The organism is Colwellia sp. RSH04 (genome assembly GCF_003545765.1).
GTDB lineage: Bacteria > Pseudomonadota > Gammaproteobacteria > Enterobacterales > Alteromonadaceae > Colwellia.
In genome coordinates this window covers 1-57,671 of sequence record NZ_QXIO01000013.1, presented here as the reverse complement: position 1 = coordinate 57,671, position 57,671 = coordinate 1, and the positions used below count along the sequence as shown (strand labels likewise).

General features: G+C 35.3%; 52 protein-coding genes, 1 rRNA gene and 1 pseudogene (1 of these 54 running past the window's edge). 15 read left to right on the top strand and 39 right to left on the bottom strand.

What is annotated here, in order from left to right; genetic code table 11:
• Positions 1-74, bottom strand: partial view of a DUF255 domain-containing protein gene (locus D1094_RS16595; RefSeq protein ID WP_118961233.1) — the start only. Its footprint begins 2,182 nt before the window's first position; the window shows 74 of its 2,256 coding nt (coding positions 1-74); its start codon is at positions 72-74; its stop codon lies off the left edge, out of view.
• An 83-nt stretch (positions 75-157) separates the two neighbouring features.
• On the bottom strand, positions 158-3,277 hold the full coding sequence (locus D1094_RS16590) for a CRTAC1 family protein (RefSeq protein ID WP_118961232.1): 3,120 nt from the start codon (positions 3,275-3,277) through the stop codon (positions 158-160).
• Between the two features lie 202 nt (positions 3,278-3,479).
• On the opposite strand from D1094_RS16590, the gene D1094_RS16585 reads away from it, so the two are divergent.
• The 3 genes and pseudogenes from D1094_RS16585 to D1094_RS16575 all read left to right on the top strand — a co-directional run.
• Positions 3,480-3,947 carry a hypothetical protein gene (locus tag D1094_RS16585; protein WP_118961231.1) on the top strand — a complete coding sequence of 156 codons (468 nt, stop codon included), beginning with the start codon at positions 3,480-3,482 and terminating at the stop codon, positions 3,945-3,947.
• Between the two features lie 11 nt (positions 3,948-3,958).
• Complete coding sequence (locus tag D1094_RS16580) at positions 3,959-5,209, top strand: tail fiber domain-containing protein (RefSeq protein ID WP_182440224.1); 1,251 nt, start codon at positions 3,959-3,961, stop codon at positions 5,207-5,209.
• 211 nt (positions 5,210-5,420) lie between these two features.
• Positions 5,421-6,044 (top strand): annotated as a pseudogene (locus D1094_RS16575) (helix-turn-helix domain-containing protein); the annotation flags it as partial.
• Positions 6,045-6,051: 7 nt separating this feature from the next.
• Here D1094_RS16575 and D1094_RS16570 read toward each other — a convergent pair.
• From D1094_RS16570 to D1094_RS16405, 34 genes are all read right to left on the bottom strand, one after another.
• A complete protein-coding gene (locus D1094_RS16570; protein WP_118961229.1) occupies positions 6,052-7,011 on the bottom strand; it encodes a glycosyltransferase family 2 protein in 960 nt (319 codons plus the stop codon).
• 184 nt (positions 7,012-7,195) lie between these two features.
• Positions 7,196-8,476, bottom strand: coding sequence for a Vi polysaccharide biosynthesis UDP-N-acetylglucosamine C-6 dehydrogenase TviB (tviB, locus tag D1094_RS16565; protein WP_118961228.1), 1,281 nt, complete (start codon positions 8,474-8,476; stop codon positions 7,196-7,198).
• A 39-nt stretch (positions 8,477-8,515) separates the two neighbouring features.
• Positions 8,516-9,454, bottom strand: coding sequence for a sulfotransferase family 2 domain-containing protein (locus D1094_RS16560; RefSeq protein ID WP_118961227.1), 939 nt, complete (start codon positions 9,452-9,454; stop codon positions 8,516-8,518).
• A gap of 21 nt (positions 9,455-9,475) precedes the next feature.
• Positions 9,476-10,207: a class I SAM-dependent methyltransferase gene (locus tag D1094_RS16555; RefSeq protein WP_118961226.1), complete on the bottom strand. Its 732-nt coding sequence runs from the start codon at positions 10,205-10,207 to the stop codon at positions 9,476-9,478.
• Between the two features lie 93 nt (positions 10,208-10,300).
• Positions 10,301-11,077: a hypothetical protein gene (locus D1094_RS16550; protein WP_147361091.1), complete on the bottom strand. Its 777-nt coding sequence runs from the start codon at positions 11,075-11,077 to the stop codon at positions 10,301-10,303.
• Between the two features lie 13 nt (positions 11,078-11,090).
• The gene (locus D1094_RS16545) at positions 11,091-15,293 is read right to left on the bottom strand and encodes a glycosyltransferase domain-containing protein (protein WP_182440223.1); all 4,203 of its coding nucleotides are present in this window, start codon (positions 15,291-15,293) and stop codon (positions 11,091-11,093) included.
• A 40-nt stretch (positions 15,294-15,333) separates the two neighbouring features.
• Entirely contained in the window at positions 15,334-16,206 is an 873-nt protein-coding gene (rfbD, locus tag D1094_RS16540; RefSeq protein WP_182440230.1) for a dTDP-4-dehydrorhamnose reductase, read from the bottom strand.
• On the bottom strand, positions 16,200-16,745 hold the full coding sequence (gene rfbC, locus D1094_RS16535) for a dTDP-4-dehydrorhamnose 3,5-epimerase (protein WP_118961222.1): 546 nt from the start codon (positions 16,743-16,745) through the stop codon (positions 16,200-16,202). Before rfbC ends, rfbD begins: the two co-directional genes overlap by 7 nt.
• Before the next feature lie 51 nt (positions 16,746-16,796).
• Positions 16,797-17,681 carry a glucose-1-phosphate thymidylyltransferase RfbA gene (gene rfbA / locus D1094_RS16530; RefSeq protein WP_182440222.1) on the bottom strand — a complete coding sequence of 295 codons (885 nt, stop codon included), beginning with the start codon at positions 17,679-17,681 and terminating at the stop codon, positions 16,797-16,799.
• Between the two features lie 14 nt (positions 17,682-17,695).
• The gene (locus tag D1094_RS16525) at positions 17,696-18,394 is read right to left on the bottom strand and encodes an ABC transporter ATP-binding protein (protein ID WP_118961221.1); all 699 of its coding nucleotides are present in this window, start codon (positions 18,392-18,394) and stop codon (positions 17,696-17,698) included.
• Complete coding sequence (locus tag D1094_RS16520; protein ID WP_118961220.1) at positions 18,391-19,164, bottom strand: ABC transporter permease; 774 nt, start codon at positions 19,162-19,164, stop codon at positions 18,391-18,393. The genes D1094_RS16525 and D1094_RS16520 overlap by 4 nt, the downstream gene beginning before the upstream one ends.
• 53 nt (positions 19,165-19,217) lie before the next feature.
• On the bottom strand, positions 19,218-20,282 hold the full coding sequence (gene rfbB, locus D1094_RS16515) for a dTDP-glucose 4,6-dehydratase (protein ID WP_118961219.1): 1,065 nt from the start codon (positions 20,280-20,282) through the stop codon (positions 19,218-19,220).
• A 195-nt stretch (positions 20,283-20,477) separates the two neighbouring features.
• Positions 20,478-22,028 (bottom strand): M48 family metallopeptidase, encoded by a 1,551-nt coding sequence (locus D1094_RS16510; protein WP_147361090.1) that lies wholly within the window; start codon positions 22,026-22,028, stop codon positions 20,478-20,480.
• A gap of 305 nt (positions 22,029-22,333) precedes the next feature.
• Entirely contained in the window at positions 22,334-23,683 is a 1,350-nt protein-coding gene (locus D1094_RS16505) for a hypothetical protein (protein ID WP_118961217.1), read from the bottom strand.
• 321 nt (positions 23,684-24,004) lie between these two features.
• Positions 24,005-26,065, bottom strand: coding sequence for a secretin N-terminal domain-containing protein (locus D1094_RS16500; protein WP_118961216.1), 2,061 nt, complete (start codon positions 26,063-26,065; stop codon positions 24,005-24,007).
• 6 nt (positions 26,066-26,071) lie between these two features.
• On the bottom strand, positions 26,072-26,587 hold the full coding sequence (locus D1094_RS16495; RefSeq protein ID WP_118961215.1) for a hypothetical protein: 516 nt from the start codon (positions 26,585-26,587) through the stop codon (positions 26,072-26,074).
• Positions 26,580-27,131 (bottom strand): hypothetical protein, encoded by a 552-nt coding sequence (locus tag D1094_RS16490; RefSeq protein WP_118961214.1) that lies wholly within the window; start codon positions 27,129-27,131, stop codon positions 26,580-26,582. Before D1094_RS16490 ends, D1094_RS16495 begins: the two co-directional genes overlap by 8 nt.
• Position 27,132: 1 nt before the next feature.
• Positions 27,133-28,266: a hypothetical protein gene (locus D1094_RS16485; protein WP_118961213.1), complete on the bottom strand. Its 1,134-nt coding sequence runs from the start codon at positions 28,264-28,266 to the stop codon at positions 27,133-27,135.
• Between the two features lies 1 nt (position 28,267).
• Positions 28,268-29,080: a hypothetical protein gene (locus tag D1094_RS16480; protein WP_118961212.1), complete on the bottom strand. Its 813-nt coding sequence runs from the start codon at positions 29,078-29,080 to the stop codon at positions 28,268-28,270.
• Positions 29,077-29,757: a type II secretion system protein gene (locus D1094_RS16475; protein WP_118961211.1), complete on the bottom strand. Its 681-nt coding sequence runs from the start codon at positions 29,755-29,757 to the stop codon at positions 29,077-29,079. The genes D1094_RS16480 and D1094_RS16475 overlap by 4 nt, the downstream gene beginning before the upstream one ends.
• Entirely contained in the window at positions 29,758-30,159 is a 402-nt protein-coding gene (locus D1094_RS16470; protein ID WP_118961210.1) for a type II secretion system protein J, read from the bottom strand.
• A complete protein-coding gene (locus tag D1094_RS16465; protein ID WP_118961209.1) occupies positions 30,149-30,568 on the bottom strand; it encodes a Tfp pilus assembly protein FimT/FimU in 420 nt (139 codons plus the stop codon). Before D1094_RS16465 ends, D1094_RS16470 begins: the two co-directional genes overlap by 11 nt.
• A complete protein-coding gene (locus D1094_RS16460) occupies positions 30,568-31,764 on the bottom strand; it encodes a type II secretion system F family protein (RefSeq protein WP_118961208.1) in 1,197 nt (398 codons plus the stop codon). The genes D1094_RS16465 and D1094_RS16460 overlap by 1 nt, the downstream gene beginning before the upstream one ends.
• Positions 31,764-33,422, bottom strand: coding sequence for a GspE/PulE family protein (locus D1094_RS16455; protein ID WP_182440221.1), 1,659 nt, complete (start codon positions 33,420-33,422; stop codon positions 31,764-31,766). Before D1094_RS16455 ends, D1094_RS16460 begins: the two co-directional genes overlap by 1 nt.
• Complete coding sequence (gspG, locus tag D1094_RS16450; RefSeq protein ID WP_118961207.1) at positions 33,419-33,817, bottom strand: type II secretion system major pseudopilin GspG; 399 nt, start codon at positions 33,815-33,817, stop codon at positions 33,419-33,421. The genes D1094_RS16455 and gspG overlap by 4 nt, the downstream gene beginning before the upstream one ends.
• Positions 33,818-33,900: 83 nt before the next feature.
• Entirely contained in the window at positions 33,901-35,106 is a 1,206-nt protein-coding gene (locus D1094_RS16445) for a polysaccharide pyruvyl transferase family protein (protein WP_118961206.1), read from the bottom strand.
• 29 nt (positions 35,107-35,135) lie between these two features.
• The gene (locus D1094_RS16440; protein ID WP_118961205.1) at positions 35,136-36,212 is read right to left on the bottom strand and encodes a nitroreductase family protein; all 1,077 of its coding nucleotides are present in this window, start codon (positions 36,210-36,212) and stop codon (positions 35,136-35,138) included.
• A 128-nt stretch (positions 36,213-36,340) separates the two neighbouring features.
• Complete coding sequence (fadD, locus tag D1094_RS16435; RefSeq protein ID WP_118961204.1) at positions 36,341-37,996, bottom strand: long-chain-fatty-acid--CoA ligase FadD; 1,656 nt, start codon at positions 37,994-37,996, stop codon at positions 36,341-36,343.
• A 267-nt stretch (positions 37,997-38,263) separates the two neighbouring features.
• Positions 38,264-39,193, bottom strand: a complete 930-nt coding sequence (locus tag D1094_RS16430) for an alpha/beta fold hydrolase (protein ID WP_259337995.1) — start codon at positions 39,191-39,193, stop codon at positions 38,264-38,266.
• A 38-nt stretch (positions 39,194-39,231) separates the two neighbouring features.
• The gene (locus D1094_RS16425) at positions 39,232-39,840 is read right to left on the bottom strand and encodes a M50 family metallopeptidase (RefSeq protein WP_259337994.1); all 609 of its coding nucleotides are present in this window, start codon (positions 39,838-39,840) and stop codon (positions 39,232-39,234) included.
• A gap of 149 nt (positions 39,841-39,989) precedes the next feature.
• The gene (locus tag D1094_RS16420) at positions 39,990-40,385 is read right to left on the bottom strand and encodes a hypothetical protein (RefSeq protein WP_118961201.1); all 396 of its coding nucleotides are present in this window, start codon (positions 40,383-40,385) and stop codon (positions 39,990-39,992) included.
• 55 nt (positions 40,386-40,440) lie between these two features.
• Positions 40,441-41,139, bottom strand: coding sequence for a tRNA (adenosine(37)-N6)-threonylcarbamoyltransferase complex dimerization subunit type 1 TsaB (gene tsaB / locus D1094_RS16415; protein ID WP_118961200.1), 699 nt, complete (start codon positions 41,137-41,139; stop codon positions 40,441-40,443).
• 50 nt (positions 41,140-41,189) lie between these two features.
• Positions 41,190-43,232: an ATP-dependent DNA helicase gene (locus D1094_RS16410; protein WP_118961199.1), complete on the bottom strand. Its 2,043-nt coding sequence runs from the start codon at positions 43,230-43,232 to the stop codon at positions 41,190-41,192.
• Between the two features lie 177 nt (positions 43,233-43,409).
• Positions 43,410-43,754 (bottom strand): hypothetical protein, encoded by a 345-nt coding sequence (locus tag D1094_RS16405; protein WP_118961198.1) that lies wholly within the window; start codon positions 43,752-43,754, stop codon positions 43,410-43,412.
• Positions 43,755-44,284: 530 nt separating this feature from the next.
• On the opposite strand from D1094_RS16405, the gene hisG reads away from it, so the two are divergent.
• The 12 genes from hisG to D1094_RS16350 all read left to right on the top strand — a co-directional run bounded on the left by hisG (position 44,285) and on the right by D1094_RS16350 (position 53,647).
• Positions 44,285-45,184: an ATP phosphoribosyltransferase gene (gene hisG / locus D1094_RS16400; protein WP_118961197.1), complete on the top strand. Its 900-nt coding sequence runs from the start codon at positions 44,285-44,287 to the stop codon at positions 45,182-45,184.
• Between the two features lie 41 nt (positions 45,185-45,225).
• On the top strand, positions 45,226-46,530 hold the full coding sequence (gene hisD, locus D1094_RS16395; RefSeq protein WP_118961196.1) for a histidinol dehydrogenase: 1,305 nt from the start codon (positions 45,226-45,228) through the stop codon (positions 46,528-46,530).
• 2 nt (positions 46,531-46,532) lie between these two features.
• Positions 46,533-47,663, top strand: coding sequence for a histidinol-phosphate transaminase (gene hisC, locus D1094_RS16390; RefSeq protein ID WP_118961195.1), 1,131 nt, complete (start codon positions 46,533-46,535; stop codon positions 47,661-47,663).
• A gap of 12 nt (positions 47,664-47,675) precedes the next feature.
• A complete protein-coding gene (gene hisB, locus D1094_RS16385) occupies positions 47,676-48,761 on the top strand; it encodes a bifunctional histidinol-phosphatase/imidazoleglycerol-phosphate dehydratase HisB (protein WP_118961194.1) in 1,086 nt (361 codons plus the stop codon).
• Positions 48,761-49,414: an imidazole glycerol phosphate synthase subunit HisH gene (gene hisH / locus D1094_RS16380; protein WP_118961193.1), complete on the top strand. Its 654-nt coding sequence runs from the start codon at positions 48,761-48,763 to the stop codon at positions 49,412-49,414. Before hisB ends, hisH begins: the two co-directional genes overlap by 1 nt.
• Before the next feature lie 129 nt (positions 49,415-49,543).
• A complete protein-coding gene (hisA, locus tag D1094_RS16375; RefSeq protein WP_118961192.1) occupies positions 49,544-50,281 on the top strand; it encodes a 1-(5-phosphoribosyl)-5-[(5-phosphoribosylamino)methylideneamino]imidazole-4-carboxamide isomerase in 738 nt (245 codons plus the stop codon).
• Positions 50,263-51,051 (top strand): imidazole glycerol phosphate synthase subunit HisF, encoded by a 789-nt coding sequence (gene hisF, locus D1094_RS16370; RefSeq protein ID WP_118961191.1) that lies wholly within the window; start codon positions 50,263-50,265, stop codon positions 51,049-51,051. Before hisA ends, hisF begins: the two co-directional genes overlap by 19 nt.
• Positions 51,045-51,665: a bifunctional phosphoribosyl-AMP cyclohydrolase/phosphoribosyl-ATP diphosphatase HisIE gene (gene hisIE, locus D1094_RS16365; RefSeq protein WP_118961190.1), complete on the top strand. Its 621-nt coding sequence runs from the start codon at positions 51,045-51,047 to the stop codon at positions 51,663-51,665. The genes hisF and hisIE overlap by 7 nt, the downstream gene beginning before the upstream one ends.
• Before the next feature lie 116 nt (positions 51,666-51,781).
• Positions 51,782-52,282 carry a hypothetical protein gene (locus D1094_RS19005; RefSeq protein ID WP_259337993.1) on the top strand — a complete coding sequence of 167 codons (501 nt, stop codon included), beginning with the start codon at positions 51,782-51,784 and terminating at the stop codon, positions 52,280-52,282.
• 56 nt (positions 52,283-52,338) lie between these two features.
• Positions 52,339-52,686, top strand: a complete 348-nt coding sequence (locus D1094_RS19000; RefSeq protein ID WP_259337992.1) for a hypothetical protein — start codon at positions 52,339-52,341, stop codon at positions 52,684-52,686.
• Positions 52,687-52,851: 165 nt separating this feature from the next.
• On the top strand, positions 52,852-53,148 hold the full coding sequence (locus D1094_RS16355; protein WP_118961189.1) for a DUF6559 family protein: 297 nt from the start codon (positions 52,852-52,854) through the stop codon (positions 53,146-53,148).
• Positions 53,149-53,176: 28 nt separating this feature from the next.
• Positions 53,177-53,647 (top strand): GNAT family N-acetyltransferase, encoded by a 471-nt coding sequence (locus D1094_RS16350; protein WP_118961188.1) that lies wholly within the window; start codon positions 53,177-53,179, stop codon positions 53,645-53,647.
• A gap of 89 nt (positions 53,648-53,736) precedes the next feature.
• On the opposite strand, the gene adk is transcribed toward D1094_RS16350, so the two are convergent.
• From adk to rrf, 3 genes are all read right to left on the bottom strand, one after another.
• On the bottom strand, positions 53,737-54,381 hold the full coding sequence (adk, locus tag D1094_RS16345) for an adenylate kinase (protein WP_118961187.1): 645 nt from the start codon (positions 54,379-54,381) through the stop codon (positions 53,737-53,739).
• 234 nt (positions 54,382-54,615) lie between these two features.
• Positions 54,616-56,577, bottom strand: a complete 1,962-nt coding sequence (gene htpG, locus D1094_RS16340; protein WP_118961186.1) for a molecular chaperone HtpG — start codon at positions 56,575-56,577, stop codon at positions 54,616-54,618.
• A gap of 974 nt (positions 56,578-57,551) precedes the next feature.
• A 5S ribosomal RNA gene (gene rrf, locus D1094_RS16335) occupies positions 57,552-57,666 on the bottom strand.
• Between the last annotated feature and the right edge of the window lie 5 nt (positions 57,667-57,671).

The window sequence follows — 57,671 nt, the reverse complement described above, 5'->3', positions numbered from 1 at the left end:
GGTAAGTGATATCGATATTCATCAGCAAACAGCTGAGATGATAAAAAAACGAGAACAAAAAAGCTAAAACGCATACTAAACAACTACCTAAACATCTATCTAAACAACCTGACAGGCGCACCAATTAAACCGCTCATTTATGTTTAACGTTGTTAAACTATAAACGTATCTCTACTTTTTGATTAGCAGATACCTGAGTAATCACTTGAGTTTTGCCATTTGGCCAATAAACCTCTAAATCAACTGAGGTTGCTGTACCTAAGCCAAAATGCTGTTCTTTGGGATGTACAGACAAATAGCCATCAGTACTTCTTACTTCACGCCATATTTTTTTTCCATCAGGTAAACTAACAATCACCTTAGCGCCAATAGCATCTAAAGAGACACTTTTCTCAGGGTCGCCAATTAGTTTTACTTTAAGCCATTTACTGTTTTTTGATGCAATCTGATTTTCAAATAAAACAGCACTTTCGTGGTAATTATTAATGACAATATCTAAATCACCATCATTGTCTTTATCAAAATAGCTAGCACTTCTCGAGTTACTTAGCAGTGCTAAACCACTACCTTTACTAACATTATTTAATTTACCCGATGAGTTTTCAAAAAATACATTTTCTTCTTTGGCACTAACGGGCATGTAAGCCTGCTTAATTTGGTCATTGCTATCGCGATAGTAAGGATTTTTACTACTGTATAGATTAAATTCATTCATTCCGTTTAAAACATATAAATCATCATCACCATCTAAATCGTAATCAAAGAAATCTGCATCCCACGACCATCCCGTTGAAGAATAACCACGCTCTACATTATGACTCACTTCATATATTTGCTTATTGTCTTTAATAGACGATAAGAATAAATCATTAGCTTCAATGACTTTCATAAATGCTAGCTTCTCTGCGTTAAATTTTTGTTTAGTATCCTCGTTAGGCAATATATAAGTTTCATCCTTATTCATTGTGACAATGTTAGATATATAAAAATCGGGCATTAAATCTGCGTTTAAATCACTTATCCCTATACCCATGGTATAAGACGGCTTATCTGTCGATAGCTGATAAGATATTTCAGTAAATTGTCCATTTTTATTATTAATGTAATAACCATTTACGCCAAAATCATTTCCTACGATGATATCTTGTAGTCCATCATTGTTTATATCGGTATGTGCCACTGCTTGCGTCCAGCCAGTATTATCTAAGCCAGAGTTAGCCGTGACATTTTTAAAAATAAAACCGCCTTTATTTTCAAATAATTGATTAGCGCCTCCGTTGCTGTTTCGTCTTTTTAACGTTGGTAAATCTCCACGTAAATAATTACCAAAATAGGTGATGTATAAATCAAGATCACCATCATTATCATAATCAAAAAGTGTCGCTGGCCCACCAACTTTACCTTCACCACCTAACTTTGAAATAACCGTTACATCTTTAAATTTAATACCGTCAATATTTTTATATACTCTATGAGTATCATTGACATAAGTAATAATGATGTCTTGCCAACCGTCATTATTTATATCAGCAATCAAAGGTTGTCTTACTTCACCAGGGTGACCATCTTCAGCTCTATTCCACTGCAAATTATACTGAGCTGTTTTATCAAAAAACTTACCATCTTGGTTATTAATAAAAAGTTTATTACCTCGACCACCAAGCAACAATATATCTAAATAGCCATCATTATTAATGTCTTCAACTCCGACACCAGAACCTCCAAATGCTGGTGGAATAGTTATAATGCCAGTAGCTGCATCTTTTTTAATAAAAGACCTTAATTGACGATTCAACCAATCTGATGACTTATGTTCAAAATCAACCCCTGAAGCAGAAGTGCTATCGACAAAACTAGCCTTTTCTGTAGAGTTTTGAATAACAGCTGTACTCCCAGATGATAAAATAAGGCTTTCTTTCGTACTTTCAGCTTTATACTTGCTATGCTTAACCACTCTTTCCTTAATTAACTTGGTCGCTAGCATCAAGTGTTCTTCCTTAAGTCTGTCATCACCTAATGCTATCGCTTGATATCCTGCGACTCTAAGCAGTAAAACGCCATACTGTGCAATGTTTTCTACAATAAGCTCCGCGGCAAAAGGGTCTGGTTCAATGTAGACATCAAAATTAGGGGATAAAATAGCCTGAGTTAAATATTGCCAATGAACGCCTGCATCCCTAAATGCATCCATATCATATGACTCTAAATATATCTGTTCGTCTTTCAGTAGGTTTGGAAAAAATAATACATCTTCATATTCATTAACACGGTGTGGGATCGCCTTTTTAGCAAAACTATATACAGACTTCTCAGAAATAACCCGTAAATTTTTACTCATAGCTAATTGCTGAGCACCTTTATAAAGTTCACCTGAAAACACTGACATCAAGTCAGAAAACGTATTAATGATTTGTGTTGACTCAGCCTTATTTTGTGGCCAGCTAACCCGAGCAAAATAAACTTGTAGGTTTCTTAAGAATAATTGATTGTTAACCTTATTGTACTGTGCATAAGCTGAAAGCTTCTTGTCAGCCATTTGCTGAACTAGGGTAGGCTCTATTTTTTCATATTGGTGTTTGTTGTTTTTTTGTTTCTGTGTTTTTTGTTCCTGACTACCAACACCACTTAACGTTTGCCAAACTAATGCGATATTATCTACTGAAATCATGCTTTCATTGTCAAGTTTAGCTTTGTTATCAGCAACTTTTAGCGCTGCTAGAGTGAAAAAATCTAAACCATCTTTTAAACGTTCAATCGCTAGTTCACTTAAGGGCAAAAGAGTCGAATTAAAATCAAGTAAATTATTTTGCTGTACAGCTAAAATAGCGCGCAAAGAGTAAGCGATACTAGCATATTGTCTTTTGTCATCTTTATGAATTATTAAGCTTTCACCTTCTTTAAAGGTAAGCAGCCAGTGTCCTGATGATTCTTCTTTACTGTTAAAAAATTCAGAAATAACTTTATCGATATGGCTTGATAAAATCACATCTTCTTGTTCATTTGTGGCTAACAAAGATGAGCCTTGCCAAATACGTTCGATGAACTGCTTTTGCAGGATATTTTTAGTAAAACGAGCGTTATCATCTAACGGAGTGCCAAACATAAAATCTTCTAACCTAGAAGCTGTTGCATAACACTTAGGCTCAGACTTTCTTTCTAATTTATTTATTGCGTTTAGAATATCGGTTAGAGAATCATTCGCGATAGATAAAGTTGAAGTGAATACAGAACAAACAACAAAAAAGAGGGTGTAATAATAGGCGTATTTCAAAGACATTGTGTGAAGGTTTCTTGATGTATTTTAGTGACATTGTCGCCTAAAAAGACACAATTGCCAATCAGTAAGAGCATTTATACTTATGATGACTTGCTATTTTCATAATTATCTACCATTTTCGGCTAGGTTTGTTACAATTTGTAATAGTTAAGTATATCATTAAATCATTAGGGTCAACCTAATACTAGCTAAAGGTTAAATCATGAAAAGAACAATAATATTATTAACAATGATGGCTTCAGCGCCTATCTTAGCTCAGCAAAATGTATACGAGTTAAAACAAGCTAAAGCAGGAAAATTGACTGCAATCAAGTCAAGCCAGAGTATTAACCTATTGACCGAAGATACTTATGATAAATATATTATTTCAGTTTCAGGCGATGGCGGCTATTCCCATCAATTTGAAAGTGACTCCCCTTCGTTAAGCATTTCGGACTTATCTTTACCTTACAATGGTTCATACAATTACGAAATAAAATCAGTTAAATACTTGTCCGATGTAACAAGTAACATGAACAATGGTCGTCCTGAAGGTGCTACTGGTAAATTAAGCATCGTAGACGTGCAAGCAGGCCAATTTACTAACCATTATGGTGGTATTGACATTGCTCAAGATATTCAAGAACCGCGAGAAGGAACTTTCCCTCGCCCTTCTAAAGAAATTGAATAAAGGTATTAATGATGAATATTAAAAATATAACAAAACTTAGTGCATTGTCAGTCGGTATATTATCTTCTTTTACCGCGACAGCAGACCAACAAATACTCGACGATTTAATTGTCGATGGTAGTATTTGTGTCGGCCAAGATTGTGTAAATGGCGAAAGTTTTGGTTTTGATACCTTACGTTTAAAAGAGAATAATTTACGTATAAAAGCACAAGACACCAGTAATAGTGCCTCATTCCCTTCTCGTGATTGGCAAATCACCTTTAATGATTCATCAAATGGTGGCGCCAACAAATTCTCAATTGATGATATTGACGGTGGCAGAACACCATTTACAATTGAAGCAAGCGCACCAAGCAACAGTTTATATGTTGATGATGGTGGACGTATTGGTTTTGGTACTGCAACACCTGTTGTTGAGTTACACTTAGTTAGTGGCGACTCTCCTACTTTACGTTTAGAGCAAGATGGATCATCTGGATTTACTGCACAAACATGGGACGTTGCAGGTAATGAAACCAATTTTTTTGTTCGTGATGCAAGCAATGGTAGTACTTTACCTTTTAGAATAAAACCTCATGCACCAACGGATAGTTTATCTATAAGTGCTAATGGGAATATTGGTGTTGGTACTTCAAATCCAGGTGCAACGTTAGAAGTACAAACAGCTGCATCTAATGCTAATAGTAGTGACTTTTCTTTATCTTTGAAGAATACAAATCCCGCCACCACACAGGCATTTCAATTAAAGTTAGAGAATCAAGGTTCCTCTTACATATCATTTAAAAACACGAGTATTTTAGATTCAGAATTAGAGAACCAACTTTGGAGTATCTCTAACCACGAAGGTGATTTCCATATAACTAATCCGTTGAATAATTTTAGAGAATTTACTTTAGAACAAAATGGTACAGTACGAGTTGGTGGAGAGATATATGCGAATGGAATAGCAATTACATCAAGTAAGTACTCTAAAGAAAACTTTAAGAGTATAGACAAATCGGAAATTATATCTAAAATTTCTAACCTCGAAATACAAGAGTGGAATTATATTAAAAATAATGATGATGTTAAGCATATTGGACCAATTGCGGAAGAGTTCCATGATAAATTTGGTCTAAATGGCTCTATTAATGACAAGATATCAGTATCTGATCTGAGCGGCATTTCATTGGCCGCGATACAGGAGCTAATATCACGCTCAGACGAACAAGCTAAGGAAATAAAAAAACTCAAAAAGCAGATATTAAAGATTAAAGATTAAAGATTGGTTAGATACTTATTAAATTACAAAAAGTAACTTAACAAGTCTCTTAAAATCGTATAACTCAAGTCATCAGATTAACAGTTTAGGATTGCTAGACTTGATGTGTATTAGTTCCGATTAGATCTTATATCTCACCTTGAAAAGTTGAGAGTTACCCGTTTTTATTAAAGGTGTCGAACCTTTAATTTAAACAAAAAAGGTAACTCTCATGTTGCATACTAACAATCCAATCATTAAACACAAAGCGGGTTTATAAAACTTAGCTGAAGAACTAAACAATGTCTCAAGAGCCTGTAAAGTCATGGGCGTATCACGAGACACATTTTATCGGTATCAAGAGTTGGTCGAAGAAGGCGGTATTGATGATTTAATAGAAAAAAATCGACGAACACCAAATATCAAACATCGCGTTTATGAAGAAACAGATAAAGCTCTTTTAGAGTACGCCATTGAACAAGCAGCCCACGGACAGCATAGAACAAGCAATGAACTGCGTAAGCAAGGTGTATTCGTTTCTGGCAGTGGAGTTCGTTCTATTTGGCTGCGCAATAATATGGAAAACTTTAAAAAGCGCCTTAAAGCTTTAAAGGACAAGTTTGCAAATGAGGGGCTTATTCTTACGGATGCGCAAGTAGCGGCACTTGAGAAGAAAAAGCATAATGATGAAGCTTGTGGCGAAATTGAAACAGCTCACCCTGGCTACCTTGGATCGCAAGGTACTTTCTACGTTGGTAATTTAAAAGGTGTTGGACAAATCTACCAACAAACCTTTGTCGATACTTATAGAAAAATAGCGTTTGCTAAGCTCTACGTTACCAAAACACCAATCACTACACTATTTACCTTCTTTTAATACGAATAAATGCCAAGCACATAAATAAGCGTTCTAAGATACCTTTATCATTAAAATAGTCTTTCGCATATCTATATCGGTTGATTACTGACACATCCTTTAGCTTGGAGAATTTTAATATATGTTTATACGACTCCTCACTAAACGATACTTCATTTGAATTCTCAGCTAGATTCACCAAACTTTCAGCTTGCTTAATGGCACTTTCAAGATGATTGGTGTAATTAATAAAAGCTTTATAAATATGCGACTTAAAAAAGCTCCTCTGCTCTTTATGACTGAGGGCTCCGATCGAATTATGACTATGCTGTCGATACTTAATTAAAGGTTCATCATAAAACTCCAAAACTCCAAATAATTTAGCACATTGAGCAAACCACCAATCGTGAACTAAAACCGTATCTGGGATTGGAGACGATATGTCCAATAAAGCTCTGTTGAACATCATTGTGCAGCCTGTTGCTACATTTTGTAAACAAAAAGTGGGAAACTCATGTGTAGTAGGATCAGGGATTCCCTGAAAGTTAATAAATGATGGTGAAATTAGATTTAGCCGCTCATCAACAACGGTCAAATCAGAATGTATTAAAATAGGGGTAGTTTTACCATGTTTATCTTCAATAAATTTCATCCTTTCTGTTAGCTTTTCAAGTTTGCTATCAAGCCAAACATCATCTTGATCACTAAAGCAAAAATACTCCCCTTCACTTCTCTTGGATAACTGACACAAAGCCGAAAAGTTTCTTACATGCCCCTTAGAAGATGTTCGATTAACTATTAATTCAATTCTTTCACTATTGAAAAGCTCTTTCATTAAACTAATTTTTTTGACTGTTGTGTCAGAGGAACCATCGTCTCTGATAATCAGATAAGGAACAATATTTTTCTGCAATAAAATGCTTTTAATTTGCTGTTCGATATATTTCTCACCATTATAGGATGCCATCAACACATAAATAGAGTTCTTTGTATATTTAGACTTAGTAATAATTTTTACCTAATTCCGTTTATACCTACCTCTTACATAAAAAATGTATAGGATAAATATCAAAAAATGTAAGCACAAAATAAAAAATGTGCGCTTAAATAAACTAACTATTAATATGAATGCTAGCAAATAACTTTAAAGCCTATAAACGCATGTCCACATCGTTTTTATTTAGTATTGACTTCAAATCATAAATTATATGTTCATCTTTACATAGCGACTTAATACCCTCCGCCCCCATTTCTATAAATTCATTGTGAGCAACTGCAAGAGTAACCGCATCATAAAACTGTACTTTTAATTCCTTAGTAATCGTAATGCCATATTCATCATTTGCTTCTTTACATGAGCATAGGGGATCGTAAACATAAACATCAATATTATACTCTAGCAACTCTTTATAAATATCAATTACTTTCGTATTCCTCAAGTCTGGACAGTTTTCTTTAAAAGTAAAGCCCATTAATAATACTTTAGATCCTTTAATTTGAATGCCTTTTATTAGCATCCCTTTAATAAGTTGAGATACTATATAGCTCCCCATACCATCATTTACTCGACGACCAGCTAAAATCATTTCAGGGTGATAACCTACAGCTTCAGCTTTATGAGTTAAGTAATAAGGATCTACTCCAATACAATGCCCTCCAACCAATCCTGGTCTAAAGGGCAAAAAATTCCATTTAGTGCCAGCGGCTTCTAGCACTTCCAATGTATCAATGTCTAAGCGTTCAAAAATAATTGACAACTCATTAATTAAAGCAATATTTATATCCCGCTGTGTATTTTCAATAACTTTAGCCGCCTCAGCAACTTTAATACTAGAGGCTTTATAAGTTCCAGCTAATATTATTGAGTTATATAATAAGTCAATATTCCCTGCTACTTTTTCTGTAGAACCAGATGTTATTTTTTTAATATTTGGCAACCTATGGGTTTTATCACCTGGGTTAATTCTTTCTGGTGAGTAACCAACGTAAAAACTTTGATTCAGTTTTAAGCCCGAGTACTCCTCTAATATTGGAACGCATACCTCTTCAGTAGCTCCAGGGTAGACGGTTGACTCATAGATGACAGTAGCATGCTCACCAATAACACTTCCCAAAAATTCTGACGCTTTAATTAATGGTGATAAATCAGGTTGCTTATGCTCATCTATTGGGGTTGGGACCGTTACTATATAATAGTCACAATTTTTAATATCTTTAACATCATCAGAATAAAATAACTTTGATGCCGCTTTCAACTCACTAGCTTCTACTTCAAGAGTACGTTCTATCCCCTGTTTAAGCTCATTGATCCTTTCTGCATTAATGTCAAAACCTACAGTACAATACTTTTTACCAAACTCCACAGCCAAGGGAAGGCCTACATATCCTAAACCAATCACTGCAATTTTCTTATTTAATAACTCACTCAAAATTAATTTCCTAATTTGATCATCTTTTGATTTTATCTAAAGTCATATAAGTGATAACCTTTGACCTGTTTCTTTAACTACACATATAAACTCTGCTTTATACTCACTTTTCTTCAAGTTATAATAAAAGCCAATATAACCACTTCTTGGGCTACCTAATTGAGCTAACTCTAAATTATATTTATTTGAAGTTAATTCACAAACTTTAAGTTTACTCTTAAAGATTTCGATCGTAAGAGCTTTATTATTATTAGCTTGATATGCCCAGCCTTCAATTCTACCACCAACAATTTTATACCCACCATAAGTAAAATCTTGTCTTGCTTTAAAAAATTTTATCCTTTGCTTATGTAAGGCAACTAATTTTTCATACAAAACAATATCATCTATATTAAGCCTTTTAATCTCATCGATTATATCATTATCAATAGTAACTATTGACTTTCCGGGCCCATTTGGACCTTGATTATCCCTAAATTCTACGATGTTTTTTTTATATATTTTATTAAATAAATTAATAGATTCACTGTAATACTCTGTTACTCCAACTAGCCCTATAGCTGTATAAGGAATACCTTGCAGGTAGCGACTCTGTTTATTTATATTAATTTTTTCTTGAGCAAATTCAATAAGGCTTTTCTGATAACCAGCATGCCGAATAAAGTGATTATGCTCTGATATAATTCTAGAAACAGGCTCTCTAACGAACGCAACCATTTCTGATACAGGTATTATCTTGGAATATTTTTCAGCAAAGTAATGTCCTGCTATTGCTACAAAATTCCGGCTCGAAAGAAGCAACTTTAAAGCATAAAAATCGTCATGAGAATAAATAATTTCTTTCACTTTTTTACTTGTTTCAGCAGCTCTAGGTGTATAATCTCGAAGAATATTTTTGGAACCATATTTTTTTTCAAGTGCAACCCTAAAACTCGTTCCTGCTGTTTTAGGAATATGAATGAAATTTATAGGTAAATTCATAATAGGCTAATTTTTTGTTGATTAGTTTCTTTTTAGGATAACTACAGACTGGCATGTTCTAGTAATGTATTGATGTTTGAATTCAATAACTGTAAAACCAAACTCTCTAACTAAAGATAAAAAGTAATTTTTTTGAAATCTAACTCTATGAAGAGCTCCTTTAGATTTTCTACCTAAATACCCTTCTGGGTTCTCTTCTTCATGTGGAACATCATCCTCAATAAACGCAGTTAAATAAACATACCCCCCAGAAGAGAGCACTCTTTTGAACTGTTCTAAATAAAACCTTATATCAGCTGTGAGCATATGCGAAAAAACACTATTTAAAAACACTAGATCGAAAGTATTTTCCTCGAACGGCAATGGTTGATACATCTTTTCTTCTGGGTTATAACGAGCGTTATAAGCAGGTACATGAAGGAATTTAAAATTTGAGTGATATTTTTCAATCCAGTTAACACACCAGTTAATTGACTCCAGGCTGGTATCAACTCCAATATAACGAGCAATTTCAGTTTTGCTGGCCAAGAATCCATTTGAAAGCCTCCCTTGCCCACAACCAAAATCTAACAATCGAGTAGTTTTTGATATTGAGCAAAAGTGACTCAACGAATTCACCTGTTCGATAGATGACTGAATATAATCCACGTCATTTGAGAGTGATTCGTTTGTTCGATTTAAAGGGAGATACAACCCCTTATATATCCGAGCTTCATTGTGAACAAAGCCTTTATTACAGCCTTTATTATGCACTTAATACGTACCTTTTTAGATAAACCTAAATAACTTGTATATTTAAACCACTTAAATTTTAATTTTATAAATGCAATAAATACTTAACCTTACCTAGTTAAGTATGAGGTCTAAATATAATTTTGACAGTTCTTTCTCAAACTCTTTTGTATAGTGAGCATTGTCAAGTAATCCCTTTTCGTATCCATATTCTTCAAGTAGAAATCGAGGATTGAAAAAAGTCGAGTACACTTTATCAGAAAATTCCGATAGCCATTCTTTGATTAGCACTCTTTCGGGAACCCTTACATCGGAGTTTCTTACTTTCATATCAAAGTGTGACACAAAAGTAACCTTTTGATTTATATTTATATACTTGTATATTTCCTCTAAATCAGATAAGAAACTTTCTTTAGTTTGTATTTCTGATTTAACATTCTCTAAAATCGTAAGTTCCTCTTGTGATAACTCTTTTACTAGAGTGTATTCACCTATAGACCTTAACCTTTGAGAAATTAAATCTTTCCAAAATATTTCACAATCAGCAATAGATGACTTTATAAAGGCAAATAAAAGATTACTTCTCAGATAAATGCCATTTACACTGAATAATCTAATCGAGCTCACCTCTATAATAACTGAATCACTCTCTTCAAAATTTTTATTTCTAGAGTACTCAAAGTGTTCTATGTTTTTAATCAATAACTCTAATAGTAGCCCTTCACATTCAAAATCATCATCCAAGAGCTTTAACATTTGTAGCAACTCTTTAGTTGTATGCGTGTACCCATAAACCATTTTATTGTTAAGAGTTAAATAATTATCATCTTCTAATAATTTGCAAGGCTCATAAACTCGGCATGTTCCAAACACTGTTAAATTCGGTTTCATAGAGGCACCTTTATTATAATCTAAAGCTTGCGGGAGTTTCATTTTGGAAACACTTTATAACTGCATCGAGCTCTAAAAGAGAGGCTTTATACGAAGTATACATAACTTGGCTTTCGCTAATAGTTTTCACTTTATTTCCTTTTATCAACTGCCGCAACGAGAAATCTGAAAGAGTTTGTTCCAGCAATGGGTGTTTTTTAAATTTTGTCGAGCACGCTTCTTTTGTATCAACGATAAAGCAATCACTATGAATCGCATGTACGTAGCTATCTCCAATGTACTTGTTTATTTTAACAATTGAGTTAAGCTTTCCTTTCTTAAACTTTAATTTTAAACCTGAAGTTTGAATGGAGTAATCTGGATTTAAAGTTAAAGGTGAAGCTATAGTTACATTTTCATTGCTGTCTATACCTGAGACTAAAGACGATAGCCAATCAGAATTCACGGTCTCAAAACCACTATTCATAAAGCAGATATAATCATAATCGAACACTTTAACTACTTTATTAATAAGGTTTGCATCAAGTTTTTCGTTAACTAATGAGTGGATTAAAGCATGAGGAAACAGTTCATTAAGCGAATGTTCGAAATCTTCTTCAAAAGGGGATGTCCCTACCACTATAACATCAAAAGCCTGCCCTGCTGTATATTGTTTAATTCTTTTCAATCGATTTAAAAGTTCACCTTGATTGTCGTCAAAGACAGCAATAGCGACCTTAGCTGTATTTCTTGAAAGTGAAATACCATGTTTATAAATTTGAAAATACCCATCAAGCCAAGCACTTCCGTCTAAAATAGAAAAATTGATGTTATTTTTCCAACAAACAAAGTTAAAAGCAAGTTGATCCCTTATGGTATGTTTATCAATTTCACTCCACCAGAGTTCATTTAATTTTTTAGAGTGTTCATCGTGTTTTCTAAACACCTCCGCTGTTTCAACCATTCCAAATTTCTCAGGCATCCCTTGCTGACGATAACTTTCTAGTTGAGCTAGTATTTTTGCTTCCGTATCTTTCTTTCCAATAATGCAAGCTTTTCCTTCTTCAAAAACACAATCCCTAGCAGAGTGCTTATGCAAAGCAATTGAGTGTGCAAACCCCTTAGAAACCAATTCCTCAATGTTTCTACCTCTTAGTTTAATATTTCCGTCAATCCACAATGAATACTCATAATTAACCAAAAATAAGTGTGGCATGACTTTAATCAAACGAGCATTTTTTGTTGGATTTTCAAAAATAGCTTTTACGTACTTGATTTCAAATACATCAGACTTCAAGTCTAAATTATCTGTAAAGCAAACATAATCCCAATCTTCATTCACATACTCAGGGTTTCTTACTTCGTCGTAATTACCAAAAACAGCAGTATATACAACTTTTTTATTATTAGTTGCGGTATGCATATATGACTCAATATGCTTCGCTATTATTGGTAACTCTTTTTCTTCAATCCAATCACTAATTAATTTTTTAATTCTTTTTGCGCCATGCTTTGCATCAAGAGACTTTCGCCCCCCCTTAGTTAGCACTTTACGCACCTCATGCGTGTAACTCTTTGACTTAGCATGAAACACGTAGGTATCATCAGCAATAGCACTCTTAAAACCAGCATTACTAGCTCTTATTGAAAAATCATCCTCTTCACCATAACCAGTCGGGAAGTATTCGACATCTAAAACACCTATACAATCAATGACCTCACGTTTAATTACATAACAAAAACCATTAACTGATGGAACCACTGGATACCTGCAAGAAGAGAGTTTTTCAACTAACAACCCCATATCATTTATCGTATAACCACTTGGAATTTTATTAACTAACCAATCATTGGTTTCTTTATCCTTTTGAATAGGGACAGTTTGCCAACTTGCGGCATTTGATAATGGACCGACGATGCCTATATTTGGGTCACTTGCAAAACATTGCATTATTTTATCAATCCAACGGGGTGTAACTATTGTGTCGCTATTTAATAAAACAATATAATCTCCTTTGGACTTTTCGAATCCTTTATTTACAGTTTTTGTAAATCTCAGATTAATTTCATTCCTTTGCAAATAAAATCCACGGCTAACTGATTCACTTTCTAAATACAATTGTGTTTCTTTTTCACTACAATCATCAATAACAATTAAGTTAAAATTTAGCGATTTATGCTCATATAATGAATTTAAACAGTTTTTAACATCTTCTAAGGCATTATAGACAGGTAAAATTATATCTATAGTAGCTTGAGGGGACTCTGTAGCGGATTGTTCTAAGAGCTTTTCATCATCATAAGTATTCACTATACTTATCTTTTTTGAGTCTGCTAGGTTTTCATAACACATTCCTAAAAATTTATTATATTCAAGAAATTTATTTTGTATATCCTTGTCTTCAGTTTTAACCTCATAAAATGGAATTTTAAAGTGAAGCTTTCTCTTTCCAGAAAATACTTCTTCGTATCCATGAAGTATAAAGTGTTCTAAAGCACAGCTTAACTCGCCTTGTTCAATAGCTTCGGCTACATCATAATTAATATCCAAGTATTTACTTGAGTCAAATCGTTCAATAAAATTAATAGGCACTCGATTAAATTTATTGTTTATGTCAACATATCGGCTAGGGTTAAAAGCATTTTTTATAAAACTTGAAAAAGATTTAGATAATACTTTTTTTATCGTTTTACTATATAAAATATTAAATCTTCTAACATTAGCTCTAAACACTTCAATATCATTTGTTACTTTTACATTTTTAGCAACCAGTTTTGCTGTAATATCCTTTAAATATCGGCGGTTTTCATCTATCGAGTTTTTGAGTTCATTATGTGACTTTTTCAATTCATCAGCTTGATTCTGATTACCTTTTGAGCACACCGTAAAATGTTCTTTTGATAGTATTATTTCTTCCTGAATAGTTTTTAGCTCATCGCCAAGCGAACGAATACTTAATCTTATACTTTCAACGTCTCGTTCATTTTTTATTGAAACATTTTGATCATACTTCTTATTTATACGTTCGAAACTTTCAATTAACATATCATTTCTGACTAAACTACGAGTCTGTGATTGAGTTAATTCTTCTATTTTATTACTAAAAGCCGATAACTCTCCTTGTACTTTAGTTATTACATTATTCTTATCAGATATTTGTTCTGTTATTTGTGCAATATTTACATTAGACTCTGCAAAGAGAGAGAGTAAATTTTCATCTTTCTTTTTTTGTAAAGCTAGCAAGTTACTACTTTGTTTTACAATGAGCTTTTTTAACTCTTCCACTTCATCTTTCATTCCATTTTCCATCTTTAAATACTTTTCTTTGTAGTGCTCTTTTACAGCACTTTCCATTTGCCATTTACTGTAGAAATCATCCTTTAAGACTTGATACCTTTTTCTGTCCAAAAAGATCTTATAATTAGAATCATGTTGCTCTTTATTGAAAAAGTATGTCATATGCATTTTTAAAGAATTTAAAGCTAGATTAAATTTTTCTACTTCAAACGCCCTGCTTTTCACAATTGTAAAGCATATACTTAGAAAAGAAGGGTAATTAACATCTTTATCGACAAAATCCATTTTATGGTGTCTTAAAGCTGGTTCAATAAAACCCTTTTTAAGCTTTTCAGGATGTTCAGAATTCCCTATAAAGCTCAACAGTCTATCTTGTACTTTTTTGCTAGATGAAATCAACTCATCAAAGCTAACAAAAACCCTTTCATAGTTTCTTGAGTAAAACTCTGAATACAAAAAATAAGTTGCCCACAAAAGTAATGACTTTTCCTCTGTAAAATTATTCCTTTTAAGAAGAGAGCCCGATACCTCAAGAGGATTCCGAAACGGCAAAATAAATTTAGCACTAATTCCCAAACTATCTAATGCCGATGTCCATATAGGCAATAAAATGCAAAAGCGTGGATCTTTAACAGCAAAAGTTTCAAATTTGCTAAACTCCTCATTAATAATTTGCATTGCTTCTTGAATATATTTATCTTTTAATTCCTCAGAAATATTGTCTAAAGAAAAGTTATAATCAGACCATGAATAATAGGACTCATTTAAGATTTTTTCATTGAGTTGTTGTACTCTATTGTTCTCGAAATAACCTTTAGGGTTATCTTTCGATGCTGCCATTAAATTAGGTCCGAACTCAACCCCCATTTCACTTAAAACACCTGAAATAGCAGACGTACCTGAGCGATGCATTCCGACAATAAAATATGCTATTCTCATAATCCTCTCCATTCACTCTATAGATTTAGCAACACTCAAATTATTCATATTTTAATTCTGCAAGATTATTCATCATTTTAGTGAGCTCAGACTTCCAATGAAAAACATCAGATTGAAAATACTTATAACTACTTAATTTATTCAATACGCTATATGAAGGTCGCTTCGCAGCAGTAATATATTCTTCACTCATTATTGGTTTAATATAAGTTATTTTCTTTACTAATCCTTGTTCAATTCCTATTTCTTGAATAGCAACAGCAAAGTCATACCAAGAAGCAACTCCACTATCTGTCCAGTGGTGAATACCAACAACTTTATTTTCAGCTGCATTGACACATGCATGAGCTAAACCTTTAGCCCAAGTTGGGGAGCCGATCTGATCACAAATAATACCTAGTTCATCTTTCTCTTGCATTAGCTTTAACATCGTTTTCACAAAGTTATTACCATATTGAGAATAAACCCAAGATGTTCTAATAATACAACTTATATTCGGACAAATATCTGCAATTGCCCTCTCACCAGCAGCTTTACTTGCGCCATACACACCTTGCGGCTCTATAGTATCATTAGGCAAATAAGGTGAGCCTTTATCCCCTTTAAACACATAATCTGTTGAAACATGGACAAAATGCACATTATTCGTTTTACAATAATTTGCTAAATTTTCAACCGCTTTATGGTTAATCAAGAAAGCTTGCTCTTTTTCTGTTTCTGCCTTATCTACAGCGGTATAAGCTGAAGCATTGATAACAGCAGTGGGCTTATGCTTACCGAGCTGCTCTTCAATGGAACTCATTGAAGTAATATCAATATCATTACGGCCTAAACAAACAAGCTGCTCCTCATTTGATATATCGGCAAGTTCTTTCGCCAATTGTCCTGACTTACCTATCACAACAATCATAATTTTGGTGCCTGCTCAAAAGTCAAACCTTCATGATCTTTTTGTGATAAAGAAGGTTTGTTGGTTCCCGTTAAAGGCCAATCGATTGCAATTACTTTATCATTATAAGCAATTGAAATTTCTGATTCAGGGTGGTAATAATCGGTGCATTTATAAACAAATTCTGCTTCATCACTTGTCACTAAAAAACCATGAGCAAAACCTAGTGGCACCCATAATTGACGTTTGTTTTCCGCACTCAAATACTCCCCCACCCATTTACCAAAAGTAGGAGAGTCTTTACGCAGATCTACAGCTACATCAAACACTTCACCTTTAATAACTCGTACTAATTTCCCTTGTGTTTGTTCAAGCTGATAATGTAAACCTCTTAGAATACCTTTTGTTGATTTTGAGTGATTATCTTGAACAAACTCTACTTTGGCCACTTCTGTTTGAAACCAATCTTTACGGAAAGTTTCCATAAAGAAACCACGTTCATCACCAAATACATCTGGCTCTAACAGTTTTACGTCTGGAATGGATGTTTCTATAATTTTCATATCTATCTACTAAAAAGTATTGCTTCACCTATAGTGAAGAAAAGCAAAGAATTAAAATACACGTTCTTGAAGAAGGTTTAACAAGTATTCTCCATAACCACTTTTTCTCAATGGTGCAGCTATTTCTCGAAGTTTTTCATCGTCAATCCAACCGTTTCTATAAGCTATTTCTTCAGGACAATTGACTTTCAATCCTTGACGCTTTTCAACAGTCGCAATGAATTGAGCGGCAGCAAGTAAATCATCATGGGTACCTGTATCTAACCATGCTGTACCACGGCCCATAATTTCTACTTGAAGCTCGTCTGTCTTTAGATATTGATCGATGATATCGGTAATTTCTAGCTCGCCTCGTTCTGATGGCTGAACATTTTTAGCAAATTCAACAACTCTTTTATCGAAAAAGTATAATCCAGGCACTGCATAATTTGATTTAGGTTGCGCTGGCTTTTCTTCTATCGAAATAGCTTTACCGCATGTGTCAAACTCTACAACTCCATACGACGAAGGGTTCGCCACATGATAACCAAACACAGTTCCCCCTGATGTTTGATTATTTGCAGCTTGTAATGACTTAGTTAAATCATGACCGTAAAACATATTATCACCTAAAACCAATGCGGCTGAACTACCAGCTAAAAAATCTTCTGCGATTATAAACGCTTGCGCTAGTCCATCTGGGCTTGGTTGTACTGCGTATGATATAAGTACGCCAAAATTTTCCCCATTACCAAGTAGGTTTTCAAACCGGTGAATTTCTTCAGGTGTAGATATAACCAAAATGTCTTTTATACCTGATTGCATTAACGTTGCTAATGGATAAAAAATCATCGGTTTATCATACACGGGCATTAACTGTTTACTTACCACTTTAGTTAGCGGATATAAACGAGTACCTGAGCCACCCGCTAGAATAATTCCTTTTCTAATACTCATATTAAACCTTATTTTTAAAATTGTTGCTTATTTGAATATTCAGACATTACCTGATCAGTATCTCCATATGCAGAGATAACACCATTATCTATCCAAATACATCTGTCACATATTTTTTTTATTTGCTGATCACTATGAGATACAAACACAACTGTTTGCTCTCCTTTTATTTTTTCCAAAAGCGCTTGCTGTGCTTTTAATTTGAAAGCATTATCACCAACGCTCAACACTTCATCTATCAATAACACATCAACATGAGCAATTACTGCAGTAGAAAACCCTAGCCTTGCTTTCATGCCGGCCGAATAAGTTTTTACTGGCTGATAAAAAAAACGACCTAGCTCAGAGAACCCTTCTATTTTCTTTAATATAGCCTTTGCGTTTTCTTTACTATAGCCATTTAACATACAGCTTATAAGTGCATTATCTTCACCTGTTAATTGAGGGTTAAAGCCTAGCCCTAGAGACAATAAAGATCGACTTATTCTTCTATCTACAATTACCTTGCCATTATCAGGCTGCAAAATTCCAGCTAATACTTGTAACAGTGTTGATTTACCAGAACCATTGCCACCTAAAACACCGAATACTTCGCCTCTTTTGATGTCAAAAGAAATATCATTAAGTGCTTTATGAGAAAAAGATTTAAAAAAACCAATCCTAGATTTATACTCTAAAGAGACATTTTTCACTGATATTAGATTATCAATCATGAAAACAGCCTGCGAGTTAAGCTATTACTGTATTTTGACAAGCTATAGGCACCAATAAAGAAACTAACAACTCCCCAGACTAAAACAGATAACATGTACTTTACAGTCAAATCGTTTCCGTACATCAATACTTGTCTATATCCATCAATTAAGGCCGCTAAAGGGTTTAATATTAATAGTAATTCTTTCAAGGATTGATCTTGTATTAAGTTTACATCCCAAAAAATACCAGAAGTAAACATTAACCCCATCATAAACATGCTAATAATTACTGTAAAATCAGTAGCAAAAGTAACAAACACCGAAAAAAAACTAGCTACACCTATAATTAAAATGTATTGCAATAGTATTAAAGGTACTAATTGCCACCAATTTAAGAGGTTAGCAAAGCCATTAAAAACTAAAAAAATTAGTAAAATTGCAAAAGCGAATAACTGTTTATAGAATGCTTCTTGGCAATTAACTAAAGGAAATATAATTTTAGGTATGACTCTTTGTGCTAATAATCCTTTATTTTGAATAATGCTATTGGCACCAGAGCTGACAGCCTTTGAAAACCAAAGAAATGGAATTTTCCCTACCATTAAAAAGATAAAAAAATCATCGCCACCGCGATAAAGTACATATTTAAAAACAAAATAAAAAAGAGCTACAAACAATAAAGGCTCAAGAACCCACCATAAATAGCTTAAAACTAAAGCGTTCGCCTGAGACTTTAGCTTCATCGTAGCTTGTGTATGAATAAGAGAAATAGCTTGATTTAAGTTCATAATAATAACTTGTCAAAAGTGGTTAACAATAAAAAGAAAGTATAAATTATGAATTAATTTTGACCCAATCTCTCACGTTGGTAACTTCCGTCTAGCACTGACTGCCACCATTTTTCGTTACTTAAGTACCATTGAACTGTTTTTTTAATACCTGTTTCAAAAGACTCTTCTGGTATCCAACCCAATTCGCGTTCTATTTTACTTGCATCTATGGCATAACGAACATCGTGTCCGGGTCTATCTTTAACATAAGTTATTAGGTCAGCATATTTTTCCGCGTGTTCATATTTACTTGGTACTAATTCATCAAGAATTGAGCAAATAGTTTTTACAACATCAATATTAGCTTTCTCATTATGCCCACCGATATTATATGTCTCAGTTATTTTACCTTCTGTAGCAACCTTATAAAGCGCCCTAGCATGATCTTCAACATACAACCAATCTCTTATTTGTAAACCGTCGCCATAAACAGGTAATTCTTTACCATCTAGTGCATTTAAAATCACAAGAGGAATAAGCTTTTCTGGAAAATGAAATGGTCCATAGTTATTAGAGCAGTTAGTTATAACGGTTGGTAAACCAAAGGTACGCTGCCACGCTCTAACCAAATGATCACTTGATGCCTTAGAAGCTGAATAAGGACTACTTGGTTCATAAGATGTGGTTTCTGTGAATAAATCATCTGTACCTTCTAAATCACCATATACTTCATCCGTTGAGATATGGTGAAAACGAAAAACAGCTTTTTTCTTTTCAGGTAATGATTGCCAGTAGTTTTTGGCAGCATCGAGTAAGACATAAGTACCAACAATATTAGTTTCAATAAATGCTGCTGGGCCATCTATAGAACGATCAACATGACTCTCTGCAGCTAAATGCATTATTGAATCAGGCTTATATTGTTTTAACACTCGAGCGACTTCTTTAGCATTACATATGTCGATTTGTTCGAAGTTATAACGTCCATCATTCTCGATTGAGGCTAAAGACTCAAGATTTCCAGCATAAGTCAGCTTGTCTAAATTAATAACGGTATCAGATGTATTACTGATGATATGTCTAATGACGGCCGAGCCTATAAAGCCTGCTCCACCTGTAACAAGTATAGTTTTCATGTTTATTGAGTTCCGAGTTCGACTTGGACCATGCAAACTTATACATTTACAGTGCCAGAATCCTTTAAGGCGGTAATTCTAACTTGAGCTAACAGCAGAATCAAGAGTACTAATCGAACATTAGTTTAATAAAAAGTAATAATAAATCTCTATGTTAGGGCCCTATACTTACTATCGTATGTTTTGAAACCTATTTTATTGGCAAAGGCGAATTAATTGCTTAGCTAACTCATTCGATTTATCTAATTTTAATGCTTTTTTCGACCAACCTTTAGTGAATCCACAAATATTCATTTTATAATAAACTAACGCTAAATGAGCATAAACAATTGATTGAAGTTTTGGTCGCTTTTCGGTGTAGTTAATAGCCCTCCTACCTAAGTTTAGTGCATCTTGGTAGTAACCAGCATCGATTAAAATGGTAAGTAACCCGACGATATTTGATTGACGAAGTATTCCCTGCTCAAGTTCTAAGTTATATGATTTAATAATTAATTCCAAAGCTTTATCTTTATTGCCATTCTTAGCAAGTTCTTTCCCATAGCTACTCATTGCTCTTGTGCTTTCAGGGCTTTTTTCTAACTCTCGCTGATAAAACGATAGTGGCTCTTGCCATTGTTTCACTCTAATACTTGTTGTGTAACTTAAAACAACAATAAGTAACCCGTTGAATAAAATGCAACTGGAATCAGGTAAGCGCAAAGCTTTTATAACGGTACTCAATATATTAACCACAATAAAAATAATAGCCAATGATGGTAAATACATTCTATGCTCAAAATACAAATCTTGAATAGGTATAAAACTTGATTCTACGGCTAGGCCTAAATATAGTAATGCTAACGTTAACAATATTAGTGGCTGTTTAAAGCGCATGGCATAAACAACCAATAAACTAACAATCGCTATATGAATGGTTAAATAACGATAAAACTCATCACTAAAAAACTTCAATAAGCTTACATCTGATTCTAAGCGAAAACCTTCAGGGTAAAACATCAAGCCAAAATAAGTTAATGTAACTTTTAGCTGTGTAGCTAAATAATCGAGTCGTGAGTAAGTAATAGTCTCCCGTGTAAGTTCATCTAAAGTAGACACAAGCGCAGGGTTTAAGTACAAATACAAAACAGCTAAAGCTAAAGCTCCGCCTCCGACCAGTATTAATCTGCCTCTATACTGCACTAATACATATAAACTTATTAGGTATAAAAATAAAGGTAAAAAAATTACTGACTGCTTACTTCCAAGGGCAAGAATAAAATTAAACAAGCATAAAACGGCCCACTGTACTTTTTTTATTAGCTCTTTATCTTTTAACAATCTTATAAAAAATATAATAGTTAATAGAGTAAAAAACATCGCTACTACAGTGTAGCGTTGACTTATATATACTACCGCCTGGCTATTCATTGGGTGACATAACCAAATAAAAGATACAATGGCAGCTTGTGCATTTTGAAACTTTAAGGGGACTGGTTGTGTTACTGAGTTTAGTGACCTATGAGAGTTAACCTGTATTTCAATATTAAAAAAACTTTTTACAAAATAAAAAATCAATACAGCATTAGCTAAATGAAAAGTGATGGTGAAAAAGTGTATTGATAAAAGATTAAAGGAAAATGGTTGGCTTAATGAAAAAGACGCTAAACCAACAAACCTACCCTGAATCCATCCCATGATTGAGTTTGGCCATTGAAGCAGTTTAGCATGATGAAGAACCACAGAATCATCAACATACAATGGCACACTCAATGCGCCATAATACGAAGTACAAGTTAGTATTAATAACAACACAAATATCATTGTGTGATTAAATTTAAAAATAATATTGTTTCTGATAGTAGTAACAAGTGACATATTGTTCGTGATCTCACTTAAATTTTATTCTTTTAAGTTTGTTCTATTATAGCAATACTTATTAGCTAAATACCTTATCAAGTGCTAGATAATATAATTATAAACAATCCATTGCTTACCATTTTTTAGGCAAAAAAAACGAGGCAAAGTGCCTCGTTTTTCAATATAAGTACTATTTACATAGTAGCTAATGACTAGTCATTATTCTTCTTATATTGGTCAGTGATAATTACACCACGATCTGCTTCAGTGTTATGCTTGTAAGCAGCATAAACAGTGATATCTTCATCAGCAGCATTAACTGTAACGTCGATTGATAGCTTACCGTCAGTGAAATCTTCTGCTAATAATTCGTCACGGATTAATGGAGCGATTTTTCTCATTTCGCCACCATCAATTGAATCGATTTGAACATTATTTAACACAACAGTACCATCTTCAGCAGTTGCGGTAACAAAGATATCGCCTGACTGTGAACCATGGTTAGTTACATAAATAATTTGACCAATTGCACGTTCAGAATTTGAAAGTTCTAAATCAACATATGGCATATAAGGAATGTTAATATCTGCACCGTTAAGCGTCCACTCACCAGCATCAGTACCCATACCTAATGAAGCAACATCTGCATCACCAGAACAACCAGCACCACAAGTGTATGATTGGCTAGCATCAAGTTCAAAAGATTGCTTGATTAAACTAACGCCAGAACCTGTACCGTCAGAAGTGAAAGTAATAGTATCTGTAGTTAATGTTGAAGGGTAAGTTAACGTTAACTCATTCTCATCATCGTTTAAGTCTGTTGTCGTTGCACCAGAAGTAAATTGAGATTCAGTCAAGTCAGTAAAATCACCTTTTAATACTAATGTAACAATACCTGGATCAACATAGCTAGCCCAACCAGTAGTATCTTCAGTTGTGTGTGAGATAACTAGAGTATCCTCTAATGTATTCGCTCCAGTGAAAGTTTCACGCATGTTAGTAACATCGATTTCACCGTCAAAACCAGTAGTAACAGAAACGTTTGTAAACTGGTCTTCAACTGCAGCAACGTCCATACAATCTGTATCAAACGTAATTCCGCCAACAGCAGTAGTTGCAGTTGCACAAAGTTCAATGTTTGTACCAGCAGCAATTACATCACCATCTACGTCAATACCAGCAGCAAAATCAACTACGATACCTGTAGTACCTAGTAAATCCGGGTTATCAACGTTAGTAACACGGTAGATAACTGAATCAGCTAAAGTAGCTAGTTTACCAAATGTAATAGATGTACTACCACTGTTAGCAACAATGCTTGCAGGTAATGCGTCAAAAGAGTCAGCTACTGAACCAGCAGATAAAGAAAATGTAAGTAAATCATTCTCTGTGTACTCAGCACCTAGTTCAAATATAACATCTGCAGTGGTGATATCACCAGCAGCTGTTGAAGCTTGCTCTGAGTAAGTTGCAGTTGTTGGTGATGTAATATCACCTGCTTGTGCTCCAAATGTCGCTGCAATAGCTGCTGCAACTAATGTCGACTTCAAAGTTGTTTTCATTTTTTTCTCCAAGTTTCATGAAACTAGAACCTGGCAGAAGCCTAGTCCCTAGTAATACTTTTTAGTATATATATACTACCTAAAAAAGGTAGGTTCGATTATTAGTGACTTTAAAAATAAAGTCAACCCCATTACATGCTTTATTATGCTAGTTTTATGATTAAAAACAATAGTATCTTTATCTAAATATATATTAGAACTAATTCTGTGCATTTATCATACGACTACATATACAATTTAATAGAAGCATTAATAAACATTAGATAATTATAATAGGGTTAAATAATTACCTAATATCATTTTAACTATATAAAAAGCTCATCAAAATGTCATAGTTTCTAGGCCTCTCTTAAAGTTATCTTTAATACCTTCCCATTGATTTGTATTGTAAATAACTCTCGGCGTAACTAGAACAACTAACTCTGTTTTTTCTATAGACTCCGTGGTATTGCTAAATAAAACACCAAGTAAAGGGAGTTCACGTAACAACGGAACACCTTTATCAATATCGTAACTATTTTCAGAAATCAACCCACCTAATAAAATTGTTTGTCCTGAATTTGCAACGGCTTCCGTTGATAATTTACGATTCAATATCCCTTGTTCGTTCCCAGCTATCTGATTTGAAATACTCTGTGAAATCTGTAAAGTAACAACACCATTAGTATTTATTGTTGGAGAAACTTGTAAATCTAACCCCGTTTGACGGCGCTCAACATTCTCTCTAACTATTTCAGTATTATCATTTGAATCGGTTGAGGTAACTAAGGGGATTTCATCGCCAACAACAATCGTGGCTGTCGCTCCATCACGCACAAGTAAAGTAGGGTTAGATAATATATCAACTAAACTATTACGCTCTATTGCTTTAGCTTGAATGGTACTTACTTCTCCTGCGATCTTAAATAAACCGCCTGCAATATCAGATAACCCCATCACACCTTGTGTACTTAAACTAAACTTCCCTTGCTCCAAAAAGAATTCTACTCCATATTGAAATTCATTCCTTAAAGTTACTTCAGCAATAGTCACATCAAGTAAAATTTGCTTAGGCATTACATCTAAGCTCTTTATCAGCGGTAATATTGACTTATAAGTTGAACCAGTAGCATGAACAATGACGAAATTAGCCCTTTCATCGATTACAATATTTATGTCATCATCGCCAATAACTTTATTATTTTTTGTTTGCTTTGATTCAGTATTGGCTTTATTTGCAATAGCTGATTTTGTATCTCGACGGTTATTTCCCGCTTTATTCATATTCGAATTTTTAAGGCTAAATAAGGGAGTTAAGCTTGAACCAATATCTTTCGCTCGCGCGAATTTAGGGCGGTAAATAAAGTATTGTTGGGTATCACCTGTTGGTGCCTGATCGAGTTTTCTAGCCCAAAACTCTATTCGCTCTAAAAACTCTTGCTCACTAGCAAATACAGCAATAGCGCCTATTTGATGCAGTGGTACCATAGCTAAGTTACGTTGATTAGACGAACGTTTACCCGTAGGGATCCCTTCACTTTCCAATAACTCTTTAGCTGTCGTTATAAAGTCTTCTGTAGAAATATAATTAAACTCAATAAAACCAATATGTTTTCCTTGGTGCGCAGGTCTATCTAGTAACTCAATAAGCTCTATCACTTGAATAACCTGTTCACGACTTCCCTGAACAAATACTGCACTCTGATCTGCATCAGGCGATACTTTGGCTTTAACTAACTGTAACAACGTTCTTTCTATACTCAGATTCACACCATATTTTAACGGGATGATTTGTAAAATATTACTTTTAGTATGAGGAACAGAGCTAACAGTTCGCCCCACCTGAACAACTAAGCTTTGCTGTTTAGCCGAAACTGAATGCAAATAAAATACATCATCTTTAAGAGTTATATTTACACCATTTTCTGCAAGCAACTGCTTACTTGCTTTATACAATTGCTTAGTGTTTAAGGGCTTATTGATGTTTAAAGTAATTGGTATTGATGATTTATTAAGTTTTTGTTCAATAACATAATTCACCTTTAAAGTATTTGCGAACACTTGATGAATAAATTCTGCTATTTTTAACTGATCAAATGCAACTTGAAAGGTTTGTTTACTAGTAAAGTATGTTTCATCAGAGGGTTCTTTTGACGAAACAGATTTGCGTTCAAGGCTCTCAACTTTCTGTATCTTAACTTCTTTATTATCAACAGAGTTATTAATACTTTCATTAACAGGTTCATTTAAGTCGCTTTCACTTTTCAATACAAGCGGCGATTGCTTTACGTGGACAGGCGCTCTTTCACTTTTTGGCATCAACGCAGAACAACTTGAAAGTAATGTTATAGCTAAAGTTATAATCGTTACTTTAGTGGAATTAAATCTTATAATTGAAAACATATTTATTTAGCCTTGAAACTTAATATCTTTATTCTTAAATAATGGTAACTTTTGCTTATCACCTTTCACATCAATCTCGACAAAATCTGCGCCGATACTTGAAACTTTACCGTCAGCAAATACTTGCCCAGTTTGCAAGGTTAGCATCACTTTTTTACCTCGGTTATTTTTATATTCTAAAACAGCTTGCTTTTCACCATTGGTAGTAATTATACCAACTAGCTTAGCGACTCTAATAATATCTACTTTACCTGCTTTGACTTGTTGTTTCACTTGAGTATCTTTTAGTGCTTGTTTTTTTCTTAATGCCTTTTCCTGCTCAGCTTTATCGTTCAAAATAGAGAAGTTTTGAACGATAAATTTTTCTCCATTTATTTTTTGTCGCTCGAATGCTGTGAGTGTAATTTCTTCCTGTTGACGACTATTTACATTAATGTCAAACAACAAAATACGATTAAACAAATCAAATACAACAAACACAGTCGCAAATAGTGCTCCAATGATTAACATTTTTTTATCCATCTACCTGCCCTTGTTGAAATAAAATCACTAAATTAAGCTTTGATTTCATAGTAATATTTCCCTCTTTGTCTGATAGAGAATTAGTAAGGGACTCTATAGTGATCGCTGGTTGATTATCAGCAAGCGCATTTTGCAGTTTGATTATATTCAATAAACTCCCCTGCAGATCAAGTTGTATTTTTCCACGCATTAATAAGGCAATATTTTCATCTTCTATAGTTTCCTGCCAATTAAAACTTTGAATCACAACATTAAGCTCTTTAGCATATTGCTCGATTTTTTGTTGAATTTTCAGTTTTGCTTGTGATGGAGAGGGATAACTAGGAACTAGACGCTGCATTTTATCTAATTGCGAAGATAATTTTTCAGCTTGCTCCTTTTGTTCATCAACGGTAGCTAGCATTGAAGCGAGTTTGATATTACTAACAACTAACTGTTTTTTATCAGTCAAGCTATCATTTTGCTGGCTAATTTGTGGCATTATAATAAGCTTAATAAACGCTAAAGCAGCAACAATAATAATTAATTTTTTATTCTTATCCATATTAACCTCCTTGTTCAACCATTTGAAACACAATGGTAAATCTTTGAAAGTTCTTTCTTTTCTGGATTAAACCAACAAATTCTGCATTTTCAACTTCCGGCTGATTAATTATTAACGCCAATACATCACTTGATGAAATATTTTCACTACTTACTTTTATCGCAACCTTACCCGACTTTAAGAAGTTAACTTTACTTATAGTAACGCCATCAATAAATAGAGGTGCAATTGTTTTCCATGCAGATATCTCCCACCCCTTTATTTTGTATAAACTTGAGATCTCTTCTGCTCGTTCTCGTGATTGATTAGTTTGTTCAATTATATTTAATAGTGGTGAAAGTTGTTCATTCAGTCGAACACTTTCTTCTTTCACACTTGCTAACGAACTATTTATATACCAACTGGTAAGTAATACATAACTTACGCTAATGGCAGAAGCCCCAACAAGAAAAGCCCGCCAGTCTTTTTGATTTCCTTGTGTATTTTTTGTAATACGCAAACCTGGCATCATCTTAAATATAGAAAATAAGCCAATTACGCTTGTATACTTAGATAACAACCATTGCTCTTCAACATGAGAAAAATCAACCTCATTAGAAACTCCCAGACTTAGATAAGCGTCATCTTTAGTAGCCAGCAAACCAGTTAATTCTATAAACGTATTTTTATACTGTTGAGGCACACAAATATACTTACGTTTGGAGTGCTCAAATTGAACTATTTCATGTTGTAATGACGCTGATATAAGCCATGTCTCTGGGATTAAAAAAAGAGGGGTCACATTAAATTTTTCTAATAATGAACTTGTAAAATACGCTTTTTTAACAAGGCGGTTAGTACCGTCAAACTCTTGAATTTGAAAGCAAAAACAAGATTCACTATTTACTTGTTCAAGTGTTAGAACTTTATGCAAGTCTTTATAGCTACTTATTGGATACAGGCAAATTTCTTCATGGTAATGCTGTGCGCCCAAAATAGTATATTTGGCCTGTTTTAATTGTTTCTTATTTGCCTTGATTAATTTTTCATTATTAATACTGTAAGCAAAATCCCATAACAACAAACAATAGCGTTGTAGCAAGTTTTTCTCTACCTTATCTAAAAATAGACGAGTGATTTTTTTTAGTGTGCTCATGTTATCGAGGAGAATATCCTAAAAATATTAGTGGTTTCTTTATTATGTGATGACTAAATTTAATTTCTATCATTTCTGACCAAATAGAATCTTGCCTTCTCGAAGTTAATGTTACACGAAAATAAGGCCCAATAGTATTACGTTGATTGCTTTCTGCGTCATCTGGAGAAATATCATTAACAACGTTTGATAACTCTTGATTCGAAATGCTACGTGCATTGAGCACTTTAATTGCTCTGATAACACCCAACTTTGCAACAAGATATTCTTTAGTTGCTGTAGCGGGGTTGAATATTGCCCCTGAAAAGCGAGTGATATTATTATCAATACACTGCTTAACATCAGTATTTACTGTACCCAGCAAATAAAAAAGTCTTTGATACTTATCGATAGGTAGATTTTCATCTCCTGAGTGCTTAGAAAGAACCTGCTTTGATACCTTAGTTGCTTTGCTTGCTCTAATTCCACATTGACTCAGTACGCTCGCGAAGACTTTATGGCTAATAAAACCATATATATTAAGCAAACCATTCAAATCTTGAATTTTTACTTCGCTATTTGCTATTTGTATATTTTCACCGGCAAAGTCCCATCCTTTCTCTTTACTTAACTGTTGAGGAGTTCGTGTTAACAACTCAAATACTATGGTAGACTTTGCTGAATAAACATCAGAATAAGCTAACATCTTATCTTTCATAAGTTCGCTTTGCTTCACTTGAGACTGAGCCTGCTTAAGTATATTTATCGCCAAAATAATCATAATCGCGGTTAAAAACAACACTAACACTAACGCCACGCCACGTTGCTTTTTCATATACTCAACTCTTTATTTTCAGTCAGCCGGTCAGCATTAGATAATTGAAATACCAACGTCTCTCCAGCTAAGCTGATCATAACAAGATGGGGATTTAAGTAAGTAAGCGCACCATCATATTCATTAAAACACTCAGGTTCATTCTTCTGTTCAATGTCTAAACCAATACTTCTTCTAGGTAGACCGCAATATTTAAATGATAATGCCGCTATTCCATTTGCCAAAACTAAACGATGAACGAAATTAAGTTCCTGCTCCAAATAAATCAATGGCTGTGCTTTTAAAGGGGCTTCTTCATAAACCAAACGAAAGCCTTCTTCAGATTTTTCTCTAAATACTCGGATAACTGCAGGCTCTGCAAGAGGTGAAAAAATAGGAGCATAACTAACAAATGTTAATCCCTCTTCTCGACCTAAGAAATAGTAGACCTCATTCATTCTAGTGTTTAATACAATTTGTGGGTATGCAGAGTTAATGACATCACTTAGTTGTATCAAAGATTGATTGGTAAACTTTACTTGATTAAACCTGCCTAAATCTTTGTGCCAAAAACGCTCAAAATGCATTAACGAATAAGTAGCTAGGGCAACTAAAGATGAAAAAACAACCATAGCCAGTAATAATTCAACTAAAGTAAAGCCTTTACTTCTTTTCTTTGATAATTGAATAATACCCACTTACCAAGTAACCTCTTGATATGTTAATAACCTTGTACGGCTACTGCTGGTTAACTCCAACTCTATTTGCCATAAAATAGCAATCCCTATCAGATCAGTTCCTTCATTACTCAGGCTTTGGACAAAAGGAGTAGATTTAATTTTTTTTGCTGTCCAATGGTATTCAATTTCTAACAAGTCTCCCTTTCCTGAAAGGCTCTTTGGTTCAAACTCTCCTGTTAAATTATTTTTAATTTTGCCTGTAATTAGTGGTAGCACTGAGTGTATTTCTAAATTTTTAGTTGCGATGTCAGATGAATGACTTGATTGTGCTACTACTTGATATAATAACGTTATAACAGCAAAAAGTATTACACTGGCAATCATCACCTCAACAAGCGTAAAACCTGAATTACGGCGCATAAGTATAAGCACCTTTATTGATAATAATTTCAGACATTAGGTTTAGCTGTCTAACTTCTTCAGATAACGTATAATTTATATAACTGCTATCTACATATCCATTTCTATTAAAATTAACAGTCTGATTTGAAAAGTATAATTGCTCAAATTGCCAAGCTCTTACTTTATCTAAGTCTCTAGCAATGATTCTATTGTTATTAAATTCTAATTTAATTGTAGTGCCGCTAGCGTATGCTTTTGTACTTAACGATTGGAGTATTCGAATTGCTTCGTGTAACTCTTGTTGAGCCTTTGCCCGATTTATTTGCTCTATACCTAAAGGGGAAACAAATGCAAACATTGTCATCATTATGACAATAACGACCATCAATTCAATCAATGTAAAACCTAAGGAATTTGCTGGTGACATCACACACCTACTTCATTTACTGAAGTGATACTTAACATCAGAGTAACTACAACCCCACCAACAACCAACCCCATCACAACAATAAGTAAAGGTTCGAGCAAATTAAGCATCTGAGTTACTTTTGCTTCAAAAGCGTTTTTACTTCTCTCTACAATTTCAGTAAAAACACTCTCAAGTTCAGCTGTCTCTTCACCAACTTCTATTAATGATTGGTAATAATTGGGAAATAATTTTGAACCTGACAATACCTCATTTAAACGTCCACCACCCTTTAATTCTGATACCGAAAATTCTAATTCGCGTTTAATTTCTTCATTAGCTAAATTACCAATAGCATGTTCCAATGCTTGATTAATCTTAAGCCCACTTTTAAGCATTAATTTTACTGCCGAGGTATAATTTACTCTCTCAACTTCTAAATAAACTTGCCCGACATATGGCATATTCATTAATAATTTTTGCATCCGATTTTTAAATTCTGGTTGTTGCCAGAGCTTAACAAGGATAAAAACAATAGCGATAACAACAAGCAACAAATTAAATTGATAAGCAATTAACCAATCACTAGCATCTAATATGAACTGTGTATAAAAAGGAATGTTTTCTCGACCTTCAAATATACTCCCCATGCTTGGAACGACATAGTTAAAGATAAATAGTATTGATGCAATACAAACAAAAAGGATGACGCTTGGGTAAATAAGAGCTTGTGTTAAACGTTTTTTTATTTGCCCTTTAAATTTTAAATCTTTTGCTAGTTCTGCAAACACTCCTTTTAACGTCGCTGTTTTTTCACCGATACTAATTAGGTTTATGTATAAACTAGAAAAGTACTGAGGGTATTGTTCAAAGGCTTCTGATAAAGAGCCTCCTTTTGCAAGGTGGTCAGCGATGCCTGAAATAATATCACCAACAGCACTACCATGTTTAACTTTACCTAGCATAGATAATGCTTTATCTATTTTAATACCGTTATTTAATAATATACTTAACTCAGAGGTTAAAAACTCAAGATCATCGGTAGACACTTTAGCGCTGTAGCTTACATATGACTTCCCACTATTAGCAGCATTAATTTTAGTAACAAAACTGCCTGATTTTGAAAGGTTTGCAATTGCTTGCTCTTTAGATTCAGCCGAACAGACACCTGATATTTTACTGCCATTCTTAGCAATTGCCTGATATGTAAACCTCATTATCCTGCAACCCGAGCAACTTCATCTAACGTAGTCTGACCTTTTAGTGCCTTGACAATACCGTCAATCAATAAGTTACGGTATCCTCTATTTTTATTAACCTTTCTAGCATTTACTAAGAATGTTTCATTTTGCTCCAGCACAGAAACTTGCTCATCACAGCGCATATATTCTATTAAAGCTAACCTTCCTTTATAGCCTGTATGACCGCAGTTATCACAGCCAACAGCTTGTTGAAGGTTACTATTTGATAGATCAACACCATACCCTTGAATTAAATGCTCAACATTATACTTTTCCATGAGTTCACCTGAATTCTGCGCAGGCTTGCAACAATTTGAGCACAACTTCCTTGCGAGTCGTTGAGCAACAATGGATAATAACGCAGCATCTAGTAGAAAAGCATCAACCCCTAAATCTAAAAGTCGGGTATAAGCACTTGGTGCGTCGTTTGTATGAACGGTACTAAAAACTAAATGCCCCGTTAATGCAGACTGCATTGCTATTTTCGCAGTTGTTTGATCTCGTATCTCACCTAACATTATTATATCGGGATCTTGACGTACTATACTTCTTAAGCCTTCAGCAAAATCAAAGCCTATTTCAGGGTTAACTTGTACTTGATTAACATTCTCTAATTTGTACTCAACGGGATCTTCCAACGTTATTATTTTTGTTCGCTCAGAATTTAATTTACTTAAGCATGAATACAACGTTGTAGTTTTACCACTACCTGTAGGGCCTGTTAAAAGAATTACTCCTGAAGTTTTGGTGATATCGTGCTCAATTAATGCCTGAACATCGGCTTCCATACCTAGCGCTTCTAAATTATAAGAAAGAGATTCTTTTTTAAGAAAACGAAGCACAAAACTTTCGCCAACAGCTAATGGTAGACAAGATACTCGAATATCCAGCTCTTGACCTGAAATCCTAGTTTCTATTTTTCCGTCTTGCGGTCGTCTTTTTTCGGCAATGTCCATGTTGCTTAGAATTTTCAATCGAGTTATTAATGGTAATTCCATTGACTTTGCTATTCGCTCATCTGATTTTAGTACCCCATCAACCCGATAACGAACAACAGAGTAATTATCTAATGGTTCAACATGCATATCAGATGCATTTAACTTAAGCCCTTTTAGAATAAGTGAGTTAAAAAGGTTTACAACAGGCGCTTCTTTTGCAGCTTCTTTTAACTTGTCGACTTCACTAATACTGAGTTCAGATGTTGTATCAATAAACATATCATTTTGCTTTATAATACTCTCTACATCACTGCGTTGCATTATGATCAGATCAGCTTCATTAATATGGGTTGAAACATAACGATTAGCATTGATATTAAAAGGATCACATGTAATTAATTTTTCTTGGGTCTGCTCATTACGACATAAGATCCATCCAAAACTATTAAGTTTTGTTTGTACTTCTGAATCATCACAAAGAGAAAAATTTAAAAGCTCAAACTGTTTTGCTGTAAGCAGCTCTAAATCAAAGTATAATGCATATAATGAAGCAATATCAGACTCATCTATAAGCCCCATATTCTCGAGTATATTTTCAATTCTACCACCATGCTCTAATTGGAATGCTGTCGCTTTTTCTAAGTTTTCTTTACTTAAATTAAACGTCCCCTCTAATAGACTGATTATTTTTGTCATTGATGAATAATATCCGCATTGTCTTCTTCACCACCACTTTGACCATCTTTACCAAAAGAAGCTAAATAGAATGGCTCTCCATTTTCACCAGGAACTTTATAGTCATATGGGTTCCCCCAAGGATCTAAAGGTATATTTTTAGGTAAATATGGTCCATCCCACCCTTTTTTATCGCCTTTGACTCTCAATGCCTCTAAAGATTCAGGTACATCACCAACATCAAGACGATAAGTGTTAATTGCAGTTTCAAACATCTTCATTTGAGCAGCGGCTGTTTTTCTCTTTGTAGAACCTACTTTTGAAAACATTTCAGGAGCAACAATAGACGCTAACAACCCCAAAATAACAATTGTGATTAGTAATTCTATTAAAGTAAAACCTTTATTTTTTTTCATTTTCTATCCTGTATAAATCTTGAAAAAATGGCAGTAGCATTGATCGCATGAGTTTAACAACAAGCTTTAATCTTGTCGATACGCTAAGTTTTATTAATAGGCTTTAAAATGGAAAAAACTTGTTTCCACATGTTTCTAGTTTGCTGTTTCACTATTTCGGCGTGAGATTTAGCCTGTTCTTTTTGACGCTCGAACTCTCTATTGAATATTGAGAGTTTTTCGAATAATACCTGCTCTTTCATTTTAAAATCTAAGACATTTTCAGATAAACCATATTCATTAAACAACATCTGATACTTATGGCTCCAAGTAGTTGCTAAACAGGGGACACCTTGTGTTAAAGCACTAACACAACCATGAAATCTACTAGAGACAACAACATCAACACTGCCAATAAAAGCTTTAATATCAATAGCTGATAAACCTTCAATAATTTCTATAGCGTTTTTATGATTATCGCCAACTAATTCACTTTGGATTTGGAGGCATATTTGATGATCTTCAATACCTTCATGATTAAGAAGCACAACTTGCCAACCTAAGCTCCGATAGTACTTACCTGTTGCAACTAAAAAATTAACATAAGAAAGTGTATCCTCACTGGCATTATCATGGTGAAATTTGGATATCATTTTATTATTTGGAATTAAACAAAGACTCTTTGCATTAGCTTTTGCATATTCATTTTGATATTTTTTAAATGGCGTGGGCTCTATTAAGCAGGTAAAGTCAGGCATCTGTTGAATTTGTGGAAATTGGTTTAAGCCTATACTGTCTATAACTGCTCTATAAGAATGTTCATCTCGAGGAAATGTTAAACTAGCATTTGAAAAAACCCCCCTTGCCGATTCTCTATTTTTAGTCTGATTAAAAGGGCCAAAAGCCTGAGGTAAGAATATATAAGGTTTGTTATTTTGCTTGTAACGCCACACTTCATTCTCAGTATATGAAAGTAGTTTTTCACCCCACTGATCCCCATAAGCAAAACCACTTGAATCAAGAATAACATCAACACTTTTTTCAGTGACTAAACCATATCGTTTAAGAAAATCAAGTACTTTTATAGGTAATCTAGCAAGTAACCCCGTTAAATCAATTTTCCCACGTCTAAAGCTTAGTTTTTGCCAAGCCCCCAATTTTGCCCGCTTTTCGTAAGGTAAAAGCCGCCCAGGAGACAAAGTAATCTGGTAGTCACCTAGCTCATAATCAAGTTGCTGTAAAATAGCAACAAGCATCAATTCAGCTCCCTTATTTGAAAACTGTACACCTTTTATCTCAATATTTAACACGCTTTAACCTTAAAGATGGAAGAATTAATTTACTCAACAAATTGAGTTAACTGCTCTGACGTTTTCTTTTGAGAGAAAGGAATCCCCCCCTCTTCTTCAGCTTCGCCGACAGCGATAAGCATAATCACCCTTTTATAATCAGCCAGTTTGAGTAGCTTAGAAATTTTTTTATCTTGTACAGCTAACTCAGGCCAATTCAATGGACAAGACGACAAACCTAGTGTTGGTAATGCTTGCATAAATTGCATAGCAGCAAGACTCGCATCAATATAAATAACATGGCGGTCTCTTTCATGCTCATAAAATGAATAATCCCCCACAACGGCAACAATTGTGGGGATATTGTCAGCAAATCCACTACTACCTATAGCTAGTTTACTTACTTTAGAAACTAGTGGTTTTTTATCAACGACATAAAACTGATATGGCTGTCTATTACAGGCACTTGGTGCTTGTGATGCTAATTCTATTGCGTTTTTTATTTTTTGACGACAAACATTGCTTTGTTTAAACCATCTAGTTGACCGACGTACTTGTATAAAGTCATAAAACTCTTGATACGATAATGCAGACCTCAGTAACTCACTATTTTTATAAGGAGTAAACTTATGAGTCGCGTCGGCAGTAACTCTTGAATTCGCCTCAAACTCTTTTACAAGTTTGGTTAATAGCTCACTTTGTTCAACGTTAACGACATTGTAGTACTTCGCCAAAACGGCTCCTGCCCATAATAACTCTTCATGTTGATGGTTTTCAGAGTTCAAAGATGAAAAATAAGCTTCTTGTGTTTGCTCAATATAATCCAAGGCAAATACAGGTTTTAAAGGCTGCATAATTAAGCCTTTTTCTATTCTATGAATATTTCTTCTAAGAAGGGGGTTTGAAGGTTGTGCATTATCTACAATCCTTTTTTTATAGGCGACCATTCCAGACAAATTAGCAAATTGCTCTCTTTGGTATGATTTATTAAAGCATGCAAAATAGAGTCTTGCTAAAAATGGTGAAGTTGAGAATAAAGGAGCTAATATATGATGAAAATATAATTGAAATTGCTTAAGTTTCACGATGACAATAGAAGGAAATATCTTTTTAAGCAATTGGCGCATTTAGGACTTCAGGTTGAAAAATTGGCTAACGTTTAAATCTTTTAGGAGCAAAGATTATAAACAGCTAACCAATGATTATCCAGATAATTATAAAACCGCACCAGCTTAAAAATTATCTATCATTACAATTACCTTAATTCACGCCTTAATATCTTACCAACATTGGTTTTTGGTAACTCATCTCTAAACTCGACTAGTTTTGGTACTTTGTAGTTAGTTAAGTTCTTTTTACAGTGCTTAATAATTGCTTCTTCATCAATATCATCGCTTTTTGCCACAACAAACACTTTAACTAGTTCACCACTAACTTCGTGAGGTACGCCTATAGCTGCTGCTTCTAGCACGCCATCAAGCATCATAACTACTTCTTCAATTTCATTTGGAAATACGTTAAAGCCTGACACTATGATCATATCTTTTTTGCGATCAACAATGCTAAAGTGTCCACGTTCGTCCATCATGGCAATGTCACCGGTAGCTAACCAGCCGTCTTTTAGAATTTCTTCGGTCGCTTCAGGGCGATTATAATAGCCTTTCATCACTTGTGGTCCTTTTACCCACATCTCGCCCGATTCACCTTGTGGTAACTCAACGCCATCAACAGACATTATTTTAATGTCTGTTGAAGAAGCAGGAATACCAATAGAACCATCATAGGCTTTTTGATTATGCGGGCTTAAGGTAACCATAGGCGCACATTCGGTTAAGCCATAACCTTCAAGTAAGCGAGTGCCAGTTACTTGCTGCCAACGTTCTGCTACAGGTCGTTGAACGGCCATACCGCCCCCCAGAGACATTTTTAACGTGCTAAAATCTAAATCATTAAAACCCGGTGTATTTAGTAAACCATTAAAGAGTGTGTTTACACCTGTTATGGCGGTAAAAGGATACTTTTTCAATTCTTTAACAAATCCAGGCATATCTCTTGGGTTTGTTATTAATAAGTTTGTACCACCTAAAGTTACAAAGGTTAAACAGTTAGCCGTTAATGCAAAGATATGATAAAGCGGTAATGCCGTTACAATAACTTCTTCGCCTTCAACCAATAACGGCTTGATTGCTGCTTTTGCTTGTTCTAAGTTTGCAACCATATTGCGATGGGTTAACATCGCCCCCTTTGAAACACCTGTGGTGCCGCCAGTGTATTGAAGAAATGCTAAATCATCTCCACTTATTTCCACAGGGGTAAACTCACGTCTCATACCTTTTGATATGACAGAATTGAAACGGACAGCATCAGGTAAATTAAAGCTAGGCACCATTTTTTTAACATGTTTTACTACGGCATTAACCACAGCACCTTTAATGAAGCCTAAGCGATCGCCTAAAGACGTCATAATTACATGTTCTACAGGTGTTTTATCTACAATTTTTTCTAAGGTTTTGGCAAAGTTTTCAATAATGAGCATCGCCTTGGTACCAGAGTCTTTTAACTGATGTTCTAACTCCCTCGCAGTATAAAGTGGGTTAACATTAACCACCGTTAAGCCAGCTAATAGTGCGCCAAACAGTGCTATAGGGTATTGCAATGTGTTTGGCACCATAATGGCAAACTTATCACCTTTAACTAGGCCTAAATCTTTTTGAAGGTATGCGGCAAAAGCTCTGGCTTGTTTGTCTAGTTCTCTATAGGTAATTGAAGCACCCATATTAATAAAAGCAGTCGTGCTTGAATATTGCTTAGTGTATTTATGGAACATCGCCACCAAAGAAGGGTACTTATCTGGGTTAATTTCAAACGGTACATCTTTAGGGTAACTTTTTTCAAACCAGATTTTTTCCACGATTACTTTCCTCTAAGCATTTTGTTTATTGCTGTATTTTCAGCTTATAAGCACTATATATCTTTGTTCTAAGCTCTGCTAAGTATAGTGACTACTTTTCTAATATAGGTGTTTTATCAAATTTTAACTCATTGTACCAGCTAATTTAAACATGCGTTTTAATTTTAAGCTGATTTAGACATCACTTTTATTTTGAAATATTGTGAGTCTTTTAAATAATTTATTATTTCTATTCGTTATTCTTTATACCATTTATTTATGCTGATTTTATTGTTCACGCCAAAATGATGATAAAAGTTTAGTTAGCATATCAGGTTGTTCCATATGTACATGATGCCCACCAGATAATACTTCAGATTTAAAATGTGAAATACTTTCAGATAACGCTACCATTCCCCCGCTAACCTGTTTCAGGCCTTGACTACCATAAACTAACAAAACAGGCACTTGAATATCTGATAATAACTGTGTTGCCTGCGCTAATGTATACCGATAAGGAGAAACCGTACGAAGCCTTTTATCTGTTCGCCATACAAAACCTTCATTTACAGGTAAGAGCGAACGTTCAATTAATAGCTTGGTATTTTCAAAGGATAAGTCTGATACTTGCATTCTCGCCCTGATCGCCGTTTCTAATGAAAAAACGTTATTGCTATTGACACTTTTCTCAGCACCGTCTTCTATTGATTTCGCCTTTAATTTATGAGCGCTATTCACTTTCAAGCGGCTTAACAACCCTTTTTTAAGCTGAGTTGTTGTATCTTCAGCATTGGCTGTTATAAAACCTAAGGTATCTATTAAAGTCAGGGAATTTACTTTTTCAGGAAATGTTGCAGCAAAAGCGCTGGCAATCATCCCACCCATTGAGTGAGCAAGAATATGAACATTTTTCCATTGAGTAAGTTCAAATAGTTGTAGTAAATCATAAACATAATCAAGAAAGTGATAATGAGCATCATCACCTCGATGCTCAGACAAACCGTGACCAACCCAATCTAAGCAAATATAATACTTATTTACTAAATCATTGTTGTTAAGTTGTTTTGAGGTTGAATTAACGGCGGCTAAAAATGGCATAAAACTCGCTGCATTATCTAACCAACCATGTAAACAAAGCACCACTTTCCCTTTTGGGTTACCAAAAGATAAACCCCGCAAGGTAAAATGAGGAAGTTGAAATGTTATTGGTTTTAACATTAACAGCTCATTATTGTTTGCACCCGCAGTAACTCCACTCATCGTTTGCGAGGACTTTTTGCTAAGTTAAGACAGGCAAATAATGCTAATGCACACCATATAACAATCCAAACTAATTCTGGAATGAATGTACTGGCAGCTAAAGCCGCACCATCTCCTAAGTTTCGACCATCAAGCAAATACATGGGGCTAAACAAGCTATTTAATAAGATTATAATTCCCATAAATTGCAGCACAATTTGCAAATATTGTAGTGTTTTCATTTTTACCAGAAAAACAAACATTGATATGACTATGGCGACAATAATCAAGGTTAATAAGTCTCTAACCCAAAAAATAACAGAGCATGCTAATACCAGTAAGATAAAATAAGAGAAGTATTGTGCCACTCTTTTATGTGCACCTGCTAATGTGTATATACCCCACCCCCACAAAGTTGCACCAGCATAGCCCATAAAAGTGATAACAAAGCTTACTCCGCCTCGGGTGGTGCATAATCCAGCACCGTTAGTGAATAGCTCTATTTTGATTATTGAGCCTCCCGTGAGCAATGCGGCTAAACCATGACTTATTTCATGAAAATAGCTTTCTAACCAATTAAATGGAATAGAGACAATAGGAATTTGCCTGATAATTACCGCCAGCAATATCAGTAGGTAAAAGTGGTATAGTTGCCAAAACGTTTGATTGTTAGCAGTGGTGCTTGAGGAGGTTTTATTGATAACTTTATACTCTTTTGTTTGAAAACAGGCGCTATTGGCTTTTTCAAAGGTAATAAATGCTCAACCTTTAACGCTTAAGCGAATAGGTCAACACCTAGCATTTGCTGAACACTCTCACGTTGAGCTAAGTTATTTATACCTTGATAACTATTGACGGCATATTGATTCTGTCTTGAAATATCTTCTTTGTTTATCGATTGTTCAGAAGCCTTTTCTTGATTTATCACTGTCTGATTTGAATTAAATTGTGACGTACTTTCTTTTTGGTTTTCAATAAAGTTAATTGCAGCTTCATCAAAGCGAATACTTGCCTGTGCTCTAGTGGGCGCATATAAAGCAGATTCAACATCTGTCGACTCAATAGCTTTTTTAGTAGGCCCTACTTTTTGGTCAACACTTGTTGACTGAACTGCATCACGCCTTAACGATGGCGTGGTGGCATTATTAATTGAAGAATGAGTTACTTGCATAGTATTAATTTAGCAAACTTTTGATTATTTATAAACTGCAACACTTCATATGCTGTTATTCACGCCCTGGTAACTTTTTCCATGATACCGTATCTCTGACGTAGCTTGGCTGAGCATCTTGAGCCTCAACACCCTCACCTTGACTAAACGCAAATGCACCAATAGTTAACATAGCTTCTGCCGAAGGAAACAACACATCGGGAGAGTTAGGATTTTCTTTTAACGCTGATAATTCATCAGCATATGCATCCCAACCGGTTCCTACGCCATAAGCTGCTTGAACTGAGTTATCAGCCAAATGTTGTGAAAGTTTCTGCGGTGCAAGTACCGTTTCATTCCCTTGAAGTTGCATGATACCTTGCTCGTTTACCACATAATAACCATTATATACTTCAGACATACGCGCATCGATTGTCGCAATTACACGCGGCTGCTGATATTTATCAAAAGCGATTTGTGCCATCGCTTGTAAACTAGAAACCCCAACAACAGGTAACTGTGCTGAAAAAGCTAAGCCTTGCACTACACCAACACCAATACGTACACCAGTAAAGCTACCTGGACCTCGACCAAAAATTAAACCATCTAAATCAGATAGCTGCTTACCCGCCTCTTTTAAAAGCTCATCTACCATGGGCAATAACATTAAACTATGTGATTGCGGACACAGTTCATAACGGCTAGTGATAGTGTTACCAATTTTCAAAGCGACTGAACACGCTTCAGTAGAAGCATCGAGTGCTAAATAATTCACAATAAAATACCTTACAATTTTTCAGGTTCTCAATTTACCTGACTATCTCTCTAATCATTTTCTAACGCTGATTTTTTCATGGCTAACTGCGATAAAAAAGAAGCAGCGTTACCTAAATCTCGGCTTCGTTTCATTTGCGGTAAACTTTTTAAAAAGGTTTGCCCATAGGGCCTATTAACTAACCTATCATCGCAAATCACCAATATGCCGCGATCGTTCACGTCTCGAATTAAACGACCTACTCCTTGCTTTAAGGCAATAACCGCTTGAGGAAGTTGAATTTTTTCAAAGGGTTCATTACCTTGTCTGCGAGCATCTTCACAGCGTGCTTGTAATAATGGGTCGTCAGGTGAGGCAAAAGGTAATTTATCAATAATAACACAGGTTAATTTATCTCCCCTAACATCAACACCTTCCCAAAAGCTTGCGGTAGCAAGTAATACTGATTCTTCGCTTTCTATAAACTGTTCAAGTAGTTTTCGTTTAGCCATTTGCCCCTGAACCAATAAGGGGTTGTCAATAGTTTCACTTAATATATCGGCGACTTGATTCATAACCCTGTAACTTGTAAACAACATAAAACAGGCACCTTTACTGGCTTCAATTAACGGAATAGCAAGTTCAGCAAGACTTTTAGCTCTATTAACATTATTTGCTTGAGGCAAGTACCTTGGCACAATTAACTGTGACTGTTTTTGGTAATCAAATGGACTTTCAAGAAGTAGCTGCTCTGCGCCATGTAAACCAAATTGATGAATAAAATGTTCAAAACTATTATCAACTGCTAGCGTGGCTGAAGTAAAAATCCAGCCTGCTCCAGAGTCTTTAACAAACTGACTAAACTTATCAGCAACAGTTAAAGGAGTTTTATGTAATACAACATGGCGAGGGGTAGTTTCATACCAAAAACTCATACCAAAGGCCTCAACATCAGCCATAATTTCATATTTAGCTAGGATATTTACAATACGATCAAAGCAGTTATCAATAGCTTCATTTCGCGACACACATAACTTAATCACCTGATATAAGAAGTCGATATCTGTTTTTAATCGTTGATACTTTTGATTGAAGCGCTGCTGGTTGCACTTTTCTCGCCAATTACCTCGTTCTGGATCAAAGTTAAAAAGCAAACGAAATTCCTGACAACTTTTTTGTAATTTTTCTGCCGCTAAACCAAGTTGTTTTACATCGGCCAAGCTACTTCGATGAATTTGCAATACATCCGTACATAAGTCGACTAATAACCTAGTCGAAAAAGACTCGCCAAAGTATTCACTTGCAATATCACCTATTTGGTGGGCTTCATCAAAGATCATCACTTGCGCTTTCGGAATGAGTTCACCAAAACCGGTGTCTTTTAGCGCCATATCGGCAAAAAACAAGTGGTGGTTCACTACGATTAAATCAGCGTCAATCGCTTTCTGCCTAGCTTTCACTAAATAGCATGACTCATAATCAGGACATTCTCTTGCCAAGCAATTATCTAATGTGCTGGTCACAAAGGGAAAAACAGCAGAGTCTTCACTGACATTGACCAATTCACCTATATCACCGCTTTGTGTGGTATTTGCCCAGCTTTTCACCTTGACTAAATCGGCCAGCATAGTTGCATCTAACTGCCCGCGTGTTTGTTGGTATTGCTCTAATCGATACAAGCACAAGTAGTTTGCTCGACCTTTTAACAGTGCTATTTGCGCATTACTGGCTAATGCTTTTTTTACTAGCGGAATATCTTTATGAAATAGCTGTTCTTGAAGGTTCTTTGTTCCGGTCGAGATTATGATTTTTTTATTCTCTGCCAAGGATTCGTCGTCAACTAACGCATTCGTTTGTTCAGTCAAAGGCTCTGAACTTGATTGACTTAGTGAGTCAATTATTTTTTTATTACCTGCAACGCTTAAAAAAGCAGGAATTAAATAAGCAAAGGTCTTTCCTGTACCTGTTCCCGCTTCAACGATTAGTGATGACTCTTGATTAATTGCTTTAGCAACTTGCAACGCCATATCGGTTTGGGCTTGTCTTGGAGAGTAACCTGTTATGGTATTGGCAAGAGCTCCATTACTAGAAAAGGCTTGTTGAACTGAAGTCATAAATAGTGAGTAAAACAAAGAAAAGCAGGCTTGATAAAGAAGCAAGTATACAAGTAAAAAACTAAAGCACCAAGCAATACGCCTATAAAAAAAGTAAAGCGTTATGCTTTACTTTTTCTGCCTAGTTTGTCTGGCGATTGTGGAATCAATTCAAATATTCGATAAGAACAATAATATTTATACGTACAAATCTAAATGCTTTACACCATCTACTTCGGTAATTTCATCATGGTTAGCTTTTTCTGACGGCTGTTCAGCTTTTTTCTTCGCATCATCTTCTATTTGATTTGAGCTCTGGGCATTCTTTTCATCATCTTTAGTTGACTGATGCTCTTGCTCATCTTTTAACGCTTGAATGCTCTCATCACTTTGATTGAAGTAATAATCATGATTTTCAAGATGATCAAGATCTTCTTTTAATTTTCCTGCGCCAGCATCTTTTAATAAAGCTTTAACTTTAAGTTTCGCCGGTTTAATTGGTACTGGTACAACCCTGGTTAATTGCGTTGTGAATATATCCATAAATGACACTCAAATGTTACTTTATTGTTAACCTTACTGATTTATTTCTTATTATATCGGCACTTACCAAAATTACTTTACTTATCGATACTATAACAATTATTAGAGGTATAATCGCTTAGTAACTGCATATAACAAATAACAATAAAAAAAGTTTATTTATTACTTGCAGCTAAACATTTTAATCAGTAATGTATCCCTTATAAAATAATTATTGTTTGTTGTTACTTAATAAGTATACAACATCAAACAAATAACAATTACTGAGGTCTACCTTAATGATATTTAACCTGAATAGCCGACATCATCACCATCATCATAGCGATTAGCCCATTCAGGTTTATCACTGATGGGCTGTGGGCCTTTCAGTGGATTAACATATAGTAATTAAGTTTATTAAACCCCCGAAAGAGTCCAAACTCTCTCGGGGGTTTTCGCATTTTAAAGCCCGAGAAATTGTATATACATGCCTTAGGGCGCATAACGTTAGTTTGCAACGAAACAAATTTTAAAAATTAGGAATAAAGACAATGACTACAGAACCAAGATTACGTATAGCCATGCAAAAATCAGGACGACTTAGTGATGACACACAAAAGCTCTTAAAGCGTTGTGGTTTAAAACTTAACGTAAGCGACAGACGTTTACTTGCCCACGTGAGTAATATGCCAATAGATATCATGCGTGTACGCAGTAGTGATATTCCGGGTCTTGTAATGGATGGCGTATGCGATTTAGGTATTGTGGGTGACAATACACTAGAAGAAGCAGCGTTAGAGCGTCAATTAATGGAACAAGAACACAATTACGTAAAAACAACTGGTTTAAACTTTGGTGGTTGTCGCTTATCTATTGCGATGCCTGAAGAGTTTAACTATCAAGGTATTAAAAGTTTAGATGGCTTGCGTTTTGCTACAACATATCCACAGTTATTAAATCGTTTTGCAAGAAATAACGGTATTAACGTTGATTTTTGTTTATTAAAGGGCTCTGTTGAAGTTGCCCCTCGCGTAGGATTGTCAGACGGTATTTGTGATTTAGTTTCTACTGGCGCAACACTTGAAGCTAATGGCTTAAAAGAAGTTGAAGTTATCTTTAAGTCAACGGCATCTTTAATTCAAAACCCCGCAGTACTTGAGCCAAGTAAGCAAAAGATACTTGATACCATTCTACCTCGAATTCAAGGGGTAATGAAGGCAAACGAAAGCAAATACATCATGCTGCACGCTCCAAAAGGTAAGTTAGCTCAAGTCAGTGCTTTAATGCCTGGAAAAGAAACACCTACTGTACTGCCTTTAGCGGGTCGTGATGATTTAGTTGCTGTTCACGTTGTCGCAACTGAAACTTTCTTCTGGGAAACCATGGAAGAATTAAAGTCACTCGGTTGTGACTCTATCCTTGTTATGCCAATTGAAAAAATGATGGGCTAATTCAATTTAATAAGATTGAATTTCCCAAAGAGGTAAAGAAAATGAATACGCAAATAATCAATTGGCAAACCTTGTCAGCACAGCAAAAAGTTGATGCTTTAGCTCGACCAGCTATTGCAGACAATGCATTGTTATCAACACAAGTCGCTAACATTCTTTCACAAGTTCAAAAGCAAGGTGATAAAGCGCTAATTAAGTTAACAGAACAGTTTGACGGCATTAAGTTAGACACTTTGTCTGTTTCAAAAGAGCAAGTAGCTCAAGCTAAAAGCGCCCTTTCAGCAAAGCGAATTGCAGCAATAGAAACAGCTTACCAGCAAATCAAGAGTTTTCACGCGGCGCAAAAACCAAATGATATCGCTGTTGAAACACGCCCTGGGGTTAATTGCATTTTAAAAACAGAGCCAATTGAGAGTGTCGGTTTATATATACCTGCTGGTTCAGCGCCATTACCTTCAACGGTGTTAATGTTAGGTGTCCCTTCACAACTTGCAGGCTGTCAACGTGTAGTACTTGTATGTCCACCTGATAAAAATGGCCAGCTTGCTAACGAAATTTTAGTTGCCGCAGAGCTTTGTGGTATTAATGAAATATACACAGTAGGTGGTGCACAAGCTGTTGCTGCTCTTGCTTACGGTACTGAAACGATTAAAGCAGTAAACAAAGTTTTTGGCCCAGGCAATCGTTATGTTACTGAGGCTAAGAAACAGTTATCGCAACAAGTAGCAGGTTTTGCCATTGATATGCCAGCAGGCCCTTCAGAAGTGCTTGTTATTGGTGATAACAATGCCAACGCCGCATTTATTGCTGCAGATTTATTATCTCAAGCCGAGCACGGCAGCGACAGCCAAGTGATTTTGCTTACCGATAGTGAATTGTTAATTAATGAAGTTGCAGCAGAATTAACTAAACAAGTTGCATTACTTTCACGAAAAGAAATTGCATTAAAAGCGTTAAAACAATCACGATTAATTTTAACGACTGATTTAACGCAAGCAGCAGAAGTTTCAAACCTTTATGGTCCTGAACACCTTATTATTCAAACTGACAATGCTGATACGCTATTATTAAGTTTGCGTAATGCGGGTTCTATTTTTGTTGGCGCTTATACGCCAGAATCTGCGGGTGATTACGCTAGTGGCACAAACCACGTATTACCAACCTATGGCTATTCAAAAGTTATTGGCAGTTTATCATTAGCTGACTTTTCAAGACGCTACACTGTTCAGCACTTAACTCGAGATGGCTTAGCAAGTTTAGCTGAATGTATTATTGAATTAACTGATGCTGAAGGTCTAGACGCTCACCAACGTGCGGTAACGATTCGTTTGGAAGAAGGAGCCTAAATATGGCTAACAATGACTCATTGACAACAGCAGAGCAATTAGCCCGTGAAGAGTTAATTGACATGGTGCCTTACCAATCAGCCAGACGTCTTTTTGCCAGTGCAGATCAAGTTGCAGGTGAAGAAAAAATTTGGCTTAACGCGAATGAAGCACCGGGTTTGGGTGATTACCAGATATCAGCGAATAATATTAACCGATACCCTGATTTTCAGCCTGACAGCTTGATAAGTGCCTATAGTGACTATGCTGGTTTATCTAAAACACAAGTACTAGCGACTCGTGGTGCAGATGAAGGTATTGAACTAATCATTAGAACGTTTTGTAAAGCCTATCAAGACAGTATTTTAATCTGCCCACCAACTTATGGTATGTACGCTATCAGCGCCGAAAACCATGGTGCAGGCATTGTAAAAGTACCACTAAAGCAAAACGATTTAACATTAGATTTAGATGGTTTAGCAGAGCAAGTAGGTAAGGTTAACGTTGTTTTTTTATGCTCTCCAGGTAACCCCACTGGCAACCTTCTACCAGAAGAGCAAATTGCTGCTGCTATAGAGTTATTTAAAGACAGTGCTATGGTCGTCGTTGATGAAGCCTATATCGAATTTAGCCCTGACAAAACTAGCACTCAATTATTAAGTGACTATGATAATGTTATTATTTTGCGCACTTTATCTAAAGCATTTGCCTTAGCAGGACTTCGTTGCGGTTTTACACTCGCTAATCAAGAAGTTATTACGCTATTAAGTAAAGTAATCGCTCCTTACCCTATTTCGGCTCCTGTTGCTGAAATAGCCAGTCAAGCACTTACCACAAAACGTCAATTAATGACTGACCGTGTAAGCGATACCAATCGTTTACGTGAAGAACTAAGTCAATGGTTACAAACTCAACGCTGGTGCGAGCAAGTTTTTACTAGCAACGCTAACTTTGTTCTATTTCGCTGTAGCAGCAATGAAACCAAAACAACCATTTTTGAATTATTGGTCGCAAATAATATTTTAATTCGCGATCAATCCAAGCAGCAACAACTATCATGCTGTTTAAGAATTAGTATTGGCAATGAGCAAGAGATCGCAAAACTTCAACAAGTTTTAACCGAGCAGTTATCAATTCCAGACGAACGACAATAAACCGAGCACGTTATGAGTAACACACAAGAAAAAATATTATTTATCGACCGCGATGGTACCTTAATAGAAGAGCCAATCAGTGATAAGCAAGTTGATAGTTTAGAAAAACTAGTTTTTGAACCTCAGGTTATTCCTGAATTGCTGACTCTCCAACAGAAAGGCTTCAAGCTGGTGATGGTATCAAATCAAGATGGTTTAGGGACTGACAGTTACCCACAAGCTGACTTTGACTTACCCCATGACAAAATGATGGAAATATTTACTTCACAAGGGGTAATTTTTCAGGATGTATTGTTATGTCCTCACTTTGAAGAAGACAATTGTAGCTGTCGTAAGCCTAAGCTTGGTTTAGTTAGTGATTACTTACAGCAAGGCCGCGTTAATTTTGCCCACTCTTATGTTATTGGTGATAGAGATACCGACATTCAACTTGCAGCTAATATGGGCATCAAGGGGATTAAATATCAACGTGATAGCTTAAATTGGCAACAAGTAAGTGAGCAAATAATTGCGCAACTTGAACAGCCACGCATTGCCAGTGTCACTCGCACAACGAAAGAAACAGATATTAATGTTACCGTGAATTTAGATAAATCTGGTAATAACAGCATTGAAACTGGCTTAGGTTTTTTTGATCACATGCTTGATCAAATAGCGACACATGGCGGATTTAGCTTGCAATGTAAAGTAACTGGCGACTATCACATTGACGATCATCACAGTGTTGAAGATACAGCACTAGCGTTAGGGCAAGCACTAAAACAAGCTTTAGGTAATAAACGCGGTATTGGCCGCTTTGGTTTTGTCTTACCTATGGACGAATGTCGAGCAGAATGTGCGATAGATCTTTCTGGTCGTCCTTGGCTTGAATTCGATGCCAAGTTTACAGCCGATAATGTCGGAACCATGTCAACACAAATGGTTTCCCACTTTTTCAGATCGTTAGCTGATTCAATGTTAATAACATTACACTTATCAACTTCAACAGGTAATTGTCACCACCAAGTAGAAAGTTTATTTAAAGTCTTTGGACGTGCGCTTGGTCAAGCAATCAAAGTTGATGGCGATGAAATGCCAAGTTCAAAGGGTACGTTATAATGAGCGCTATTGAAGCAAACGCTTTAACACCAACAAACTTTGTTATTGTTGATACAGGTTGCGCAAATTTATCATCGGTTAAGTTTGCTGTTGAGCGATTAGGCTATCAAGTAAACATTACCGATGATATTGAGCAAATTAAGCAAGCAGACAAAGTGATTTTCCCGGGTGTTGGTAGTGCAGAACACGCAATGAAAAACATTATCAACAAAGGGCTGGTATCAACCCTTCAAGGTTTAACTCAGCCCGTTCTTGGCTTTTGTTTGGGCATGCAATTAATGACCGAGTCTTCAACTGAAATGAAAAAATCAGCAGCCGGAGGCGACAATAATAACCGCGTTGAATGCTTAGGTTTAATTCCAACGCAAGTTGAGCCATTAAAAGCTCAAGGCAATCGTTTACCACATATGGGGTGGAATACATTAACTCATGTATCAAACCATCCTATATTCGAAGGCATAACGGAAGGTGACTATTTTTATTTTGTGCACAGTTTTGCTGCGCCAATTAGTGATTACACCATTGCTAGCTGCGAATATGGTAGTGCTTTTTCTGCTGCTATTGCCAAAGACAACTTTATTGGTTGTCAGTTCCACCCTGAACGTTCAAGCACATTAGGCAGTAAAATAATACAAAACTTCCTAGCACTATAAATTATCGTTGATGCTTCAGATACAAGGTATTTGGAGCGAGTACGATAAAAAAATACGGAGTTTATGAATTTAAATGAGTACTTTTAAAAAAGTAATTGATTCAAATAACAGTATCTTGAGTATCAAATTATGATGATCCCAGCAATAGACTTAATAAACGGTGAAGTGGTACGTTTATTTCAGGGCGATTATAGCCAAAAAACAAACTATCAATACACAGTGCAAGAACGTCAACAAGCTTACGCAAGCGCAGGTGCTAAAGTAATGCACTTTGTTGATTTAGATGGAGCTAAAGACAGTACTAAACGCCAACTATCTACGTTAAAAACAGTGGTTAATCATGACAGTATGATTATTCAAGTTGGTGGCGGTATTCGCAACGAAGACGATGTAAAACAACTGTTAGAGCTAGGTGCAAACCGTGTAGTAATCGGGTCACTTGCTATTAAACAACCTGAGCTTGTCATTAAATGGCTTAATACCTATGGTGGCGAGAAGATTGTGCTAGCACTTGATATTAAGATTGACGAAAATGGTAATAAAACACTGCCAACACACGGTTGGATTGAAGACAGTGGTGTTAATTTAGAAGATTTGATGGATCGTTATATCAGCGCGGGCATCAAACACATCCTTTGTACTGATATATCAAAAGACGGAACGCTCTCTGGTAGCAACGTACAATTATATAAAGAGTTATGTGAAAAATATCCTGATATAGCATGGCAAGCTTCAGGTGGTATAGGTAGCCTTGATGACGTTAAAGCATTAATACCAACAGGTGTGAGCGGTGTTATTCTCGGCCGCTCTTTACTGGAAGGAAAGTTCACCCTTGAGGAGGCAATCGCATGCTGGCCAGACGCATAATCCCCTGTTTAGATGTTCGCGACGGTAAAGTAGTTAAAGGTGTCCAGTTTAGAAACCATGAAATCATTGGCGACATTGTACCTTTAGCGCAAAAATATGCTGAAGCAGGCGCTGATGAATTAGTTTTTTATGATATTACGGCAAGCTCAGATGGTCGTGTTGTTGATAAAAGTTGGGTTAGTAGAATAGCCGAAGTTATCGACATACCTTTTTGTGTTGCAGGTGGTATTAAAAGCGAAGATGACGCAAAAGAAATTCTTATGATGGGCGCTGATAAAATAAGTATTAACTCACCGGCATTAAGAGATCCTCAGTTAATATCACGGTTAGCTGAGCACTTTGGTCAACAATGTATAGTTGTTGGCATCGATAGTTTTTTTAATAAAGATGCCAATGATGGCCAAGGTGAATATCAAGTTTACCAATTTACAGGTGATGAAACGCGTACTCAACAAACGAGTTGGACAACCTTTGAATGGATAAAAGAAGTTGTCAGTTTAGGGGCTGGAGAAATAGTACTTAATTGTATGAATCAAGATGGTGTTCGAAAAGGTTATGATATTGAACAGTTAAAACGAGCAAGAGAAGATTGCTCTGTCCCATTAATTGCTTCGGGTGGCGCGGGGGAAATAGAGCATTTTAGTCATGTCTACCAACAAGCTGATGTTGACGGAGCACTTGCAGCAAGTGTTTTTCATAAAGGCATCATTAAAATCAGTGATTTAAAACACTATTTAAAGCAACAAAATATTGAGGTAAGAGCATGTTAGTTACCAGAAAAAACGTAACAGAGTTAGCTTGGCAAAAAATGGACAACCTTATACCTGCCATTATTCAACATGCTGGTACTGGCGCAGTTTTAATGCAGGGCTATATGAGCCCTGAATCATTAACCCAAACGTTAACATCAGGTAAAGCAACTTTTTTTAGTCGCTCTAAGCAAGCATTATGGGTAAAAGGGGAAACGTCAGGCAACTTCCTTGAGGTAAAGCAAGTACTAACCGATTGTGATAAAGACAGCTTATTAATTGCTTGTCAGCCAATAGGTCCTAGCTGTCATCTTGGTACTGAATCTTGCTTTCCAGAGCAACAATTAAGTCAGCAAAACTTTTTAAGCCAACTTGAGCAAGTGATTGCTAGTCGAAAAAATGATGCACCAGAAGATAGTTATACTGCACATTTATTTTCTCGAGGAACCACCAAAATAGCGCAGAAAGTTGGCGAGGAAGGTGTTGAAGTAGCTCTTGCTGCTGTGGCAGAAACGAAAGACGACCTTTTGGGTGAGTGTGCAGACTTGTTTTATCACACTTTAGTACTGCTGCAAGACAAAGAAATTGAGTTAAAAGAAGTGATGGCCGTCTTACAAAAACGTCATAATAAATAAGCTATATACTGCTATTCATTTGTTAAAGTCATGCTTGTTAAAATAATGCATCCTTGTTATATAATTATCAAGGATGCTTTTTTATGGACTGATTTATAAATGAGTAACATGAATCTATGATTCAACGACTGGCCAAGCACACACCTCTTTTGTTGATAACACTATATGTGTTCTCACTTCTTCAAATTTTTATATTACAAGCTCATGCTAAACAAGATAATGTACTGATATATATTCGTGATGATGTTTACGAAGATTACCTACAGTTTGTCAATAATAGAGATATTGACACCATTGATAATTTTTCAGGTAAAACTATCAGGCGAGATGTCGTTGACATGATTATTGCTCAACAAGCACTGAAATTAGGCGGTTTTGACCATCAGTTTAGTTATGCGCCTGGAAAGGTTAATTTTCGAAATACTAAAATGCTACAAGAAGGTAAACTTCTTATCAGTTTAGATTCCTACTGGCAGAAAGATGCGCTAGCAATTGAAGATAAAGTTTATATTTCAGCCCCTGTCTTAAAAACGGGGAGTATGTTGCAGGAATTTACACTAGCCCAAAAAATTCAAGGGTTCTTAGTATTAAAAGCCTTAATGACTTATCTGAATTAACGGTTGTTTCAACCCCTTTATGGCGGACTGATTGGCAAACACTTTCTGCATTACCCTTGAAAGAACTTATTCGAGAAGATTCTTGGTTGTCTATGGCTAGAATGGTTAACATTCAATGGGTAGATTTTCTTTTAATGCCTTTTAACTCAACAACAGATCAGAGCTTTACAATGGGAAAAGTTCATTTAGTTCCAGTTAAAAAGGTTGCCATAGTCCTGAACGATTCACGACACTATGTTATTAGTAAAGCGCATCCAAAAGGTAAAGAAGCGATCGATGCAATGAATAAAGGCCTTAAATTATTAAGAGTTAAAGGAGTAATAACAAAAGCCTATCAGCAAGCAGGCTTCTTTATCGATAAAAAAAACATTCATATTCTTAACGAAGCTATCATCCACTTGTAATACTAATATGATGATTTATTTAGTAATTATACCTGTAAGTTTTATATCAAGACTACAAGTTAAAAATGATTGAACATTCTATATTCTGACTTATAATGGCAGAAAAATTCAGATAGTTATTTCAATTATTGAACTTATTAATTAAAAGCAAACAAAGGATTGTCTATGCTTAAACACACTGCAATTAAAAGGTATGGTAAAAGACTATTACCTAAATTACATAAACGTTACGGTCACCAATCGTTTTATACCGCTAGCCAAATTAGGGCTACCGTATATCAATGCAGTTTTAATCCAAAATATTTACCTTTAGGGTATTTACTATTCATGGAAGAGGAACATCTAAAACAAGTTGTCACTAAAGAATTTCCAGATATATGTATTGAACAATATAAAAAAGAAATGCAAAGCTATTTAACAGAACGAAAGTTTCACGGAGAGTTGCAAGTTTTATCTCTATAATAAGCAACAAAGGCTTTAGGCTAACAATATGACACAGTGGAAAATATATTCTTTCAAGCAATTATCAACCGAACAATTATATGACGTAATTAAATTAAGAGTTGACGTATTTGTTGTTGAGCAAGACTGTCCTTATCCTGATTTAGACGGTAATAAAGGTGAGTTAGATAGACACCCTGAGACCACACACCTACTTGGTTACCAAGATAATACCTTAGTTGCGTATTTGCGTATTTTGCCTAAAGGGCAAAACTATGCTGACTATGTTAGTATTGGCCGAGTTGTTACTGCGATTGAAAATCGAGGTTCAGGCTTAGGTCATCAATTAATGCAGCAAGGTATCGAACAATGTTTAAAACAATATCCAAATCAACCTATTAAAATATCAGCTCAACAGCATTTATCTAGGTTTTATCAACAGCATGGCTTTACACAAGTATCAAAAATGTACTTAGAAGATAATATCCCTCATATTGCTATGCTGCGCTTAGTAAATTAACTTCAACTATGCCTTAGTTTCCTCCTCCCCAAATAAAACATAAAAAAAGCTCGCATTGCGAGCTTTTTTTAAGGTGGAGAGTAGTTTTACTAAGCTAGTTTTTCAGCCAATAAAGCACTCACACTTTCAACAGCCTGTGTACCGTCAACAGTTAAGTATTGACAGTTTCCGGCTTTTGCTTCGCTTTGATAAAAATCAACTAATGGTTTAGTTTGCTCATGATAAATAGCTAGACGTTTACGTACAGTAGCTTCTTCATCGTCAGGACGAATTGATAACTCTTCACCTGTTACATCATCCTTACCTTCTTCTTTAGGTGGATTATAAACTAAATGATAAACACGGCCTGAGCCTGAATGAACTCTTCGCCCAGCCATACGTTCTACTATCACTTCATCAGGTACATCAAATTCCAGTACATTATCGACAGTTATACCATTTTCCTTCATAGCATCGGCTTGTGGAATAGTACGAGGGAAACCATCTAATAAAAAACCACCTTTACAGTCATCTTCGGTAATACGTTCTTTAACTAAACCAATAATGAGTTCATCTGAAACTAATTGCCCTGCATCCATAACTGCTTTCGCTTTCTTACCAAGCTCTGTACCCGCTTTAATTGCAGCACGTAGCATATCGCCAGTAGAGATTTGTGGAATACCAAATTTTTCCATTAAAAATTGTGCTTGTGTGCCTTTACCAGCGCCTGGAGCACCTAATAAAACAATGCGCATAATGTGTAACCTTAAATTGATGGTTAAAAAGTAAAAAAGTTATTACATTTATATCATCAATTGATCATACAAATGTAATAATTCTTTTATTAAAAAATGCTTATGGCAGCCACTATACAAGCTCGCTAATATGGGCACAAGAGACAATTAATGACAAAGATAAAAAAAGGAGGTTTTAACCTCCTTTTTCAGACTAAAGTATTAAGATTCTATCAAGAAATCAATAAAAGCTGACTATTTAGTCAAGCTTAACATGAGTTTATTTAATCGAGTTACAAAGCTAGCAGGATCTTTCAAACTTCCTCGCTCGGCTAACATCGCTTGCTCAAACAGCACATCAACCCACTGCTTGAATTGCTCATCATCTTGCTCATCAGCGACATGTTTTACTAGATCATGCTCAGCATTAATTTCGAAAATAGGTAAAGATTCAGGAACAGGTTGACCAACTGACTGCATCAGCTTCGCCATTTGGCTACTCATATCGTGCTCATCGGCAACAATACAGGCTGGAGAATCAGTTAAACGTTGAGAAAGCTTAACGTCTTTGGCCTTACCTTCAAGGGTATCTTTAATACGCTTAACAACTGAATCAAACTCTTTTTCTAATTTTTCTTGCGCTTCTTTAGTTTCTTCATCATCCATATCGCCTAAATCTAAACCGCCACGGGTAACAGATTGAAGCTGTTTGCCATCAAATTCAGTTAAATGACTGACTAACCACTCATCAATACGATCGGACATCAACAACACTTCAATGCCTTTTTTACGAAATACTTCTAGATGCGGGCTGTTTTTAGCCGCTTCAAAACTGTCAGCAACAACATAATAAATTTTATCTTGTCCTTCTTTCATACGCTCGATGTATGATGCTAAAGAAACACTTTGTGTTGCATTATCATCGTGCGTTGAAGCAAAGCGTAGTAAGCCTGCAACTTGTTCTTTATTTGCATGGTCTTCCGCTGGACCTTCTTTTAGAACTTGACCAAATTCATCCCAAAATCCTTGATATTTATCAGCATCTTTTTTGCCTAACTTCTCAAGCATTTTCAGTACTCGCTTAGTACAACCTTTGCGAATAGCTTGCGTAATTTTATTATCCTGCAAAATTTCACGTGATACGTTTAATGGCAGATCATTTGAATCTAATAACCCTTTAACAAATCGTAAGTAGGTTGGCATAAACTGTTCGGCATCATCCATAATGAATACACGTTGTACATATAACTTTAAGCCATGTTGTTTTTCGCGGTTATACATATCAAATGGCGCTTTTGACGGAACGTATAACAAAGAGGTATATTCAGTTTTTCCTTCAACCTTATTATGTTCCCAAAGTAAAGGATCGCCAAAATCATGCGAAACGTGTTTATAAAACTCTTTGTATTCATCTTCACTGACATCCGCTTTTTCACGAGTCCATAATGCAGTGGCTTTATTGATAGGCTCCCATAATGCTGGTACAGCATCTTTGGCTTCAACGGCTGGTGTTGTCACATTACCTTCATCGTCTTTAACTTCAGCAACAGCTTCAACAGCAGGTACTTCTGGTGTTAGCATTTCAACAGAAACAGAGATATGGTCGGAGTATTTAGTAACAATAGACTTTAAGCGCCAATCATCAGCAAACTCAGCTTCATCTTCACGTAAGTGCAGTATAATATCAGTACCACGGTTAGCCTTTTCAATTTTAGCTGTTGTGAACTCACCTTCACCTTCACTAACCCACTCCACACCATCACTCGCTGATTCACCCGCTTTTCTAGTGCGAACGGTGACTTTATCAGCAACGATAAATGCTGAGTAAAAACCGACACCAAATTGGCCAATTAATTGCGAGTCAGCAGCTTGGTCACCAGATAATTGAGAGAAAAACTCAGCCGTACCTGATTTTGCAATAGTACCAAGATGCTCAACTACATCATCGTGATTCATACCTATACCATTATCTGAAATGGTTACCGTGTTATTTTCTTTATCACAACTAACACGAACACGAAGGTCACCATCATTTTCATATAAAGCATTATCAGAAAGTGCTTTGAATCGTAATTTATCTGCCGCATCTGCTGCATTAGAAACTAGCTCACGTAAGAATATTTCTTTATTAGAATAAAGTGAGTGGATCATTAGTTGAAGTAATTGTTTAACCTCAGTTTGGAAGCCATGAGTTTCTACTTGATTAGTTTCTGACATTTAAGCCATCTCCTATTAAACGTGTTAAATATTTATTAAAAATATAGTTAAAAACTATGTGGGGGTGACCCTAAATAATTCAAGTAATAATTTAACTTAATAGAATATTTTTCAAAAGAACCCTAATATTAATGACTAGAATATTGCAGAAGAAAAACTAAAGTAAGGTGCTGGACCAGGGGCCCCTAGCCCAGCGGGATATAGCGTAGAAAGTTGATTGACAGATCAGTTCAAACTACAAACCATAACATTAGTAATTTGCTAACAGGGAATGAATAACAAATCAGTAACATTTGAATAATACCAAACAAATTATCATACTGTATACAATTTGAATGTAATAATATATTACTAAAAAAACATTTAGAATCATTCATGACAATCAATATAAATCAGTAACTTACACCCTAAAAATTAACATTAAAGTAACAATACAATTTCATAAAAATAACAATACTGGTCAAATATTTAAATTTTAAAATTATACCGAAGATAATATGATTTTAATTTCTTAGAGTTTCACTAGCCGAAGAATAAAGTGTCCATTATCAAAAAGAGAATGTCGCATAACTCATTATCTCAAATGTACGTTTGTTTTATGATAATACAAATATAAATGATGCTCCTGTTGAACTACTTACCTGTACATTATCGATTATGATTTTTTAAGGACTTCACTTTATATAAGCAGCACAACCATGACATGCAAGGATACATAAATGTCGTGAAGTCATGGGTGACTATGAACGACCGGCGCTAACATATTTCACAGCTGAGTTTGAAATAAGTGAGCCTAGTGCTTAATCGTAAGCCTAACTATCAAATCACAGAAAGCAAAAAACCCGTAGCGTTAGCTACGGGTTTCTTTAATTAGAAGCTTAGCAATGTCCCGCTACGCTCTCACATGGGCTTCTCGTAACCTAAGTCACACTACCATCGGCGCTGCGCTTCATCTCTAAAGCATTTAATTAGGAGCTTAGCAATGTCCTACTCTCACATGGGAACTCCCACACTACCATCGGCGCTAACACATTTCACTTCTGAGTTCGGAATGGGATCAGGTGGTTCTATGTCGCTATTGTCGCTAAGCAAAA

Coding starts and splice junctions, on each gene's coding strand:
- gspG (WP_118961207.1), bottom strand. CDS start 33,817: ATGAAAAAAAATAAAGGTTTTACTTTAATAGAATTACTAATCACAATT.
- D1094_RS16525 (WP_118961221.1), bottom strand. CDS start 18,394: ATGATTGATAATCTAATATCAGTGAAAAATGTCTCTTTAGAGTATAAA.
- D1094_RS16350 (WP_118961188.1), top strand. CDS start 53,177: ATGACACAGTGGAAAATATATTCTTTCAAGCAATTATCAACCGAACAA.
- D1094_RS16485 (WP_118961213.1), bottom strand. CDS start 28,266: ATGAGCACACTAAAAAAAATCACTCGTCTATTTTTAGATAAGGTAGAG.
- D1094_RS16585 (WP_118961231.1), top strand. CDS start 3,480: ATGAAAAGAACAATAATATTATTAACAATGATGGCTTCAGCGCCTATC.
- hisG (WP_118961197.1), top strand. CDS start 44,285: ATGACTACAGAACCAAGATTACGTATAGCCATGCAAAAATCAGGACGA.
- D1094_RS16495 (WP_118961215.1), bottom strand. CDS start 26,587: ATGGATAAAAAAATGTTAATCATTGGAGCACTATTTGCGACTGTGTTT.
- D1094_RS16420 (WP_118961201.1), bottom strand. CDS start 40,385: ATGCAAGTAACTCATTCTTCAATTAATAATGCCACCACGCCATCGTTA.
- D1094_RS16440 (WP_118961205.1), bottom strand. CDS start 36,212: ATGCGCCAATTGCTTAAAAAGATATTTCCTTCTATTGTCATCGTGAAA.
- adk (WP_118961187.1), bottom strand. CDS start 54,381: ATGCGCATTGTTTTATTAGGTGCTCCAGGCGCTGGTAAAGGCACACAA.
- hisIE (WP_118961190.1), top strand. CDS start 51,045: ATGTTAGTTACCAGAAAAAACGTAACAGAGTTAGCTTGGCAAAAAATG.
- rfbC (WP_118961222.1), bottom strand. CDS start 16,745: ATGAAAATTATAGAAACATCCATTCCAGACGTAAAACTGTTAGAGCCA.
- D1094_RS16430 (WP_259337995.1), bottom strand. CDS start 39,193: ATGTTAAAACCAATAACATTTCAACTTCCTCATTTTACCTTGCGGGGT.
- D1094_RS16560 (WP_118961227.1), bottom strand. CDS start 9,454: ATGAATTTACCTATAAATTTCATTCATATTCCTAAAACAGCAGGAACG.
- D1094_RS16580 (WP_182440224.1), top strand. CDS start 3,959: ATGAATATTAAAAATATAACAAAACTTAGTGCATTGTCAGTCGGTATA.
- D1094_RS16520 (WP_118961220.1), bottom strand. CDS start 19,164: ATGAACTTAAATCAAGCTATTTCTCTTATTCATACACAAGCTACGATG.
- hisB (WP_118961194.1), top strand. CDS start 47,676: ATGAGTAACACACAAGAAAAAATATTATTTATCGACCGCGATGGTACC.
- D1094_RS16470 (WP_118961210.1), bottom strand. CDS start 30,159: ATGCGCCGTAATTCAGGTTTTACGCTTGTTGAGGTGATGATTGCCAGT.
- D1094_RS16550 (WP_147361091.1), bottom strand. CDS start 11,077: ATGAAACCGAATTTAACAGTGTTTGGAACATGCCGAGTTTATGAGCCT.
- rfbB (WP_118961219.1), bottom strand. CDS start 20,282: ATGAAAACTATACTTGTTACAGGTGGAGCAGGCTTTATAGGCTCGGCC.
- hisC (WP_118961195.1), top strand. CDS start 46,533: ATGGCTAACAATGACTCATTGACAACAGCAGAGCAATTAGCCCGTGAA.
- D1094_RS16355 (WP_118961189.1), top strand. CDS start 52,852: ATGCTTAAACACACTGCAATTAAAAGGTATGGTAAAAGACTATTACCT.
- htpG (WP_118961186.1), bottom strand. CDS start 56,577: ATGTCAGAAACTAATCAAGTAGAAACTCATGGCTTCCAAACTGAGGTT.
- D1094_RS16500 (WP_118961216.1), bottom strand. CDS start 26,065: ATGTTTTCAATTATAAGATTTAATTCCACTAAAGTAACGATTATAACT.
- D1094_RS19005 (WP_259337993.1), top strand. CDS start 51,782: ATGATTCAACGACTGGCCAAGCACACACCTCTTTTGTTGATAACACTA.
- D1094_RS16590 (WP_118961232.1), bottom strand. CDS start 3,277: ATGTCTTTGAAATACGCCTATTATTACACCCTCTTTTTTGTTGTTTGT.
- D1094_RS16455 (WP_182440221.1), bottom strand. CDS start 33,422: ATGACAAAAATAATCAGTCTATTAGAGGGGACGTTTAATTTAAGTAAA.
- D1094_RS16465 (WP_118961209.1), bottom strand. CDS start 30,568: ATGTCACCAGCAAATTCCTTAGGTTTTACATTGATTGAATTGATGGTC.
- D1094_RS16545 (WP_182440223.1), bottom strand. CDS start 15,293: ATGAGAATAGCATATTTTATTGTCGGAATGCATCGCTCAGGTACGTCT.
- D1094_RS16570 (WP_118961229.1), bottom strand. CDS start 7,011: ATGGCATCCTATAATGGTGAGAAATATATCGAACAGCAAATTAAAAGC.
- D1094_RS16460 (WP_118961208.1), bottom strand. CDS start 31,764: ATGAGGTTTACATATCAGGCAATTGCTAAGAATGGCAGTAAAATATCA.
- D1094_RS16505 (WP_118961217.1), bottom strand. CDS start 23,683: ATGAAAACAACTTTGAAGTCGACATTAGTTGCAGCAGCTATTGCAGCG.
- hisA (WP_118961192.1), top strand. CDS start 49,544: ATGATGATCCCAGCAATAGACTTAATAAACGGTGAAGTGGTACGTTTA.
- D1094_RS16405 (WP_118961198.1), bottom strand. CDS start 43,754: ATGGATATATTCACAACGCAATTAACCAGGGTTGTACCAGTACCAATT.
- D1094_RS16410 (WP_118961199.1), bottom strand. CDS start 43,232: ATGACTTCAGTTCAACAAGCCTTTTCTAGTAATGGAGCTCTTGCCAAT.
- D1094_RS16480 (WP_118961212.1), bottom strand. CDS start 29,080: ATGAAAAAGCAACGTGGCGTGGCGTTAGTGTTAGTGTTGTTTTTAACC.
- hisH (WP_118961193.1), top strand. CDS start 48,761: ATGAGCGCTATTGAAGCAAACGCTTTAACACCAACAAACTTTGTTATT.
- rfbA (WP_182440222.1), bottom strand. CDS start 17,681: ATGAGTATTAGAAAAGGAATTATTCTAGCGGGTGGCTCAGGTACTCGT.
- hisF (WP_118961191.1), top strand. CDS start 50,263: ATGCTGGCCAGACGCATAATCCCCTGTTTAGATGTTCGCGACGGTAAA.
- D1094_RS16490 (WP_118961214.1), bottom strand. CDS start 27,131: ATGGATAAGAATAAAAAATTAATTATTATTGTTGCTGCTTTAGCGTTT.
- hisD (WP_118961196.1), top strand. CDS start 45,226: ATGAATACGCAAATAATCAATTGGCAAACCTTGTCAGCACAGCAAAAA.